This is a genomic window from Dyadobacter sp. HNCC25DJ184 (assembly GCF_056895215.1).
The window spans coordinates 1-57671 of sequence record NZ_JBXHAQ010000002.1 but is presented as its reverse complement, the minus strand read 5'-3'; the positions used below and the strand labels follow the sequence as shown (position 1 = coordinate 57671).

At 42.8% G+C, this 57671-nt stretch carries 29 protein-coding genes (1 of these 29 running past the window's edge); 10 read left to right on the top strand and 19 right to left on the bottom strand.

The features are described 5' to 3' along the window. On the bottom strand, positions 1 to 282 hold the beginning of the coding sequence (locus AC1XUD_RS03155) for an alpha/beta fold hydrolase (RefSeq protein WP_483359501.1). It extends 585 nt beyond the left edge of the window; only the first 282 of its 867 coding nucleotides appear in the window; it begins with the start codon at positions 280 to 282; its stop codon lies off the left edge, out of view. A gap of 302 nt (positions 283 to 584) precedes the next feature. On the opposite strand from AC1XUD_RS03155, the gene AC1XUD_RS03150 reads away from it, so the two are divergent. The 3 genes from AC1XUD_RS03150 to AC1XUD_RS03140 all read left to right on the top strand — a co-directional run bounded on the left by AC1XUD_RS03150 (position 585) and on the right by AC1XUD_RS03140 (position 7042). After that, positions 585 to 2474: a sensor histidine kinase gene (locus AC1XUD_RS03150; RefSeq protein WP_483359500.1), complete on the top strand. Its 1890-nt coding sequence runs from the start codon at positions 585 to 587 to the stop codon at positions 2472 to 2474. Positions 2475 to 2500: 26 nt separating this feature from the next. Then, positions 2501 to 4456 (top strand): response regulator, encoded by a 1956-nt coding sequence (locus tag AC1XUD_RS03145; protein WP_483359499.1) that lies wholly within the window; start codon positions 2501 to 2503, stop codon positions 4454 to 4456. Positions 4457 to 4612: 156 nt separating this feature from the next. After that, positions 4613 to 7042 (top strand): TonB-dependent receptor, encoded by a 2430-nt coding sequence (locus AC1XUD_RS03140; RefSeq protein WP_483359498.1) that lies wholly within the window; start codon positions 4613 to 4615, stop codon positions 7040 to 7042. Positions 7043 to 7326: 284 nt separating this feature from the next. Here the strand turns inward: AC1XUD_RS03140 and AC1XUD_RS03135 are convergent, their stop codons facing one another. After that, on the bottom strand, positions 7327 to 7740 hold the full coding sequence (locus AC1XUD_RS03135; protein WP_483359497.1) for a glycosyl-4,4'-diaponeurosporenoate acyltransferase CrtO family protein: 414 nt from the start codon (positions 7738 to 7740) through the stop codon (positions 7327 to 7329). 160 nt (positions 7741 to 7900) lie between these two features. Next, entirely contained in the window at positions 7901 to 8275 is a 375-nt protein-coding gene (locus tag AC1XUD_RS03130) for a winged helix-turn-helix transcriptional regulator (protein ID WP_483359496.1), read from the bottom strand. 380 nt (positions 8276 to 8655) lie between these two features. Between AC1XUD_RS03130 and AC1XUD_RS03125 the strand changes: the two genes are divergently transcribed. Continuing rightward, positions 8656 to 9762: an alkene reductase gene (locus AC1XUD_RS03125; protein WP_483359495.1), complete on the top strand. Its 1107-nt coding sequence runs from the start codon at positions 8656 to 8658 to the stop codon at positions 9760 to 9762. A 94-nt stretch (positions 9763 to 9856) separates the two neighbouring features. Here the strand turns inward: AC1XUD_RS03125 and AC1XUD_RS03120 are convergent, their stop codons facing one another. Continuing rightward, entirely contained in the window at positions 9857 to 11122 is a 1266-nt protein-coding gene (locus AC1XUD_RS03120) for a TolB family protein (protein ID WP_483359494.1), read from the bottom strand. A 407-nt stretch (positions 11123 to 11529) separates the two neighbouring features. On the opposite strand from AC1XUD_RS03120, the gene AC1XUD_RS03115 reads away from it, so the two are divergent. Both AC1XUD_RS03115 and AC1XUD_RS03110 read left to right on the top strand, forming a co-directional pair. Beyond that, complete coding sequence (locus AC1XUD_RS03115; RefSeq protein ID WP_483359493.1) at positions 11530 to 19320, top strand: SpvB/TcaC N-terminal domain-containing protein; 7791 nt, start codon at positions 11530 to 11532, stop codon at positions 19318 to 19320. Positions 19321 to 19363: 43 nt separating this feature from the next. Continuing rightward, positions 19364 to 28663: a Tc toxin subunit A-related protein gene (locus AC1XUD_RS03110; protein WP_483359492.1), complete on the top strand. Its 9300-nt coding sequence runs from the start codon at positions 19364 to 19366 to the stop codon at positions 28661 to 28663. A 98-nt stretch (positions 28664 to 28761) separates the two neighbouring features. Here the strand turns inward: AC1XUD_RS03110 and AC1XUD_RS03105 are convergent, their stop codons facing one another. Together AC1XUD_RS03105 and map are read right to left on the bottom strand one after the other, a co-directional pair. Then, on the bottom strand, positions 28762 to 29715 hold the full coding sequence (locus AC1XUD_RS03105; protein ID WP_483359491.1) for a ketopantoate reductase family protein: 954 nt from the start codon (positions 29713 to 29715) through the stop codon (positions 28762 to 28764). Between the two features lie 69 nt (positions 29716 to 29784). Further along, positions 29785 to 30546 carry a type I methionyl aminopeptidase gene (gene map / locus AC1XUD_RS03100; RefSeq protein ID WP_483359490.1) on the bottom strand — a complete coding sequence of 254 codons (762 nt, stop codon included), beginning with the start codon at positions 30544 to 30546 and terminating at the stop codon, positions 29785 to 29787. A 113-nt stretch (positions 30547 to 30659) separates the two neighbouring features. Between map and AC1XUD_RS03095 the strand changes: the two genes are divergently transcribed. Next, positions 30660 to 31514, top strand: a complete 855-nt coding sequence (locus AC1XUD_RS03095) for a helix-turn-helix domain-containing protein (RefSeq protein WP_483359489.1) — start codon at positions 30660 to 30662, stop codon at positions 31512 to 31514. Positions 31515 to 31521: 7 nt separating this feature from the next. Here AC1XUD_RS03095 and AC1XUD_RS03090 read toward each other — a convergent pair whose 3' ends face one another. From AC1XUD_RS03090 to AC1XUD_RS03070, 5 genes are all read right to left on the bottom strand, one after another. Beyond that, positions 31522 to 31965, bottom strand: coding sequence for a DUF1801 domain-containing protein (locus tag AC1XUD_RS03090; protein ID WP_483359488.1), 444 nt, complete (start codon positions 31963 to 31965; stop codon positions 31522 to 31524). Between the two features lie 151 nt (positions 31966 to 32116). Continuing rightward, positions 32117 to 33139: an LLM class flavin-dependent oxidoreductase gene (locus tag AC1XUD_RS03085; protein ID WP_483359487.1), complete on the bottom strand. Its 1023-nt coding sequence runs from the start codon at positions 33137 to 33139 to the stop codon at positions 32117 to 32119. 144 nt (positions 33140 to 33283) lie between these two features. After that, positions 33284 to 34804, bottom strand: coding sequence for a DUF1501 domain-containing protein (locus AC1XUD_RS03080; RefSeq protein ID WP_483359486.1), 1521 nt, complete (start codon positions 34802 to 34804; stop codon positions 33284 to 33286). 10 nt (positions 34805 to 34814) lie between these two features. Then, on the bottom strand, positions 34815 to 36449 hold the full coding sequence (locus AC1XUD_RS03075; RefSeq protein WP_483359485.1) for a DUF1800 domain-containing protein: 1635 nt from the start codon (positions 36447 to 36449) through the stop codon (positions 34815 to 34817). Between the two features lie 16 nt (positions 36450 to 36465). Next, positions 36466 to 37653 (bottom strand): T9SS type A sorting domain-containing protein, encoded by a 1188-nt coding sequence (locus AC1XUD_RS03070; RefSeq protein WP_483359484.1) that lies wholly within the window; start codon positions 37651 to 37653, stop codon positions 36466 to 36468. A 665-nt stretch (positions 37654 to 38318) separates the two neighbouring features. On the opposite strand from AC1XUD_RS03070, the gene AC1XUD_RS03065 reads away from it, so the two are divergent. Continuing rightward, positions 38319 to 38768 carry an Hsp20/alpha crystallin family protein gene (locus AC1XUD_RS03065; protein WP_483359483.1) on the top strand — a complete coding sequence of 150 codons (450 nt, stop codon included), beginning with the start codon at positions 38319 to 38321 and terminating at the stop codon, positions 38766 to 38768. A 437-nt stretch (positions 38769 to 39205) separates the two neighbouring features. Here AC1XUD_RS03065 and AC1XUD_RS03060 read toward each other — a convergent pair whose 3' ends face one another. The 8 genes from AC1XUD_RS03060 to AC1XUD_RS03025 all read right to left on the bottom strand — a co-directional run bounded on the left by AC1XUD_RS03060 (position 39206) and on the right by AC1XUD_RS03025 (position 56773). After that, positions 39206 to 39595 (bottom strand): DUF1398 domain-containing protein, encoded by a 390-nt coding sequence (locus AC1XUD_RS03060; protein ID WP_483359482.1) that lies wholly within the window; start codon positions 39593 to 39595, stop codon positions 39206 to 39208. Between the two features lie 165 nt (positions 39596 to 39760). Then, positions 39761 to 40525 (bottom strand): helix-turn-helix domain-containing protein, encoded by a 765-nt coding sequence (locus AC1XUD_RS03055; RefSeq protein WP_483359481.1) that lies wholly within the window; start codon positions 40523 to 40525, stop codon positions 39761 to 39763. Between the two features lie 1192 nt (positions 40526 to 41717). Beyond that, positions 41718 to 43439, bottom strand: a complete 1722-nt coding sequence (locus AC1XUD_RS03050; protein ID WP_483359480.1) for an AAA family ATPase — start codon at positions 43437 to 43439, stop codon at positions 41718 to 41720. Continuing rightward, positions 43439 to 47458, bottom strand: a complete 4020-nt coding sequence (locus AC1XUD_RS03045) for an Eco57I restriction-modification methylase domain-containing protein (protein WP_483359479.1) — start codon at positions 47456 to 47458, stop codon at positions 43439 to 43441. The genes AC1XUD_RS03050 and AC1XUD_RS03045 overlap by 1 nt, the downstream gene beginning before the upstream one ends. Positions 47459 to 47595: 137 nt before the next feature. Beyond that, positions 47596 to 50979, bottom strand: a complete 3384-nt coding sequence (locus AC1XUD_RS03040; protein ID WP_483359478.1) for a helicase-related protein — start codon at positions 50977 to 50979, stop codon at positions 47596 to 47598. 102 nt (positions 50980 to 51081) lie between these two features. After that, positions 51082 to 52215 carry a Fic family protein gene (locus AC1XUD_RS03035; protein WP_483359477.1) on the bottom strand — a complete coding sequence of 378 codons (1134 nt, stop codon included), beginning with the start codon at positions 52213 to 52215 and terminating at the stop codon, positions 51082 to 51084. Between the two features lie 197 nt (positions 52216 to 52412). Further along, entirely contained in the window at positions 52413 to 55859 is a 3447-nt protein-coding gene (locus tag AC1XUD_RS03030; RefSeq protein WP_483359476.1) for a DEAD/DEAH box helicase, read from the bottom strand. Between the two features lie 11 nt (positions 55860 to 55870). Further along, on the bottom strand, positions 55871 to 56773 hold the full coding sequence (locus AC1XUD_RS03025) for a HEPN domain-containing protein (RefSeq protein WP_483359475.1): 903 nt from the start codon (positions 56771 to 56773) through the stop codon (positions 55871 to 55873). A 136-nt stretch (positions 56774 to 56909) separates the two neighbouring features. Here AC1XUD_RS03025 and AC1XUD_RS03020 point away from each other — a divergent pair, with 136 nt between their 5' ends. Both AC1XUD_RS03020 and AC1XUD_RS03015 read left to right on the top strand, forming a co-directional pair. Next, positions 56910 to 57335 carry a helix-turn-helix domain-containing protein gene (locus AC1XUD_RS03020; RefSeq protein WP_483359474.1) on the top strand — a complete coding sequence of 142 codons (426 nt, stop codon included), beginning with the start codon at positions 56910 to 56912 and terminating at the stop codon, positions 57333 to 57335. 99 nt (positions 57336 to 57434) lie between these two features. After that, a complete protein-coding gene (locus AC1XUD_RS03015) occupies positions 57435 to 57647 on the top strand; it encodes a transglutaminase-like domain-containing protein (protein WP_483359895.1) in 213 nt (70 codons plus the stop codon). Positions 57648 to 57671 lie beyond the last annotated feature (24 nt).

The following is a 57671-nucleotide window of genomic DNA, read 5'->3' as shown; positions in this document are numbered from 1 at the left end:
GTCCACCGCGATAACTTTGTAATTTTTGGAAAAATAGGGAATCTGATTATTGAAATTCTCGATAGAACCACCGTTGCCGTGAACAAGGAGAAGCGGCTTTCCGGTACCGTAAACTTCGTAGTACATTTTAAACCCTCGAATATCAGCGTATTTGCCCGCTTTTGCATTGCTGCCAAACACTGTTTTTCCAGCCGAGGCAACAGGTAAGTTTGACTGAGCAAAAGTTGGCTGTAACAGGGAAAGAAACACTGCTAAAACCGACACTATCATTACGCTTCTCATAACTTGCTTATTTATAGATTTTTGTCTAACGTAAGATAAATTAAAAGTGCTGATTTAGGGCTTTTTTTTGGTTTTATTTCAAACTGTCGCAGGAGCCAAAACTTTTGATTTTTGGTTCCAACGAGAATACCTTCGTGGAGATACTCGCCGATTTGACCAAAAATCAATGGCCATTGTCCGATAATCAAACAAACACCCGGGGAGGGATTTATAAATTTGATGACCTGGAAGTGTAAGTCAGATGGATATTTTACTTCCTGATCACTACTGTCCGTTATTGCCAATCAAGCAGCCAATATCCAGTGAAACCTGAATTATTCGAATTAAACGCAAGCTTTGTAGGATCATTTGCCGGATTCGTGCTGAGTATTGTGATAGGTATATACCTAGTTAGTCTTCCTCAGAAAAATCGTGAATCGAGGCTATTCATTAGCCAGATATCTCTGATGGGACTTTATTATGGAATTGCGTCAATGCACAATCTGACTATTGATCATGATTTGCTCGATCACACCGGATGGTTCCACACACTCATTCTGTGCGTTGTTTCAGTTTACGTCATGTGGTTTACTTACCAGTTTGGTGGCAATCCTTTCAGGACGGAAGGCAACATAGCCGTTCTGATTTTTTTTCTGATAACAGCGATTTGCTTTGTGATGTATTCGTTTGATATTGTCCTGGATGATGCCACTTTTGTCCCTCCGCTCGTGGCTTATATCTGGATCATCATCGTTTTCAGACGAAAAGCCAACTCTGAAAAGCTTTCACCAATTCCCTCGATCCGCAAAGTGAAGATGTTCCTTGCATTTCAATGGTGGGGTCTTTCCTGCTTTTTCTTCTGGCTGTTGGCGAATCTCGTTATATCGGGTCCCAGAATTGGTTTGTATTTGGATATAGAGTGGAACTACTATATCGTCCATCCGCTGCTGTTGTTCTCAACAATATATTCGGCAATCATCTTCCTTAATTACACTGAACAACCTACCTCATTTCAGGCCAAACTGGTGGGTTTTACCCTGGCTTCATTACTGATTTTCCTGGGTTTGACACCGATCATTCTTACCCGAATGGTGCAGCAATTACCAGGAAATGCCATTTTTGTGCAACAAATGGTGAAGGGATTTGTAATACTTATTCCGGTGACTACAGCGCTGGTCGTAGTTTTTCTGCCCATGTTTCTGCGTTATTCTCTGCTTGCGCCCCTCACGAATATACAGGCTGGATTTGAAGAGGTTCGTTCGGGCAATATGTCTGTTCAGCTAGCGGTGGATGTCAACGATGAAGTTGGGGCAATGACTAATCAATTCAATCAAATGAGTGCTTCGTTACTCCGTTACAGCCAAGAAATGGAAACGCTTGTTGCACTTCGAACAGAAGAGTTATCAGAATCTTTGGAAACATTGCGCAACACACAATCCCAATTGGTTCAGAAGGAAAAAATGGCTGGTCTCGGCGAGTTGGTTGCCGGTGTCGCTCATGAAATCCAGAATCCTTTAAACTTTGTCAACAACTTTGCAGAAGTATCGATTGAGCTGTCGCAAGAACTGGCTCAAAGTATTGAAAACGGGAAATATGAGCAAAGTAAACACCTCTCTACTAACCTGCGGGACAATATGCATTACATTGCTCAAAGCGGTCGACGGGCCTCCTCCATCGTTCGGAGTATGCTCGATCACAGCAGGTTCAGTACCGACGTGCGTCAGCAAACAGATCTCAATCAATTTGTAGAAATGTGCGTCCAAACAGCTTTTCAGGATTTTACGTTTAAGAATCCAACCTTTAATTGTAGGCTGCTTTTTGACTTGGATCCTGCGTTGCCAAAGATCGACATAGTATTGCAGGAGATTAACCGTGTTTTGCAAAATCTTTTTAATAATGCTTTTTATGCATTGCATCAAAAACAGTTTGATGAAAATGATTTGCCCACGCTGACGGTAAAGTCGACTATAAAAGATGGCAATGTCGAGCTGGTTGTGAAAGACAACGGAAATGGTATCGGGAGGGAGGATGTTGGCAAAATCTTCCACCCTTTTTTTACCACAAAGCCTGCTGGAGAAGGCACAGGCTTAGGCTTGAGCCTTAGTCATGAAATTATAGCTAAGTTATATGGCGGCAAGATGAGCGTCGAATCGGTACCTGATCAGTATACCGTGTTTAAGATATATCTGCCTGTAATTTCAACGGAGTCATGACTGATTGGAACGAACCGATTTCTAGGATGAGTGTTAAAATTCTCGTTGTGGACGACGAACCGATGCTGGAGCCGCTCATGCAGCAGCGATTCAGACGCCGGATTCAAAGTGGTGAGTACACTTTTCGCTTTGCGAGAGGCGGACGCGAAGCTATGGATATTATTCATCTCGGGCAGGAGGTAGACGTTCTTTTGCTTGATATCAATATGCCTGATATCGACGGCCTAACGCTCCTGGCGCAGCTTTCGGATCTGTTACCGCTGAGCAGGACTATTATGGTTTCGGCTTATGGTGATTTGCAAAATATCCGAACGGCGATGAATCGGGGAGCATTTGACTTTATTATGAAGCCTGTCAACTTTCAGGATCTGGAAGTAACGATCGACAAAACAGCCAGATACGTCGTCCAATTAAGGGAATCCCAGCGTTTGAAAGATCTTGCGGATTCCAAAGCCCGTTTTTTCGACAATATTACCCATCAGTTCAGGACGCCGCTGTCCTTGATTATAGCGCCCGTGGATAGTTTGCTCCAAAATTCTGCGCATGACACCGATACTATAAAAAGCCTCACCGTAGTTCGCCGAAATGCAGAGCAGCTTTTGAGGCTAACAGGTGAAATGTTGAACATTTCGAAACTGGAAACAGTAACTGAGTCGGTAACATCGACAGTAGGAGATCTGATTTATTTTGTGAAAGGCATCGTGGAAACTTTCAGACGGGAGGCAAGTGACAGCGCTATAGATTTGTCGTTTTCGTCAAACATTGCCTCATATTTAACGATTCTGGATAGAGATAGTCTGGAAAAAATCATACGAATTCTGGTGTCGAATGCGATCAGTTTTACTCCTGAAAAAGGCGCGGTTAATGTTAGCTTAGAATCAATGGAGGAAGTAGTAGAAATGATTTTTTCCAATACCGATATAGTGGCTAAAGAGCAGGAGCGATCCCCCGTTTTTGGGAGGGTTTACGAAGTAGATAATCAGTTGAAAAGAAACTCCAACCAATCGGAAATCGGCCTGGCATTTGCTTATGAGTTAACTCGTAGAATGGGTGGGGAGTTATCCGTGGACCATGAATCAGGACCAAAAACTACCTTCCGTTTGAAATTTCACTCGAAAATTATCGAGAATTACGCCCATATTGAATTGGAGGAACGTGAGACTGGCACGCCAAATGACGAACTCAAAGAAGGGGATTTGGGTCAATCACTTGTGCTTGTTATCGAGAGCAATATCGATTTGCTGGCATTTATTTCAGAATCGCTGGCAACTGACTATCGAGTCCTGCAAGCCGTAGATGGAAAAAAGGGACTAAAAATAGCACAACGAGAATTGCCTGACCTCATTATTTCCGACCTTGCCTTTTCCGGTCTGAATGGCTTTGATATTATTAGGCACCTCAAATCAGACTCTTCGACTGATCATATTCCGATTATGATCCTTACCGCGAAGTCTGATAAAGAAAGTCGTGTCGAAAGTTACTCCGCAGGAGCGGACGACTATCTGACAAAGCCGTTTAATCTCAATGAGCTTCGTTTGAGGATGCGAAACATCATCAGACATCAGGAAAGATTGCGTGAATTTCACCAAAAACACTTCTTTGAAAGAGCAGCGACTCAACTCCTGGTTAAGGCGTCCGATGGTGAGACAGACAATTTTTCGCAAAACCCTTTTTTGGTAAAACTGAAAGGTATCATCGAATCTCATTTGGACGAGCCTGGCTTTCGTACAGAATTGCTGGCAGAAGAAATGGCAATGAGCAGCCGAACGCTTATGCGTAAGCTGAATTCGGTTGCAGGTATCAGCCCCGGCCGGCTTATCCGTACTTACCGGCTTGACCGTGGTGGCGAACTGCTTCGGGCCGGTCATTCCGTTGGCGATGCTGCTTATGCCGTCGGGTTCGAAAATCCGTCGTATTTCGCGACCGCTTTCAAAGAACATTATCAACTTACCCCCACTCAATTTCTTCACAAAACAAAATGATGTTTTTTAAAATATTTCTGGCGGAATAGGCATGAGTTGAGTATCAAAATTGACCGGTTTTCAAAGATGATTGACAGAAAACCAAACGATGTTTTCAGGAGGTGCTGCGAACTTTGCATCTACTATCGAAAAAACATTTTAACTGTGTCAATTATTTTGAAATCACTGCTCTTTTATTCGCTGTTTTTTATTGTATATGTGCAGGTTTCTGTTGGTCAATCCATTAAGGGTCAGGCGCTTGATCCGGACCGTAAACCCGTCATGTTCGTTAATGTCTTACTGCTGTCAGAAAAAGACTCGTCTTTGGTAAAAGGTGCCGCTACTGATGAAAACGGTTATTTTGTTATTGAAAATGCGCCGTCGGGAAGATACCTTTTATTATGTTCCGGAGTTGGTTATAAACAGGTATATACAGATGTTTTTACCTGGCCTGATCAACAATTTTCCGGAATATTTGACACGCTGATTATGGAAACTGATTCCAAATTATTGAATGAAGTTTCGGTAGTGGCAGCGAAACCAATTTACGAACAACAGATAGATAAGCTGGTCGTCAATGTTGAAAAAATGATCAGTGCTGCCGGAGGAAGTGCGCTGGATGTACTTGAACGTTCGCCGGGTGTTGTGGTCAACCGTCAGAACGCCGCACTGTCGATGGCCGGCAAATCGGGTGTTGTGATTATGATTAATGGAAAAATCAATCGCTTGCCTATGGAGGCTGTAATGCAGATGCTGAGTGGCATGAATGCCGGTAACATCGAAAAAGTGGAGCTCATCACCAATCCTTCAGCAAAAAATGATGCCGAAGGCGATGCCGGTATTATCAATATCATTCTCAAAAAAGAATCAGACACTGGGCTGAACGGTTCATATAACCTCACCGCGGGATGGGGGCGTTATGAAAAGCTTAACGGCGGGTTGACCGTAAATTACCGAGGCAAAAAGCTAAACATATTCGGAGATTATTCGGCTATGCGGGTAAGGGAATGGCAGGAGCTAAAAACGTACAGTGATCTCGTTTCTGACGGTCAATTTACACAAAACAGAACGCTTAGAAATTCAGTAACGTTGCGCCCGTTTCACATGGCAAGGCTGGGATTTGAGTATACAATCACGAGCCGAACTTCAATCGGTGGTTTATTAAATGGCTTTTCAAACAAGATACAGAGTCGGACACAAGGCCATCAGAATATATACCGTGCGGTTGTTTTGGATGAACGTATTATGCTGCTTGACGAGGAGAAAAACTACTGGCAACATGGAATGGCAAATCTTAATTTTACGCATCGCTTCGACAAGAAACAGCAGCTGATACTTGATGCTGACTTTTTAAATTATTCGAACAGCAACCCGCATGAGTATACGTATGACTATCATTACCCGGATAACAATCAAGAAAGAAGCGAACTGGTTCAGAGTCGCAAGGAAACTCCGATCCGAATCTGGGTTTTAAAAGGCGACTATCATCGCGATCTTGGGGAGAAGTCGAAAATAGAGGCTGGTTTAAAAGCAACATGGATGGGTTTGCACAACGATGTGAGCGTTGTCAATTTTCTCGGTAATGGATGGGAAAAAGACACATCATTGAGTAGGGCTTATGATGCAGAGGATCAGATTATGGCTGGCTACCTGAACCTGAACCATGCCTTGAATCAATTTACTCGAGTTCAGGGTGGGCTTCGATACGAATATTCGCATACCCAAATTGGCTCTCCCGATACGCCACCCATTGTGAATCTGCGCTACGGAAACTTATTTCCCAGTCTGTTTATCACGCATGATTTTTCAAAAAATAACAGCGTTCAATTTTCATACAGTCGTCGAATTCAACGTCCTGGATATGATCTGCTCGCACCATGGGTAATGTTTTTCAACCCATACTCATTTGCCACTGGGAACCCGGCATTGCTCCCAACGATCAGCAATACGTTCCAAAGTAGCTACCGTTTTCAAAACAGCTATATATTGACAGCGAAATTCAGCCATGACCGCAATGCTTTGGATCGTTTTCACACCAGGCTGGATTCGGCTCTGAACCGGGCTTATATTACTCCACAGAATATTCGATCCTTGAGTACATTTACTCTATTTTTCTCATTTCCAATTGACATTTTCAAATGGTGGAAAGTGCAGACAAACCTGACGGGCACAGGTCAGCGGTTGATGACCAATTCTGAGGGCAATGAAATAAAACTGAATTTGGTCAATGCAAACATATATAATAGCCATTCTTTCTCGCTCCCATACGACTTTTCCGGTGAGCTCACAGCGATTTATTCTTCGAGTACCCTTTGGGGAACATCGCGGGTGAGGGCGCTTGGTTCTTTGAATTTGGGGCTTAAAAAGAAATTATCGGGCTCTCACGGGACAATTACCCTGAATATCAGCGACCTTTTGAGAACAACAGGGTTAAGGGTTAAAACAGATAATCTGGTAGCCGGTCAGGTCAGTGGTTGGTCTCAGCGATACGAACCGCGGGTAGTTCGACTCACATATTCCAGCTCATTCGGACGACGACAGGTGAAGGCAGCCAGTGAGCGTTCGACAGGTTCGGCCGAGGAGCGAAGCCGCGTATCGGGAAATTAACTTAGATGTGGCTTTTGACCTATATCTCGCAGCAAAACCGCCTGTTGATAAGGAATCAAACTGGGTGCCACCAAGATGCGAATGGAGACTTTGATTTATTAGCTTGTTCCTAAGGGTCGGAAAAGGAGTTTTTGAAAAACTGCGTAAGGCGGGGATAGGGAGGGAGTCAAGTACTGATTCGCTGCTTTCCTGTTCACTTCCTGTATGCAACCCACCTGCGGACGATCTCGACAATTTTATCCGTAACCAAATGAAAAAACGACATATACATGGTTTGTCGCTGGTCAGCGTTTACTCAACTTTATGGCTCGTTCCAGTCGCGGACGATTATAGCGTTGCAGTAAAATGGGATATAGATTTAGAAGTATATTCAGAACTAATAACCACATCGATTTGAGAATCCCAAATCTGAAAGCCACAAAAATATTGAAACCCAGAACGACAATAAAGATAATCAGATGCCCCAATTCAGATTTTTTGGTCTGATAATGCAGGTGCGCTAACGCTTTGGTATCCTTTGCTATTGCGTTCGATTTTTTATTCAGCTTCTCCCAGCCAGTCCATACCAATAATTTTCTGAAGAAATTGATACCAAAAGACTCATATATTTTACCTCTCCGTTCCCAAGCCTTATCGTTATAGTAAGGAGAAGAAAGCGGGCTTTTTAATGTTTCGGTAAAAATGAGCACGCATGCCATCAACAAAAAGTTGAGTGCCCATGCGAATGAAAAACCTTGCACACCAATATAGTAAACCAGCGCTGAGGTTAGGAAAATTGCACTTATTACAATTAAAATTAAACTTAAAATTTTCCGCATATAGTATTCCACAAGGTTTCCAAGATGACGTACAACGATGCTATGCCAATGTTTCCGACCCTTCAATAATCTTTTCCCTATGCTGTTTTCCCCATTTATGCATGGCAATAATGACCTCCGAAAGCGTGTCGCTATATGGGGTTAATGCATATTCAACTGTAATGGGTTTGGTGTCGCAGACTGTCCTGGTCACCAAACCATTCATTTCCAATTCCTGCAATTCCTTCGACAAAATTCGGGGTGAAATGGCTGCCTCACGCGATAACTCCCGAAATCTTCTCTTTCCATCCCGGAGGATTGAAATCAAAATCAGCTTCCATTTTCCTCCCACCACATCCAGTGTGTCCTGAATCGTCATTCTTGCTTTGGCACACTGATCGTTTTCGCCAGTAATGCATATATGTTGCTTTGCCATGGTATTGTTTTTGTAACTGGTATCCTTTGTGTAACAGATAACAAATGTATAACATAGCTGCCATAATTTTGTCTTGAAGCTTTCAAAAAAGAAGTTGTCGGTTTCATAACACTTGCCAAACAAGGATTTATAATAGGAGGCGTCTCGAAGGTTCAGATCCATCCTTGCCGGATTCGGCAAAACATGAGATAACCAACTTGCTATATGTCTGCAAGGGAACAGTTCTCGTCAACGGTACGATTCTTTTAAAGACGAGCATGCCCATGTTAATAATGGCAGTAATTAAAACTCCAGGTTCGTTTACCATAAACGAATATTACTGGATAAAACTTAATAATCTATTTGATATACCAATTATATATAATTTAAACAGCTTGAAAATGAACCTATTAAGTCAAATAACGCTAGGCAATAATGTACTTAAAAATAAAATGGCCATGGCCCCTATGACTCGTAGCAGAGCCACGGATGAAGGTGTTGTAGGTGACATGACGGTATTATATTATACGCAAAGGGTTAGTGCAGGACTGATTATTACGGAGGGGATCAATATCTCGGAGCAGGCGAAAGGTAGTCCTAATACACCCGGTATTTACACACAGGAGCAAGTGGAGGCATGGAAGAAAGTGACGCGTGCGGTTCACGAAAAGGGCGGTGTTATATATGCTCAACTATGGCACGCCGGTCGGGTAGGGCATACCTCCGTAAAAAAGGGTGAACTACCCGTTGCGCCTTCTGCCATCGCTATCCAAGGACAGCAACACTTCACCGGTAAAGGAATGGCAGACTATGAAACGCCAGAGGCTTTAAGTCTGGACGAAATCAAACAGGTAATTAAGGATTATAAACAGGCGGCTATCAATGCTCTGGAAGCTGGTTTTGATGGTGTGGAGCTTCACGCGGCGTTCGGCTATCTGCCGAATCAATTTCTGGCCGAGAGTTCAAATCACAGAAAAGATGACTATGGGGGCAATGTGGAAAACCGTAATCGTTTTGTTTTAGAGGTGATGAAGGAACTGGCTGAAGTGGTCGGTGATGGTAAAGCCGGGATTAAATTGTCGCCGGCAATTCCATATAACAATATTGTCCATGAAGATCCGGCAGCTCAATTCAAACCGCTGATTGAAGCATTGGATAAGATGCCGCTGGCTTATATACATTTCATGAACGCAGATTTTCCTGAGGAGAAATTCCCTCATTACCCAAAGAATATCCTGGAAACTTTTGGCAAACTCACCCACCACACTGTGATTGGTAATTTGGGATATAACAGAGAAACCGGAGAACAGGAGCTTGAAAAAGGTATTGCGAAGGTCATTTCATATGGTACACTATTTCTGGCCAACCCGGATCTTCCAAAACGTTTTGAATTAAACGCAGCGTTAAATAAGCCGGATAAAGCGACCATGTATGGAGGAGGTGCCCATGGATATACCGATTATCCTTTTTTGGAGGAAGAGACGCTCGCGGAAAGTGAAATGGATTGAGAGTATATCCGGAACAATTTGATGATGGGCTAGATGTCTGTCATCAATTGTTAAATGTGATATCTCAATTTTCCGCATTTGGGCAATCCTGATTTTAAAGAAATACACTGAAATATCCCCTCTTACCTTCCTGAGCACCCATAAATAGCAGTCTTTCATTTCCAAGCCAATGCGGGACATAGTCATCCGAAGGAATCAGGTTGGGCAATAATTCGATCCGTCGCGACTTTCCGGTTGCCAAATCCCGAATCCATAAACTGTATGTAAAGGCAGATGGATCGGTTCTGGTACTTAGAAAGGCAATTTTCTTCCCATCGGGTGAAAATGAAGGATTGGTGTCGATCCAGCCGGGTTGGGTTTCGAAAGACTTTATTTCTCCATTTCCCTCCGGGGAATATAACGAAACGGTCGCGCGCCAGTTTGCGTCTGTGTTACCTCCGCGCGCACTTGAAAGCGCAATATGTTTGCCATCGGGCGACCAGTCAATATCGGCCTGCCTTATATAGTTTGACTCTTTAACTGACAGGGATGGAGAAAGTGGAATTGCAGCACCGCCGGAAGTTGGTATTTTCCAAAGTCGGGATGATTCCCCGGAACTCGTATTAAACGCAAGCCATTTCCCGTCCGGCGACCAGGCTAGACCAAATATCGGTGCATCATTCTCAAGTGGGATAATTCGCCCTTGTCCGGATGCTATATCGAAAATGGTCAACTCGTGATTTATCTGTGAAAGATATGCGATTTGCAGCCCGTCCTCAGAAAATTTAGAGAGCCCTCCCGACTGACTTAATAATTTCGACGAAACAGGTCGTTCATATTGCATATCACCCATATACAGCGAGGTTACGCTGTTGCCGGGCCCGTTATCGACTGTTTCAAAATAGGTCGTTTTTCCGCCATCGGGTGTTACATCGCCGCCCTGCACATACACCGAAGTTCCAAATCCCGAATAGGAAAGTGATTGTGATAAGAAGCCTTTGGTCGCCATAACCGCGACGGAGTTTACCGGCGGCGCACCCTTGGCTTTGGACACGATCCGGGCAACCAACTGCTCTCCTTGTCCTGCCACTGGTATATCCATCGATTTGACGTCCGCACCAACCGTCTTATAGGTATGAAATGTCCCCATTTCTTCGTTAGTAATCTGAATTTCATATTCTTCTGCTTCTAGATCAGCAATATCCGGACAGGGAGTTGTAATGCAAACCAGCCGAATTCCCTCCCAACTCAGTTTATAGTTAGCATCGCTCACTGTAATTTGAAGACGAACAGGTCTGACACGTTTGGTTGGATCAATTGCTTCGTCCTTGCAGGAATTCAAAAGTGTCAGCGTGATCAAAAGAAGGAAAAAGCGTTGCATGATAAGGCAGTTAAAATGTCGCAGTAACTCATAGACGACAATCGGTTATAAAAGGTTGGAAAAGGATTGTATCTCCTTATCTCAATCGGTCGCCCCGAACTGCGATGGTTCCGCAAAGTAAATATTACGCCGAACTTCATCTAAACGTAAACCGAATGCTAAATTCATCTACCGAGTTGAAGCTAAAGTATTTATATTTATTCAATTCAATTTGTATTGAATATTAACCCACTTGAAGAGGTAAAAATTCAGGCCTCTTTCTTTTGAACGAAAGTAAAATACACGCGCGAAAAGTGCTGTCTGGATTTTGGAATTCACCCTTATAAGTGAAGTTCAAAATACGGGTGTGGCCTTTCCTTCGCGCTGAACTTTTGTATTCGCGTACTCCCGTTTTCAAAACTAAACCTATGGACAGCAGTTCTCAACACAGAAAAGAGACAGACGCAAATTCCAATGCAAGCCGATTCTTGAAAACAGATGGCGGCAAGACAAAATCTAACGCCATTGAGGTACCTTCCATTTCCCTGCCGAAAGGCGGCGGGGCGATTAGAGGTATTGATGAAAAGTTTTCGGTGAATTCGGTGAATGGTACGGCGTCATTTTCGATTCCATTACCAGAAGCAGGCGGGCGAGGTATCGCGCCTGGCCTTTCGCTATCATATAATTCCGGGTCTGGCAATGGCATTTTCGGATTGGGATGGACCTTGAGTTTGTCTTCGATTAAGCGTAAAACAGAAAAAAGTCTGCCCGAATATATAGATTCCATCGACTCCGATACCTTCCTGTTTTCTGAGGCGGAGGATCTTGTTCCTGAATTCCAGAAGGCGGAAGACGGAACATTTGCAGTTGATACCAATGGGGAATATATCATAAAAGAGAAATCATCTCTTGATAATCTGTTCACAATCAGGTTCTATCGTCCGAGAGTCGAGGGCTTGTTTGCACGAATAGAACGCTGGACAGCCAACACAGGAGACGAAATAAAATGGCGGGTGATCACGAAAGAGAATATCACCACGCTATTCGGTTGGTCGTCAGCTGCACGGATTTCAGATCCTGATAATCCGGCGAAAATATATACCTGGCTTCCCGAGTTCATATGCGATGATAAGGGCAATTGTTGCCGATATTTTTACAAACCGGATAGTATACACGGTTTTGATGAGGATCAAATCCATAACCGCAACCGGGTTAAAAACGGCGACCTAACCTATACCAACCTATATCCTGATAAAATATGCTACGGAAATAAGACCCCGTACAAAAATTTCGGAGACGCGTTTCCGGCCAGCACGGAATTTCTGTTTGAAACTGTTTTCGACTACGGCACGCTGAATGAAGGTGATGAAGTGGATCAAATCAACAATTGGGATTTCCGTCCGGACGCTTTTTCAGACTATAAACCGGGGTTCGAAATTCGGACGACGAGGCTTTGCAAAAGAGTTTTGCTTTTTCATCGTTTTGAAGAAAATGAATATAATGGTCTGGCGCGCTCGCTCAATTTTGGATATGATACTGCAACAGAGCAGGATTTCACTTATTTAAAATCAATTACTTCGTCTGGCCATATCAAACAAACAAACGGAAGTTATTCGTCCCAAAGCCTTCCGCCCTTTGAGTTTGAATATCAAAAACATGATTGGAACACGGAGGTGAAAACCATTTCAACAGACTCGCTGGTTCATGCGCCGGTCGGTTTGGATGAGTCTTCCTATCAATTCACGGACCTTTATAATGAAGGACTTGCGGGAATATTGTCCGAGCAAATGGGAGGGTGGTATTATAAGCATAACCTTGGAAATGGAGATTTTGAAAAAGCGAAACTGGTTTCGGAAAAACCATCATTTGTCGGCCTTGGAAGTCAATTGCAGCTCGTGGACCTGGACGCAGACGGCGGAAAACAGCTCGTAAGCTTGAATAGTGAACCGAAAGGTTTTTTTGAATTGGACGATGATAACGAGTGGCAACCTTACCGGAATTTTAAACAGTTGCCCAATATCAATTTCAGTGATCCATTCACCCGCATGATCGACCTCAACGGCGATGGAATGGCGGACTTGCTCATTGGTGAGGAGAATAATTTTACATGGTATGAGTCCAAAGGCCGTTCGGGATATAAAGAGGCACGAAAATCGGCTCAATCGTTTGATGAAGAAGCGGGTCCGCATCTGGTTTTTGTGGAGGCAAAGCAAAGCATTTTCCTTGCCGATATGTCAGGCGATGGACTTACGGATATAGTCAGGATTCGGAACGGGGAAGTTTGCTACTGGCCAAACCTTGGATATGGCAAATTTGGCAAGAAAGTGTCAATGGATCAGGCGCCATTCTTTGACTCCGAAGACATGTACAATCCTGGTTTGGTCAAACTGGCAGATATCGACGGCTCAGGAACGCCGGATATTATTTATCTGGGACATGATATTTTTAAGTGCTGGAAAAATCTGAGTGGCAACCGGTTTTCGGCCATACCGTTTGAGATACCTGCATTTCCGGAAGTCAATGCGGCGACGAAAGTCAGCTTGACCGACTTGCTGGGCAACGGCGTTTCCTGCATAGTCTGGTCCAGTCCTTTGCCGGGAGATATTGCTTCGCCGCTGAAATATATTGATCTGATGAACAGCAAGAAGCCGCATATCATGACATCTTACAAGAACAATATGGGCAAGGAGGTATCCATGGAATATATGGCTTCAACCAAATTCTATATTGAAGATAAACTGGCAGGGAAACCGTGGATCACAAAATTACACTTTCCTGTTCACTGCGTTTCCAAAACGGTTAATAAAGACAAAATTACAGGACACCAGTTTGCCACCGAATACAAATACCATCATGGCTATTTCGACCATCCGGAAAAGGAATTCAGAGGCTTTGGTATGGTGGAACAGATTGATTCAGAAACGTTTGAGCATTGGATCAAATCGGGCGCGACTAATATTACAGCGGAAGATCTTCATCAGCAACCTGTCATATCCAGGCAATGGGTGCATACGGGAGCTTTTTTACAAAAAGACAAGATACTGACGCAATTTGAGCATGAATATTGGTATGAAGAAATGCAACGGCAAGGCCTGGCTGTAACGCATTCCGAACATCCGCTGCCTGACGCGATACTGGTTGCCAGCGAAGGAATTCCAGGTTCGATCATTGAAAATTTAAGTCCTGATGAATGGCAGCAGGCCTTACGAGCGTGCAAGGGGATGGGATTACGGACGGAAACCTTTGCAAGGGACGCAGCGGGAAATGGAAACACACCCGAAGCCCGCAGAAAAGAATTGACACCTTTTAGTGTTGCCACCCACAACTGTGTCATCGAATTGCTTCAACCAAAAGGAAAGAACAAGCATGCCGTTTTCGTCGTGATGGAAAGTGAAGCTATTACGTATAGCTATGAGCGTGTGGTGGGCGATCCGCGGATCGCGCATTCGTTGAATATTAAACTGGACGCATATGGACAAGTTTTAGAGTCGGCCTCGGTCGTATATCCTCGAGTGAACGGGGACAATAATTTGCCTGTTGAAACGCAGGCTGCCCAGGACAGAGTCTGTATTTCATATACAAAAAATCGATTTACAGCCGATACATTAAATGACGATGTAACACACCCTGATCTTTTGCGATTACCAGCTCTGTGCGAAGTTCAAATTTTTGAGTTAAAAGGAGTTAATAAAGCCGGATCTTTTTATTCGCTTTCTGATTTCGAAGATATCCTGAGCAATACCAACTCGGATACTGCATTATACCATGAAAGAGATAAGGCTCTGAACGCAGGGAAGGTACAAAAGCGGCTTATTGAGCACACCAGGACGATTTTTTACAACGATAATCTGCTGGATCCGTTGCCGCTGGGCCAGCTTCACTCTTTGGCCTTGCCTTTCGAAAATTACCAGCTCGCATATACCCCCGAATTGCTGGAACATATATATACCGGAAGAGTCACGGACGACCTGATGGTTGAGGGAAAATTTGCTCATAATGAAGGAGATAGCAACTGGTGGATACGTTCGGGAAGTACACAGTATATCATTGCAGCTGAGACAGCCGCGGACGCAGAAAACAGGTTTTTTGTTCCAATATCTTTTACCGAACCATTTGGTGGAAAGACCAGTGTAAAATACGACAACACCTATCATCTTTTCATTACCGAAACGGAGGATGCGCTCGGCAATAAGTCAGTTCTGGAAACCTATAATTACAGAACGCTCTCTGTCAGGCGGATGAGGGATATTAACGCAAATATTTCAGAAGTTATTACGGATGAGTTGGGAATGGTAAAAGCGACCGCAATTTTCGGGAAAGGTAGCCAGGCCGACGATTTGACAGGATTGAACGAAACCACAAGTGCTGCCGAACTGGACTTGATTCACAACTTTTTTAATCCACCGGTTAATGCGCAAGGGGTATCCGATTCTTCCGCAATGAATGCTACTGGAGCCCAATTATTGCAAAATGCCACGACCCGTTTCCTTTACGACTTTAATGTATATCAGAGTTCGGGAAAGCCTGCAGTAGTAGGTTCAATTCTTCGTGAAACCCATACCGTAGATAAAAACGGCGACCCTAATCCGTCGAGTAAATTGCAGATGAGCTTTGAATATTCGTCGGGCGATGGACAGGTGGTGATGAAGAAAACGCAGGCAGAACCAGGGCTTGCAAAAAGGGTTAGGATTATGCCGGATGACGCCATTGAGATAAACGATATTGACACCACGCCATTCCTGCGCTGGATTGGTACTGGCAAAACGATCTTGAATAATAAGGGCAATCCGGTGAAGCGATATGAACCCTATTTCTCGGTTAATATCCTTTATGAAGATCAAAAAGAACTCGTTGAGACTGGCATGACTCCGCTCATGTACTACGATGCCCTCGGTAGGCTTGTCCGAACGGATATGCCCGACGGGAGTTTCTCAACAGTCGAGTTTGATAGTTGGAAACAGGTCTTGTCAGATGCCAATGACAACGTACTGGACAGTGATTGGTACAAAAGAAGAACCGACAATTCCCGGTCTGATTTCATCTCGGATATTAAAGAACAGCAGGCTGCTGCCCAAACTGCGTTACATGCCAAAACGCCCAGCCAGCTTCATTTTGATACCTTAGGCCGGCCGGTGCTCGCGATTGAACACAACAAGAATATTGCAACAAACGCAGACGAATTTTATAATACCAAAACAGATCTGGATATAGAGGGCAATATGCTTGCTGTAACCGATGCCCGCGGAAACAAAGTGATGCAGCATCACTTTGATATGTTGGGTAACAAGGTATATCAACTCGGTATGGATACGGGTCAGCGATGGTTGCTGGCCAATATTCTGGGCAATCCCCTGCGGACCTGGGACGAGCGCGGCCATGAGTTTTCATATGAGTATGATGTCTTGCATCGCCCAGTTCAAAGTACTGTTCGCGGTGGCGATGGACTGACGCCTCTTAACCATATTTTCGAACGGTTTATATATGGTGAAGGCTTGCTTACCGGCGTTCGCACGGATATCAATCGATTCAACGAGGCCGCATTGCAGGCTACCAATATTCTCGGTAAGGTGATTAATCATTTTGATACGGGTGGTGTAATAGAAACGCCAGCTTATGATTTCAAAGGACATGTTGTCTCTACGACGCGCAAATTGTTTCGGAAATATAAGGAAGTGGCCAACTGGACAGACGCCAATTTAGTCTCTGACCTTGAACCAGATGCAATTACATTTAGTGTGGAAATGGATGCGCTGAGCCGGATCACAAAACAAATAGCACCTGACTCGAGTATTCTGACACCTGTTTACAATGAGGCTGGCCTGCTTAACAGCGAATCAGTAGAGCATCTGAATCCGGGTCTTACGAAAACATATATAAAAGAAATTGATTATAACGAAAAGGGTCAGCGAAGCCGGATTTTGTATGATAATGAGGTGGTTACAAAATACGAATATGATAAGGAAACGCTGCGACTGAAACATTTGAAAAGCAGCAGAAAAGATAACAGCCTGCTGCAGGACTTACATTACACCTTCGATCCGGCCGGAAACATAACGCATATCGAAGACAAAAGCATACCGACCCGGTTTTTCAGTAATTTTCAGGTTCAACCAGCAAGCACATATACCTACGACGCGCTTTATCGATTGGTGGAAGCGACAGGCAGAGAAAACGGTACGGCGATAAATTTTGGTCAGTGTGATAACTGGAACGATCGCTTTTTTGTGCAATCCCTCAATCCGGGAGATCCGATGGCCATCAGAAACTATACTCAAAAGTATCAGTATGATGCAGTTGGTAATATCAAAGAGATGAAACATCTGGCAGCCAATGCGAACTGGACCAGAACTTACGAATACGAAAACACTAATAATCGGTTAGTCAATACCCATATAGGTGATAACGGCTCGCCTCAAAACTATACGAATTACTCCCATCATCCGCAACACGGCTTTTTAACCGAACTTCCGCATCTTGAAGAAATAGCATGGAATTTCAAGGACGAAGTAGTTTTGACGTCGAGGCAACGCTGTACTGATGATAATATACCGATCACGACCTATTACCAATATGATGGAACTGGTCAGCGAATCCGAAAGGTGACTGAGAATTTCTCGGCAACGAATAATCCGACAAAAAAGGAAGAACGAATCTATGTTTCAGGATACGAGATATTCAAAAAGCATACTGGAACAGCCGCTGGTTTGGAAAGGATATCGCTGAGCCTGATGGACAAAGGACATCGTTTTGTCATGATCGAAACACGAAATGACGTGGACGATGGAACTGACAAACGCGTAATTCGATATTCGTTATACAACCATGTCGGCTCGTCTGCACTTGAACTGGATTTGGTGGCCGATGTGATCAGCTATGAAGAATATCATCCATATGGTACCACAGCATATCAGGCGAAAAGCAGCGCCATCCGAGCCGCCGCCAAACGCTACCGATATACCGGTATGGAAAGAGACGACGAAACGGGATTGGAATACCACAGCGCACGCTATTATTTACCCTGGCTTGGAAGGTGGCTGAACCCCGACCCGATTGGCTTGGGCGATGGACTGAATTTATATTGCTATGCAAGATCAAATCCTGTTCGACTCAACGACACGAATGGGCATCTGAGTTGGGGGCAGGTTATCGGTATCGCCGCTGCGGTGGTGGTAGGAACTGTACTTACCGTCGCGACGGCCGGTTTGGCAGGACCTTTGGTCGGAGCTGCCGGGGCCGCTATAATAGGTGGTATCGTAGGTGGCGCTGCTGGAGGCGCCGTTGGCGAACTAGTGGAAGCCCGAATAGACAACAGGGAAGCCCACGTTGGAAGGGCAGCACTGATCGGAGGTATTGCCGGCGGATTATTTGCAGGAGCGGGAGCCGCCGCTGGCGCCGTGGCGAGGACTGCTGTTGGTAGGGCTTTTGTGAGCCGGGTTGCAACAAGTGCCGTGGGGCAGGCCGCTAGTGGAGTTGCGAGAAGAGTTGCTCAGTCAGTGGTTGGTAGAGGTGCTTCCAGAGCTGTAGCTGCCATCCGTGAACCAGCTGAACGTCTCGGGCAACGCATTGCTCAACGATTAGGAGTCGGCCCGGGCGCGCAGGCGGTAGAACGGGCCATCGCTACGGAAAGGAGCGTGGAGGCTGTAGCGGGTGTTACCAGAACAACCACGACCGCGGCCGAGGGACAAACCTTTACGCACTCAACCGCGGCAAGTCCGACGGGGGGAAACGTATTGAATCAGGTCATTCCGAATTCATCGGGAGCGCAAATAGAAGCGCAGGGAGCTTTGAGGGTGTCGCCCGGAGGACAAACCGGACAATGGGGTGAGGGCGCATATGCATGGCATGGCGAAGTAACGCCTACTTCCGGCGCCCAGACTTTCCAGTTTAGAGTGCCCCCCCAAACTGCCGTTCAGACAGTTAATATTCCCGGACGTCCATCGATTGTTAGGCTTGTGCCGCCGCCGGGTGAGTCCGTCGTTCCGATTCAAATTACCGGGTCCAACTTCCCGCCGGGGTCGTTGCAGACGGCGGGTGAGCAACTGCAGCAGTTTGGTATGCCGTTACCGGGCAGGTTGCCGTTCCGTTATCCTGGAGTCTCGCCGGATGTATCAGGAGTTACAGGTGATTTGGGCGGATCTACTTCGCTGTTCTTCATGCCCGCTCCGCCAACTACTGATCCCAGAACCGTGCCCACGCCAAGCGTCGGAGTTCAATTTTAAAATTCATAAAGCACAATCGATAAACCCCTTAAAAATAAAGATCATGCCTTCAATAAATAAAATCAATACTGTTTTCGGTGCTGTAAAAGATGTCAGCGGCCGTCCGTTGGCAAACCTGATCGTCGAAATTTATGATGTAGATATGCGCGAGTGGCTGCCTTTATCTGGTACGTCAACCGACAGAGAAGGCCGATATAGCCTGACTTGGGGGTATGAACAGCTAAAGGGACGGAACATTAACGAAGCGGATATAGCGGTCAGGGTACTCGCGCCCGATAAGATTACCGAACTTTTCAAATCTTCTATGGATGAGGTTCGGTTTAACGCGGGAGACCGGGAGGAAATCAATATTGTTATTTCACAAACTATTCCTCAGAGTGAAGTTGAATTTGATTTTCTGGTAAGGCAGGTGAGCTATCTCGCAAATCAGGTTCCCATCGCGGATCTTCAGGAGAATAAGGAATTCAGAGATATCACCTTCCTATCCAAAGAGATGCAGATTCCGGCCGAGAAAGTGGAGCATCTTGTGGTCGCCCATCGGCTGCAAAATCTTTCAAAAATTGGCGCCGCTTTCTTTTACGCAATACTGCGCAGGGGGACTTTGCTGAATAACAGCTTTGGCCAAACCCTGAACGCAAGGCATTCGATAGGTATTCAAGCCGACGGTCAGTTATTGATTCTGGATATCGGACGTGCAGATCAAAAACTGGTACAGAGAGATTTAAAGATAGCAGTTGGTGAAAAGCTGGTGGGGGAGGAGGTTCTCAAAAATATAAAACAATACTTCGAGTATCTGTCAGTTTACAGAGAAAGAGCGGCAGGATATTATGAAAAGGAACACCCGAAAAGGGTAGTGCGCCTTCTGACGAACATACTAAATCCGTCAAAAATGACGGCCGTAAAGGAGCTGTTCAGAGCAAGTAAAAATGACCTGAATGGTTTTGTGCAACAAGTGGCAGATCCCGCATTTTTCCAAACAACAGAGACTCCCGACGATATTAAGCTGGGTGATATGATTAGTCAGTTATTTGCGCTGGGGAAGAAGAGCATACCTTTTATCGTGGCAGATAATAGACTAAAAAAGGAAAAAGACGTTCAGAAATTGGCTCGTTTCAACAAGGCAAAATGGGTAGAGACGCTCAGCGAGGGTAATCCTGAATTGAAAGATTCTACGTTGATCAAAAGTTACGCATCAGCTATAGTCAGGAAATTTGAAAGTGCTTTCCCAACGACCGCATTCGCTGCTCAACTTGAACGTTCGGAAACGGATGTGTTGAATAACCAAACGGAACTGGTTAGCTTTTTTAATAAGCACGAAGACTTTGATCTCGCCAAAAATAACGTAGATACTTATCTCAAAACGAGGAAGATATCTGCAAAAAGCACAGCACTCATAGCGGATGAATTAAAATCTGTTCAGCGGATATTTAAACTCATACCGCACTACGGCAAAACCATCGCGCTGAAAAACGAAAACATCCAGTCTGCCTACAACATTGTTTCTGTCGGCGAAACACGTTTTGTGAATGAAATAGCACCCAAAGCAGGCATATCGGCTCTTGAAGCCAAGGAGGTATTCCGGAAAGCAGAAACCAAACATACAGCGGCGATGCTGATGATCGGCGATCTGAACGACAGCATGAGCGCAATGAATATTGCTTCGTTTGAAACCACTTCACTGGCCGATAAAATAGAGGCTGTCAGCAAGGATTTTCCAAATCTCAAATCCCTTTTCAAGATTACAGATTCGTGTGCGTGCGAACATTGTCGATCGGTATATAGTCCGGCCGCATATCTGGTTGAGATACTGCAGTTTCTGGATAAAAGAACGGTAGTCGCCGGAAATGCAAAAACTGTGCTCTTCAACAGACGACCGGATTTAGGTGAAATTGACCTGGGATGTGAGAATGCCAATACGCCGGTGAAGTATATTGATCTGGTATGTGAAATTCTGGAAGACGCCATTGCCCCTGACGAAGGAATCGATTATACGGGCGCACTGACAGCCGGTCCGGATCCATCAAAGGGCAAAATATCAGCAGCCCTTTTGGCAGCTTTGACCGCAGCCGGATTACCAGTGACTGCCAAAGCACTGATCCATGAAACAGAATCGGGAATGGTATCTCCCGCGACATTGCCACATTACTTGCGTGACAGTAAGGTGGTATGTAAAATTGTTAACACGGGTGGCAACACCTACAAAATCTACCGGCTTCGACAAACCATGTCGTCGGCTGAGGAACTGGATGCCGCCCCTGAATATGTTAATGCACAAGCATATAATGAGTTACGTACTCAAAAATACGCATTCAAGTTACCTTTCGATTTACACCATAAAGAGGCAACCGCATATTTCGACAGGTTTGGCCTTGGTCGGGATGAGTTGATGAAAACGTTTCAACTGGCGGCAGGACCTAACGATATTGCGATAGCGGCGGAAAGCCTCGGATTGTCGGACAGCGAAAGGCAAATCATTACGGCAATACCAATTCCAAATGACAATGCGGCTCAACAGGCATTCTGGAATGTGCCAGCGCCCGGAAATGTGGTTGACTATCTAAAACAAGTTGACCATTTTCTGGATAGAACGAGTCTCGAATATAAGGATCTGGAAGTACTACTGCAGCTACGGTTTATCAAAAAGACCCAAAACCTCTTTGTCTACAGCGACGAACTTACCTGCGATACGGCCACCAAGGAAATCCGCAATATCAATTTTGATACCCTGGATCGCATTCATCGGTTTTTACGTCTGCAAAGGAAACTTGGCTGGAAGTTTGAAACACTGGACGAAGTAATAAGTCAGCCAGCGCTGGGAAATGGGATTCTGAATGACAATTGCATCAAAGTCACCGCGGCTCTCAAAAAATTAGTAGAAAAGACAGGGTTGAAACTCGAAGATCTGATCGCCTTCTATGGCGAAATCCCGCACACTTTATTGCCATATAAAACCACGACGCTTTACGATTCTATCTTTCAAAACAAAGCCAAAAATGGTACTATTGAGCCAGGACTTTCAGCTGAAAATGTGGCCGCTAACGAAACAGCTGCGGTAAAAAAGACATTGAATGATTTCAAAACTGCTATCAGCGTCAGTATCAATATCAATGAAAGCAATTTTGACCGGCTCACTGGCGCACTCGCGAACAATATTCTGACCTTCGCCAATCTCAGCCGCGTTTTTGCGATGGGAAAATGGATGAAGAGAATGAAAACGGCTCCGGACGATTTTTTCATCTTGCAAGAACTAAGCGGGATTAATGCCTTAGGCAGTCCATCCGATACGCTCGCTTTTTATGAAGCGACGGTCAATGTAAGATCTTTGCCTATCAAACTGACAGATTTGAAATTCACCCTGAATCACGCAGCAGAAAACCTCGCGGACAGGGAAATTAAAACCGACAAAATGGAAGCGCTCCTGAAAAGTCTTCAGGCTATTTATCAGAAGTCCTTCAATGAGAATCGTTCCTTATACAGTGATGATACAACTGTTGAAACCCTTGTGGGTATACTCAAAAATCAACTTTCCACTTTGACGGTTTTGCAGGAAGCTGACGTGAATATACTGCTCAATTTTGTGGATAGGAAATGGGCCTATAAATGGGTTGACGACACATATACAGTACATTCAGGTACTACTCTGGCCAATGCACTTACGTTTATTGATGACAAACAAATTGCTTCTCTTTTTGATGTAACTGCAATTAAAGCTGCACTCAATACGCTCGGCGCGGCTCCAGGTCCGGGCATTGAAACCGAGCAAAAAGCGTTGATCAAAACCTGGCTGGCTGCTATCTCAGGATTTAATTTCACCAGTGAAAAACCAGGGTTACTATCGGCGGCAATAGCTGCATCTTTCAAGACCGACGCGGGCCTGGCAGACGCAATACTGTCTGGAGCAAAGCTGAAGAAATCGGCTCCGGGAACGGACATATTGTCCGACCTGTTATTGAGCAATTCATTGATCGATGTTGGTGATATAACTGCGGCTCATCCTTTGCCAATTCTCCCCGCCATTTCGGAAGCGGCTTTTAAAAAACAATATGATGCGTTGCGGCTGCTGCACAAGCTTTTCCCACTGGTATCTGCCCTAAAACTTGACAATGTTCAGATCTCCTGGTTTTTAAAAAACAACCAGCAACTGGGATGGTTTGAATTGGATGCCATTCCTTTTGCAACCGGGCAGGCTGCGGTTTCATATAACGCTTTCAAAGAATTTTCGGAATTGCTGAGCCAGGCCAGGACTTTGGCTCCGGTCATCAACCCTGCCGATCCGGAAAAACCGGTCACATTTTATAGCACAATGGAGGCGATCGTCGCCGCTGGGACTACTCAGGACGATTTGATGCAGTCTATCGCCGTTCTGACCGGGCACGTCAAGGAAACGTTGATATCCATTGATGGATACTTTTTTGCAGCATTTAATAGCAGCAATTATAAGAGTATTCCCAATTTTTTGAGATTGCTGGAATCCGCTGAGAATATGCGAAAGTTGAGCGCAAGTATTTCAGAAATAGCGAATTATATCAAACCAGTGTTGACTGCTTCTGATGTAGCGGCAGTGCGTACCAACCTCAAATCACGCTATGACGAAGATACCTGGCTCATTACGTTAAAAGAGATTATGGACAAAATTCGTCCGCAAAAGCGGGATGCGCTGGTTGCATATCTGTTGGCGACGAATCCAGATATAAAAAATGAGAACGACCTGTATGAATACTTCCTGGTTGATGTAGAAATGGGTTCCTGCATGCCTTCATCTCGTATTGTGCTGGCACATAATTGCATTCAACTTTTTGTGCAACGATGTTTGATGGGTATCGAACCCGACGCAATTGCCGATATAGACCATGATCCGAACTGGAACCAATGGCAATGGATGAAAAACTACCGGGTCTGGGAGGCCAATCGCAAAATATTCCTTTATCCTGAAAACTGGTATGATGTTACCCTTGCTGACGACAAATCCTATCAGCTCACAGAATTCATCAATGAATTGCAGCAAAATGAACTCACGAACGACACCGCCGAAGCTTCTGTCCGCAACTATCTGGAAAAACTGGACAACATCGCATTCCTTGAGGTGAAAGCCACCTGGTATGACGTTCCGACCCGAACCATGCACGTTTTTGCCCGTACCAAAGGAGCGGATCCAGCGATATATTATTACCGGCGGTTTGAAAAAGAGCGTTCGTGGACTGCCTGGGAAAAAGTGGAACTGGACATTCAGGGAGATCAAGTCCTAGCTTTTATTCGAAACAATCGGCTGCATTTATCCTGGTTGATGTTTACCGAAGAAGCGCAACCCGATCAGCAAACCAAAGTCCCGGCAGGTACCGATCAGGGTACATATGTGAATACCGATCGCCCTGCGAAAAAACTGGTGATGACGCTGGCTATCAGTGAGTATAGTAATAAGAAATGGCAGCCGAAACGGGTGTCAAAAGACAGTATATCAACCCCCTCCACTTATACGCTCGACTATAGTTTGCTGGAACGGGAGAAATATAATATGCTGTTTCTGAAAGAGTCAGATCAGATATATATTTTCAGCAGCCAGAATTCCGGCGGGGTGGATACGCATCAGAAAAATGGAGTTTTTGATATATCGGGTTGCAAAGGATATCCTGAAAAATCATATGAGGGAGACGATTATTTCCCCGATTTCCTGCCCGATTTTAAAGATTCGCAATTGCGGACACAACGTTATAATGAAATCACGTCGATTGCTCCCGACGATCTCGCGGTGAAAAACGGAGTCAAGCCGTTTGATTTCTTTAAACTGCTAAATCTTACACCGGGTCAGTTCAGGATCAGTTATCCGCACCAAATGACGGCGCTGGATACATTGAGCCTTATATATCAGTTATTTACGATGGCGCTTAATCTGGCAGCTGGAACCTCCTCCAACAGGAAAGGAAAATGGAAGCTACCTTTCGGGACTATGCTGCCTTATTTTATGGAGGACAGCTGGCATGCATATGTCATCATTCCGGGCTTTTATAAGGAGACTACCGATGGCACCTCTGCGATGGTCACGGGATTAAACGATGAAGAAAAAAGGACCGGATCGGATTTGTTTCAATTGCTGGATGATATAGCTAATTGGTTCAAAAAGACCGTGCGTGATTTCTTGACTACGCCGCCAGCCGATGCGCAGGCAGCGATTGACCGAATACTGACCGATCCCGATTTTCAGGCAATTATTCAGGAGATGTCGCGCTACAAGCCATTGCAGCCAATACTGCAATTCCTGATCGGGAATACCGGCAATCCTGATTTTGATGAGGAATTGAAAACCGCACTCGAGAAGGCAGGGTTGGTATATGGTGAACAATTCAAGAATATGTATCACCCGCTGGTTTGTACTTTACGAGCCATACTTTACAAAGACGGTATTCCGGGGCTGATGAAGCGGGAAACGCAGCTAAAAGTCAATACGAATTTCAGTTTTAAGAACTACTATAGTCCCGACCCGCTGAACGTCGCCAAAACTAGCTATAAGCAGGTCGACGGATCGCTTCTTTACGACTATCCTATTGAAGATGTGGATTTTACAAGCGACGGGAGCTATAGCTTGTACAACTGGGATATGTTCTATCGGCTACCCTTGCATATTGCTGGAAGCCTGACGAAAAACCAGCGTTTCGAAGAAGCGATGTCGTGGTTTGGCTACATATTCAATCCAACCGGAGCTTTACCCGGAAATGGCGTGCAGAAGTATTGGGTAACCAAACCTTTTTATCTCAATCAGGAAGCCGATTATATAGCGCAGCGGATTGACTCGCTCATGTACTCCACGTCGAACGCATCTAATCCGGATATTAAAGAGCTGGAGTTTGCTATTGACCAATGGAGGAATAAGCCATTCAGACCTGACGTGATTGCACGATTCCGGCCAGTAGCCTATCAAAAGGCGCTACTCATGAAATATATCGATAACCTGACGGAATGGGGCGATAATCTGTTCAGACAGGATACGATGGAGTCCATTGCGCAGGCAACCCAGATGTATATACTTGCAGACAAACTATTAGGGCCAAAACCGCGCGTTGTTCCACCGGTTGTGAAGCCACCATATGAAACCTACAACCAGATAGAAGCGAAGCTGGACAGTTTTAGCAATGCGTTGATTGCGCTTGAAAATATTCTGCCTGATCTTTCGGTGCTACCTCAGGGTGGTAATGAACTTCCTGCACCGCCGGTCACTTTGTCACTGCTCTATTTCTGTATTCCGAACAATGAGAAAATGCTGGAATATTGGGATCGGGTGGGAGACCGGCTATTCAAAATACGACATTGTCAGAATATCGATGGCGTGGAACGGAGCCTGGCGCTGTTTGCCCCTCCGATCGATCCTGCTATGCTGGTAAAGGCTGCGGCTTCGGGGTTGGATTTATCTTCGATACTGGCCGGGATTAACGCGCCTGCACCATTTTACCGGTTCAGTACTTTGGCTCAAAAAGCAAATGAACTTGCACAGGAGGTACGTGGTTTGGGCAGCTCGCTGCTTTCTGCTTTAGAGAAAAAGGATTCCGAGGCATTATCATTGCTGCGCAGCGAGCTGGAAATAAAGGTTTTGAATGCAACCCGCGAAATCAGGAAACTGCAAATCAGTGAAGCAGCCGAACAGATCCAAGTTCTGAAGAGGACGAAGCTGGTTACCGAAGAGCGTCATACCTATTATAAAAATATAGAGAAAATTATCCCGAAAGAACAGCTCAATCTGGATAAACTGAGTGAAGCAAACGACCACCAGGTAGCCGCTCAGATCGTAAGAACCGTGGCAGGCGCGCTACGTTTGATACCGGAGTTTCATGTGGGAGCTTCCGGTTTTGGTGGTTCCCCATCGGTGGTTTTGCAACTTGGTGGCTCGGCAATTTCCGGAGCAACCAATATTGCGGCTGATATATTGGGTGTGCTGAGTACAGTGGCCTCTTTTGAAGCGAGCAGGGCAGCAACTTTGGGTGGTTATGATCGTCGGTTTGATGATTGGAAGTTGCAGGAAAGACTGGCTTTGAAGGAGTTAAACAGTATCGACAAGCAGATCGACGCGGCGCAAATCAGGAAAGAAATTTCAGAAACAGATCTGAAAAATCAGGATCTGCAAATTGACAATGCGCGGAAAACAGACGAGTTTATGCGTTCCAAATTTACCAATAGAGAGCTGTATGACTGGATGATAGGGCAGATTAGCTCGGTGTATTTCAAGTCGTATCAACTCGCCCACGATTTTGCGAAGAAAGCAGAACGCAGCTACCGGCTGGAGCTGGCTAACGACGACAGTTTCATTTCGTACGGATATTGGGATAGTATGAAAAAGGGCCTCCAGAGTGCCGATCAGCTCATCTATGATATCAAACGCATGGAGACAAGCTATCTTGACAAAAACAAACGTGAGTACGAAATCACGAAACATATTTCGCTCGCCCAGCTTGACCCGTTGGCGTTGGTAAAATTACGGAATACAGGCATATGCGACTTCGAAGTGCCGGAAGCACTTTATGATATGGATTTTGCAGGACAATATTTCAGACGGATTAAATCAGTGAGTATCAGTCTGCCTTGCATCGCCGGGCCATATACTTCTGTTAGTGCTAAACTTTCTTTGGTCAACAACCGGTACCGAAAGAATGCCAATACTGCGGCCGGTTACGACGAGGTGCCTGGTGATGAACGATTTACATATAATGTCGGGGCAATTCAGTCGGTTGCGACAAGTAACGCGCAAAATGACAGCGGACTCTTTGAATTGAATTTCCGGGACGAAAGGTATTTGCCGTTCGAAGGATGTGGTGCCATCAGCTCATGGCGACTTGAATTGCCCAATCCAACCGTTGCAAAACAATTTAATTACGACTCGCTTTCCGATGCGATATTGACGATCAAGTATACTTCCCGTGAAGGTGGAAGCAGTCTGAAAACGTTGGCCGAAGGTACATTGACAGATCGACTGGAAGCGATCAGACAACAAATCGGATCAGAGTCCGGCTTGCATATAGCATTGAATATGAGGCAGGATATGCCAAATGAATGGCATTCGTTTAAACGTAACAAAACTGTCAAGCTCACCATATCGAAAGACAGATTGCCATATTTTGTGCAGGCATTGGGCGGAGGTAATATCGATCACGTTAGATTTATCGCCAAAGCTTCCGCTGCCGTTACCCTTAAAATTAATGCAGCGGCAGTGCCTGTAAACGGCGAACTCTGGGGCTTATGGACAGGAAATACGCCAAACGGTGCTATTGAAGCAGATACACAGTTTACGCTTTCGATTGACTCACAAGCTGAATTGGATACTTTGACCGATCTTGTTCTAATGGTCAAATATGCATTTTAATATATGACATACTGCCTGGAAATGAGACGCGATTGAAACTCGAATTTCATTTCCAGGCGATTTAACGTTTCATCCATTACGAAGGGAAATCGCCAAAATCATTGTTCATTCCTAGTCAAGTCTGATTTGATTCTCGTCAGTTCTCCTAAGAGCGATGTAGTTGGAACACTGATATTTCCGGCTTGAATTCCTGCTCCTTCGATGGCAAAATTGAATGATTCTATCTCGGTCTGCCGTTTGTTTAGTATGTCCTGATATGTGGAAATCTTTTGGCCATCTGAAGCTTTGCTTATCATTAGCACATTTTGAAGCACGTCATCTTCTGTCAATTCGATGTTATAATACCTTGCGACAGCCAGACATTCGCGGATGACCGTTTTTGCAATTTCCAGAACTTTTTCATTACGCTGGAATATCCCGTTATCAGTTTCTAAAAGGGGGCAGATGGAGTTGAAAACGCAGTTGCTGATAACCTTTTTCCAAATAATTGGCTGGATATCCGGCTCTGACCGAAAAGAAAAAAGATCGGTGTTGAGGTGCTCGACAATATGTTTCAGATCTTCGTCAGATCCATTCAGCGGGCCGATCGGCGACGACGCTACAAGTTTAAACCTAACCTTATTTTCGCCAATAGACTCACTGGTTGCCAACAAAACACATCTGTACAAATTGGTGAATCCCTCATCAATGAAACTGTTTTCTATATGCAAACCATTTTGTAGAAAAACAATCGCAGAATCCCCGATTTTGTCTTTCAACTTACTAGCTAACTGGGAATTGCCAAACGATTTATTGGTTAGTAATACAATCCCATCAAGCTTTTCATAGTGATTGATCGAGCTGACCTGGATATTGGCGGCAAATACAGATCCGGCTATTTCCACCTGAATTTCTTCAAAGGTAACAGCTTGCTCATCGACAGAACCGCGGAGAATAGTCACATCTTTTCCGGCTACTGACAATGCAACAGCCAAAGCCTTCGCTATCACACCGTTGCCGATGATGTATGTGTTGCTGGAGGGATTTGTAACTCCATTAGTTTTCAGCTTCATAAGCATATATCATCTGAAAATATTTGAGATGCAATTTAGCGATATCGCTAAATTGCAAGCAACCATCAGTTATATTCCATTTCCAGCCGTCAAAATTATCGGTTTCCCCGATGTTACCATTATTGTATGTTCATGTTGTGCCACAAATCCGCCTTTGCTGCCAGAATAAGCCCAGCCATCCGCGGCGGTTTCGATAAATGAAGACTTGGTGGAAATGAAAGTTTCAATGGCCACAATCGAATCCTTTCTGAAACGCCTGATTGTGTCATCGCGGTCGTAAAAATTCATGATTGCTTCGGGTGCTTCATGCAAACTTCTTCCCACGCCATGGCCACCTAAGTCTCTGATGACGGTATATCCGGATTTTTTAGCTTTGGTTTCTATTAGTTTTCCAATATCAGCAATTCTTATGCCGCCACTGATGTGAGAAATCGCATCTAATAATATCGATTTTGAAGTATCTACCAAATGTTGCAACGCCTGAATATCCTCGCCCACTATAAACGAACAGCCATTGTCAGACCAGAAGCCATTTAATTCCGCGGAAACATCTATATTAATGATATCGCCATTTTTCAGTTTCACTTTATCCGAAGGAACGCCGTGTGCAAACTCTTCGTTGACGCTAATGCAGGCATATCCGGGGAAACCATATGTTTCAAATGGCGCAGACTTAGCACCAAGATCCTCCAAAAGTTGTCTTCCATATTCGTCGATTTCTTTGGTCGACATGCCTATTTGAGTATATGCTTTCATTTTTTGCAAGGTCTGTGCAACAGCATCACTCACTCTTTTTATACCTTGAAGTTCTTCACTAGTTTTTATAATCATCCGCCAATTTCATTCAGTTTTTCACAAAGCTAGGTGCATCTAAATTGTACTCATAGTAAATATTAGACACGGTTAAATTCTTTGGCTGTTAACATTTCCCGTAAATTTGTACCATGCCAATTGATTACCTGAAAAAGATACAGTTACGGGAGTTCAATGAAAACGGATATAGAATTAGCCCTTCAATGGAGCTTGAATCCGTAATCGAAGGATTTTATGTTTTCTCGAAAGACGCTGGAAACGATACCCATCTGATCTTCAATGATGGATTTCCTGTGCTTGTATTTTTACAAAATCGCGAAGATGCGGTGACGGTGTCAGCAGATGGCGAGACCTTTCAAGTCAAAACCGCATGGGCAAGTGCGGGTTTAATTAAGAATGTATATATCACCTTCAATAACGATATTGAACAGGTTTTTATCGTGCGGTTTCACCCAGATGCTTTTTTCAAGCTTTTTGGTTTAGACGCCCAGTATTTCAGATCTAACCCAATTGCCCCATTTGAACTTATTGCAGCAAGCAATCAATTCAGAATTAGTGAGTTTTTCAAATGCATATCGATTGAAGAAAAGACGGCATTCGTTGAAGTGTATCTCCAGGATGCTTTCACAGCGCCCAGTACCTCTCAAACCTTACGGAAAACGCTGGACCATATCCACAAGGTTAGGGGAAACAGCTCTGTACGAAATGTGACCGAAGACGTCGGCGTAAACTATAAGTGGCTTGAAAGGAATTTTGCGAAAAATATCGGACTTCTTCCCAAGGAGTACATTCAACTCCAGCGCTTCATTCATGCCTACGTTGAGCTGATGGGAAGCAAAGAAATCGATCTGATGCGAATAGCGGTATCCAACGGATACTATGATTCGAACCACTTCCTGAAAGATTTCAAATCCTATACCGGAAAGACACCGCTGGAGTATCTGCGATTTCAACTTTATTCAGGTGCGGCACGTTCTTTCGTTTAGGGTTGACCTATTTAATTTGCTCAGCTTCATGCTGTTGCCCACCTCCATATCGTATCGCAGCTGCCAGCACATCTGTATTTATATCTTCAATCGTTTTGAACTTGATGCAATAGCCGGTCACGCTCGCTTTACCTAGTTGTTTTCCGTACGTTTGGGTTAAATATGTCTTATCCTTGATGCCCAGTATATATACAGAAATTCCGGTTTTGTTGGCGCTCAAACCAATTCGAAAAAAATCCCTGGTCTTACCATCAGCATATTTGATGGTTTGGAATCCATAACCAATGGTAGGGTTGGCAACCGTTTTACCTTCGCTCGTCACACCATTGTCGAACCATAACTTACAACCTGGCAAAACTTGAAGCGTGAGCTTGTGCAACTCCCGCATTTCACCGCGCTTTGATTCAGGCAGACTGGTTATGTACTGTTCGATTTGCCTTTCAACGTTCATATCCATTTAACTAAAAGCGCTCATGAAGTGCGAGTGAAATTGCTACAAAGAAACAATAGTTAAATCGCTGTAAGTAAGCAAGTTAACTATTGTTTCTTTCCCCGGGTCGAGGCAATTGGCAAAATCCTTTATAGCTTGATCGTAAGCATTTTCAACGCCAGCCTAGTCCGGGTGCTACATATTTCAAGATTGAAGACAGTAGATGTACATTGTAATCAACTCCTAGAGTGTTGGGGATTGTCAAAAGTACCGTATCTGCTTCCTGAATGGCTTCATCCTCAGCCAATTCTTTAATAAGTTGATCCGGCTCTGCAGCGTAACTTCTACCAAAAATCGCCCGTTTGTCTTGTTCAATCATCCCAATTTTATCGCTGCCGGTGCCTTCCTGCCCGAAAAAATATCGATCCTGATCAGATACCAGTGCAAAAATGGACCTACTCACCGAAACCCTTGGCTCACGCTGGTGTCCCGCTTTTTTCCATGCTTCTTTGTATAACCTGATTTGCTCCGCTTGCTGGACATGAAACGGTTTGCCGCTTTCGTCGTATTTCAAGGTAGAACTTTGAAGGTACATTCCGTTTTCGGCTGCCCAAACGGCAGTGGCATTAGAGGCGGCACCCCACCAAATACGTTCCCGCAGGCCTTCCGAATATGGCTCCACACGCAGTAAGCCGGGTGGGTTCGGAAACATCGGATATGGATTTGGCCTGGCAAATCCAGCACCTTTTAGCTTGTCAAGGAATTCCAATGCTTTGCGACGACCCATATCTGCATCACTTTCTCCGTTGGCCGGTTCATATCCAAAATAGCGCCAGCCGTCGATTACCTGCTCCGGCGACCCTCGGCTGATTCCCAATTGCAATCGTCCTCCGGATATCAGATCCGCAGCGCCCGCATCCTCCACCATATACAGTGGATTTTCATAACGCATGTCAATCACCCCCGTTCCGATCTCTATTTTGCTTGTTTTGGCGCCAATAGCCGAAAGTAACGGAAATGGCGAGGCTAGCTGTGCTGCAAAATGATGCACTCGAAAATAAGCGCCGTCTAAGCCGATTTCTTCGGCAGCCACAGCAAGGTCAATCGATTGGAGCAAGGTGTCACCCGCTGTTCTGGCCTTATAAGCAGGATGGTTGGCCCAATGCCCGAACGATAAAAATCCTATTTTTTTCATATAGTGACCTCAGGTTTCTTGTTCTTTCAAAGTGGGTTTAAAATTAGACAGATTCTTCCACTTTAAAATACAGACCCCGATACAGACCTCAATATTTGGTTCGTCAAATTACTCAGGAGTTTCGACCTCTGTGGAGTAAACAAGTCAGCCAGTGATATTTACGTTGAAATCTCCCAGAAATCTGAGTTCGCCGTTAACCTCTAGATACTTTGCATTTATATTTTGTCCCACGTCAATCACATGACCTGCATTGACAATGATCTTTTCAGTAGCCGTCGGAGTACGTCCATTCGACCAAATTTCCGGGTTTGCCCACGCACCCGACGCGAGCGTTTGAACTGTGTCAGAAAAAAGGGATGTTGTTTTGAAGGTCGAAAACAACAAATCGTTCGTTGTTGACGGAGGTGTGCCAAACCAGTCGCTAAGAATATCTGAATAAACCCTGCGAAAATCGATCTGCATTTTAATATCACGGCTTGTTTCCCACGATTGTGGATTTACTGGTAGCAAACCATTGACAAGATCCGGATTTGTTCCGATTACCTGCCTTTTCATGGCTGTCCCGAAAACAAACATCGGCGCGCCGACGCCATGATCAGTACCCATTGAACCGTTGGATGTCGCCCTTCGTCCAAAGTCAGAAAATGTCATCCCAACTACCTTGTCCTCAGTGCCCTGCAGTTTCAGGTCTTTTTGAAATGCTGATATTGCATCTGAAACTTTTTTCAGCAAATCTGCATGAACACCCTCTGTATTGCTGGTTTCCACCTGTTTTGCATGTGTGTCGAAACCGCCCATTTCTACGTAGTAAATTTTGGACTTTAAACCTCCATGAATCAGGCGAGCTACGATTTTTAATTGTTCTGCCAGATTATTTGCCGCAGAAGTAGGTGGGTAGTCGGCCATATTCTGACCTGCACTGGCGGCAGCTTTTATTTCGCCTGCATATCCTACCGCAAGAAGTTGTTGTTCCCTCACATAGGCAATCAAATCTCCTGCGTCACAACATGGGAGATCGTTTTGGTCGGGGGTCTGAGATCCAATGAGTTGATAAAAGCTATCAGGATCACTTAGTGTAATTCCCATGGATTGGTTATTTCCCAATAAGGTTGTGCTTCCTACATATCCAATCTGAACAGCAAGGGGATCTTCCATTTCTTCGTTCGGGTAATTTTGAGGATATCCCGAAAAACGGTTCTCAAGATATCTACCAGCCCAGCCGGAGGGGGAAATTTGATTTGCATCCACACCAGTCATCCATATATCAGACGATCGAACGTGGGACTGGTTTGGATTAGGATACGAAACAGAATGTATTATTGATAATTTACCCTCGTTATACATATCCCTCATACCTGTCATCGCCGGATGCAATCCTGTTTCAAGGTTTCCCGATAGCTTCAGTACCTTATTTTCAGGAATGGCAATGTTGCTTCGCAAGCCCATATATTCCGAGTAATATTCGAGCGGTATCACCGTATTCAGTCCGTCATTCCCACCGTTTAAATAAACGATTACAACGACTCTGTCTGAATTCAATGCAGCTGTTTTCATTAACGACTGAACTAAAACTGAATTTTTGGCCAGGGATTTTACTCCAAATCCGTCCACCATTACTGGTAATAACATGGAGGAGGCTGTTGTGAGAAACTGTCGTCTTTTCATTTTTTTTATATTAAAACAGCTGATATTCGGCCATTCGAAAGATGTACTTCATAAGCGGCTCGCAACGCCAGAATACGGGATTTCGTGCATTGGCATTAGTTGGATCCCTTCTATAGGCATTCATTTCAAACTTCCAGGATTCTCTTGGAACGCTTCTCATCATGATCTTATCAATCAAAAAATCCTTTTGCGGCTGCGGTAATTCTATAGCGAAGAGATTTTTGGTAAATCCAGCGAGTAATTCTTCGCATGATATCGCCGGTGTTCCGGTCACGTCGTCAAAGTTGGGCTGTATTTGTTTTAACCAAGTCCCGAAGCTAATACCAAGCTTTGTTCCTGGAAGAATATCCAGCCATGGATATACCATGGCATCAGTATGCGAGCCGCGTAGTCCAATCGTAGTTCCGTTTATCCAATTCTTAGAATATCCGGTTTGATAAAAAGGAACCGAACCAAAAACAAGTGGTTGATCCAGAAACCTCAATTGCATTTTGCTCATTCCCCATTCCTGAAACTCCATCATTCTTCTAAATGCCGCATATTGTGTAGTAATATCAGGTACAGGTTGGTTCAGGTGCCTCAGCATCCCAATCATGAACTCGGCGGGTGATTTTACCAGAGAACCCACATTTCTGGTCTCAAAGAAGATGTCGCTGGTTAAAAGCTTTTTTAACACCGGCACGATTGCATAATTGTTTTCCGATCCTGCGAAAAAATCCGCCAGGGGTATAATAACATTATCTTCAATCTCCTGGGTTACATTGGGATTTACATACCATCGATACAGTTTCCGGCATATAAATCGGGGAGTTTGGGGATGATTAAGCAACATGGTTGTCAAATCGGCGAGTTCATCTTCGCCAGCGGTTGAGCCACTCCTTCCAGTGATTGTTGTATTGTAATATTTTTGGGAAAAGGACTTATTTGTAGTGTCATGGCGAGAGGCGGTAAAGAAAGATCCAAAAGACGTGGACCCCTCAACCCATAAATTTGAGACCTGCCAGCCCGTTAAAACTCTTGCTGCCTCCTTGACGTCCTGTTCCGTATAGTTTGCATTGCCTGCAAAATCTTTTTGACCGACCGTAAACAGCTCCTGAAGCTCGCGTGCATAATTTTCATTGGGACTTTCCTTACTATTTTCGTTTCCGTTCTGGAATATCAGCATTCCGGGATCTTTGGTTATGCCAATCACGAGTGTTCGAAAATTGCTTGTGGCATTGTCGCGTAAAAACCTTAAATAGCGGTCTGTGAATCTATAATCTCCTGTTGAAGAGTGAGTTACTACAAAGTGATTTTGCCAGAATGCCGTGAGTTTTTCAAGAATCGATGGATGTCCGTTCTGCTCTGTCATTAATCCGATCCACCAGTAACGGATAAACAAAAAGTATTCGTAGGTGCGGCCTCCATTAAATGGCTTTGTCAAAAACTCTTGCCCGGAATCCGGTCTTGACTCAACCATTTCAACGGGTGGGGGCGGAGAGGCTCGGAAGGATGCGTTACTAATTAATATGTCGACCGCCTGGTTTGCAGTTTTTCCCGTAAAATCATCAATTTCATCGTTTGTTGGGCCAAATGTTGCACGTCGCAACAAATGACCTGCAGTTTGAGCTGTCAACTGAGTGGTGTATGTGTTCAAATAAGCCATATAGTTTCTGGCAAAATTATTTAGTAACTAAAATTTTGTTTGCGGACGAGCTACCATTCTTCATAAGTATCTGAATCATGTATATTCCAGGGGCGATACGCTTTACATCCATTCCAGCAGATGGAAAAACTACGGTGCTGTAAACCCGGGTTCCAGACAAGTCTCTTACAACTATTTCTTTTACATCGGAGTGCTTAGGAACTTTCAAAAAGAGCTTGTCTGATACGGGATTAGGATACAACGTAATTTCATCCAAACGAATAGCTATGCCCTCGATCCCGCTGTATGTGAAGGAGCCATCCTTGTCGATCATTTTTAGTCGGTATAAGTTTTCTCCATCGAGAGGATGTGTATCAACAAAGCTATATGCGACGTTATTGGTACTTTCACCAGTGGCACTGACACTTCCTATTGTAGTCCATGACTTGCCATCCATGCTGTGCTCGATACCGAATCGCTCGCTGTTATCCTCAAAGCTCGTCTCCCAATTGAGCGCGACGTGCAATGCTTCGTTTAGAAGTGCTTTAAAACTAACCAGGGTTACAGGCAGGGCGTCTGCAGGAGTCGCCGCGAGGGTATAAATACTAAAATTATCTGGCACAATGGCCGACGACGTGGTAATCGATCCTGAAGTGAGACTGCTTGAGCCGCCCAATAATGACGATGCATCAACATTTGAACCGATTTCTTGCCATTGTGAACTATTCGTATTCCAGCCAACTATTGTAAGTCTATCCAGTTTGCCACCTGTGAGAGCTGATACTCCGCTAGCGTCATTCCATGTTAGGGTTATCTGCGTTGAATTTGCGCCGTTGATGTCCCAAAACTCAGCAGTACTCACCTCGGCGATCGTCGCATCTATGTTTGAAGTTGTAAACGGCCCGCCGGATGGAATAGCAACACTGTTGGCATTTTCTTTAAAATAGGCTCCAATTGTGGCGTCACCAGCGGCGGCAAAAGGACGATATATACCGTTATCGCCTACGGGAAATGTGAAAGATGCAGTGCCATTTTTTTTGACATACCCGTCTATATGTTTGGAATTGCTAATCCCGGTCACCACTGACGATGACGAAAAACTAACTATTCCGACAGGCGCAGTGCGTTTTGTGACTACAATTCCATTTTGGCCATAAACTGTGAATGAACTGAACCAAAGGACACAACCCAATACTTTTGCAATATGCTTATAATCCCAGGTCATAGTATAATCATGTACTTATGTGCAAATTAATTACCTAATTTAAACTTTTTTTAGAAAAAACTCTACGAATATAATCTCATATACTAGTATAAATAATACAAACGATAAAAAAAATTCTACATTGTATAGAATTATGAAGAATGTATTAGAGGAATTTCAAGGAAGAGTTGCTGTAGAAGTTCTTATTGGATGAATGTAAATCGGGTACTTTAGAAAAGGCCGTGTCACCACTTCGTTGTTCTGTTTTTGATCAGCGTAGTTAGCTATATCAATGTCGGTACTTCGACTTTCTAAGATCTCGTTATCGTTCTTTTCATCGCTGAAACATTTTAGCCCATAATGGCAATTGTTTGGGCAATCAAGAGAGGAATATTTTCTGCGCGGGTATAACCCTGAAAGGTTGTCACATGTAATTTTTTGAAACATTTCCGGAGACAATACCATCAATAGCAAAAATAGCCTCTCAGTCACGCTGACGAGAAAATCTGTCTTTCCTTCGCTGGAAAAATGACAGGATCACCGCTGTTTTTTCTGAAAAATTGACAGAGTACCGCAAGAAAATATGACATCGGCTTGCTGGCATAACCTTTGATTTGCTGAAAATGGTTTTGGCTGTAAAAGCACAAGCTGACTAGTATTGTTTAACTCTTAAAAACAGGTTAATTATGTCACTCATCAAAAGGAATGGGCTAATGCCCTCAGCATTCCCAGCGCTGTTCGACGATTTCTTTGGCCGCGAACGTTTTAACTGGGACAACAGTAACTATTCACCAACTAGCACTACGGTGCCGTTAGTCAACATCCGCGAAACAGGTGAGCATTTCGAAGTGGAAATGGCAGCGCCCGGTATGGATAAAAGTGATTTCAAGATCGAACTGGACGGCAACACACTCACAATACGGTCCCATAAACAGCAGGAGCAGAAAAGTGAGGAGGATGGCTATAGCAGGAGAGAGTTCAGTTACGAGTCCTTCCAGCGTAGCTTTGTCCTGCCAAAGGATGTCGTGGACGACAGCGGCATTGCCGCCCGATATGATTACGGACTGCTTTGCCTAACCATCCCAAAGAAAGAGCACGCAAAGCAAAAGGAACCAAGACTGATTGAAATTGCCTAATCTACAAAGGGCTTGCGAACTGCAAGCCCTTTGTCAATATATCCGATCCCAACTACCTAAGTTCCGATTATAACTAGCACCGACACTTCCTACGAAATTAAACTCAGCTTAAAGGCTATCAACGGCTGGAAAGCCTTTGGATCTTTCCATCTGGGTGTTCAAAGAGAGCAGGCGTCACTTACCTTCGAGAGTTTGACCGGTCACATAGAGCACCACGAAACAGCGTTAAGGATGGAATTGTTTGAAAATAAGGCATCCGGAAGCCTGGTGCTGGCTCAAAAAAGCTGTAACCTTGACGAGCTGTCAGAAAACGTGCGCATTATTACGCGGGATGCGTTCAAGTACGTAAACTTAGAATCTTGAACTGATTCTTATCAGGTTCAATTTATTTTGAGGGACGCATTTTCTGGTCAATTATTCTTGGTGTCGGGAAAGATTTAACCTGGAATTTGTTCGACCAGTATTTCACTACCTGCCATGTCGTAATATGTACAGCTCATTTTTTCCATACTGATTACCCACTTTTCAATGCCTGATGCGGCACATTGCACACAAAAAGCGGGGAAGTCTGTTTTGCCCTCCTGATGCGCTTTCAGGTCTGCCTTAAACTGCGCTGCGTCAGAACTTTCGGCTATTTCCAAAGGATTATACCTCGCGCCACCTGATACCTCGAAATGATGACTTCCCTGATAGCTGGAATTGCCGTTTGCTACAAAGGTTTCGTAAGAAACAACGCCTAATTTTTTGATATCCTGAATGTACGCAGGGAAGTCTGCGCCGGACTTTACTTTGCTGTGAGCTAATTTGATTTGTTCCAGTGTGAACATTTTTCGTGCTTTTTAATGATTAAACGATTGGTTGAATTTCATGCAGCAATGATGTTCAAGTTTTCCAAAATGAAGGTTGCGTTTGAGATTACTATCATCATTGCTTTAAGACTACCATGCAAAGATGAAGCAGATGAAATCCCCGTGATTGTAAAAAATCGTTTATTACAGAAAGCGTTTGAAGTTCTCGGGTGAGTCGCCGGTAAACTGTTTGAAATCTTTGCTAAAATGTGCCTGATCGAAAAAATTGTTTTCGTAACAGATTTCTGTCAGTGACTTCGTGTTGTTCAGATTATCAAGTACAGCATTGAAACGAACGATTGAAGCAAACTTTTTGGGTGTTGTGCCGACTATTTTTCTAAACCGTTTTTCAAATGGACTTGGGCTGATGAATAGTTTTTCGTTCAGTTCTTTTATTCGGATGGTTCCCTTACTTTGATAGATGAGCTTTACGGCTTCTATGATCAGTTTGTCGGTATGAATATCCTTGATATGCTCCAGCAAAAACTGCTGAACGAGTTGCAAACGCCGTATATCGGTAACAGCGAATGCCATTTTGTCTTCCAATTTGTCTACACTGCTCTTATCAAAGATTTCGTTCAGTGAAATGCTAAGGTTGAATAATTCATTTGAAGGAAGAGTGGCGAAATGTGCAAATCCGGTTTCCGTAAAATACACAAGGACGGTGCCTATATGTGGTGTATTTTTAAAGATTCTGTAGCTATCTGAAATCCCGGTGATTCCAGCCGAGGCTAGCCGGTTTTCGGTCGTCCCCGTGATCGTGGCCAGCTGCCCTTTGTATTGAAATCCCATAACCAAACCGGAGGAAGGCAATACCTTGTATTCATTTTCCAGTTCATTCTCCGACACTACTAAATATTTTACGTAGGGTCTTAATTGTTCAAAAGGAAGATGTTTCTCGAATTTCATTTAGGAAGAGGCTACTAGTCAATGGATCACAGCCTAAGGTGTGATAACGATCGCCAAATTTATCAATTTGAAAAGCAATTTAGTATGTTGTATCTCCTAATTTAATTATTTTGGTTTATAAAGGTAGGTGAGAAAAACCTTGTCTCGTTTAGCATCTTTCCTTGCCTTCTGATACTATCTGTGACATTGTTCAATGGCGATACTTTCGCACATCAAGAGGCTACGGTAGGATTTTATCGTATTGTGCTTTGAATGGCCGTTCCTGCAACCGCACGTATTGTAAGTGCCTCTAAAAGTTCCATCAAATAACTCCAACGAGGTCTAAAATTACTAAAAGCCTGCTAATCTGTTGATTTGCAGGCTTTTGATGCTTTTTGTTATTTCTTCAAGTGATCCCGCTGGGATCACATCAAAAATCATAAACAACTGTAAATCAAAGCTTAAACATCAATACTAATTCTCAACTCACCGAATCACTCACCAATATTGAATCTGCAATAACTAAGTATTAAATATACTTAAAAATCAGTCCAACTGCAACAATTCTCACAAGATTGATTGTGACTTATTGAAAATCTATATTTAATGACAGGTCCATATTAATCCTTACCAAATAACACGCTCTATGTACAGATAGTGGTGAATTCGGACGCGTTGGCCATATGATTCCGTGGCAGATTGGTTCTTCCCCACTTTAGGTGGTAAATTATTAAGGAGATAATTTCCTTCTAAAAAGATGCTTAATTCTAAGCTATAAGGCTACCCGTCAGAAATTCAAGATGCAGAGATTTATTTTCACTACCAAAAGTGGGGAAAATCCGCAGATTGACCATCAACAGACTATTACTCGCCATGTGCTAAATATTTATCAATCATTTACTTACACTGGTCAATTCCAACCGAAAAGACCTGTCCTCAATTTCCTAATTAGGGTGATCAGTGGCTCCGAATTCTCCAGATAGTGAGGATATGTATTTACTGAAAGCGAGATTTCCGGATTATGTCAAAAGTACGAAGAGTTAGGAAGGTTACAATCAGTTTCAATAAATGCTGACGCTTTGGCTTCAGCATTTATTGATATGCGTTTTCAATGGAGTACTTAGTCCTTCGGTTATGACTATCATGGCTGAATAATTGTACGTTTTTGGAAGAAGGTTTTTAATACTTCGACACAACATCATGGATGCATACATTACAAATGTTGCTTTAGTGCTTTTACTTTCTCGATTGCGTCCTTAAGTTCTGCTCTATGCAACGGATTCTCGGAATGGTGAGAAGCAGGATTTAGGATTCTATCAAGTATTTCGCTTATATCTTCAACAACTCTCTCTCGTAAGTTATTTTGACTATTCATTTGGATGAAAAGTTGATACAAACTCCTTTGTATTGATCTGAGTCGAGCTTTCTCCCCATTGGTTAAATCTGGGTCTTGGTCAAAATCAGTACTGATCTTACTTAACTTTGCTAAATCCCAGTCTCTAATGAAAATTCTCTTGAATTTCTGGTAATTCTCGGCAAAAACAAGGTTGTATGACTCATTTATCTTGTTTCTGAGGGTTGTAAACTCCTTATTGACATTTTTCATGTTTGGATCCAGAAATGACGTAAAAATCGCCTCAGCTTCAAGCCGCAGATTATTACCAGCGTTTTCGAACTCGTTATTTTCGAAGTTTTTCATTGCCATTTGCAACGGGCTTTCATATTCTTTGACTATTGGTGAGTCATTTTTATTTTCATCTTTATTGAAATCAAAATAGACCCAATCTCCATCGTCAGTATTTCTCCGGATTAAATTGAAGAAGCCCTTATCATGTGTAAAAATGAATTTTTGAAAGCCATCAAAGAATTTTAAATCTTCTTTCTCTTCTTTGTTGAGAATTATTCGGACAATGTCCATCCGATTAGATAAATCTAAGCTAATAAGCATATCGTCCAGCACCAAAATCTTAAACTGTGCGGCTGCTAACGGCCTGGTTCGAAGGGCACCGATACGTATTGCGACGGCAATACGTGTTAACTGCGCCTCATTTAGAAAGGATTGTACACGCTGTATAGTTTGCCATTTTTCATCTCTTCTTTCGTCATAAATCTCTACGCCAAGTTTAATGTGCAGCTGATCATGACGCCTGGCCTCATTGTTAGTATCCCAAATTCTATCTTTGATCAAATCAAATTTGAATTTTTTGTCAAAACTCAAATTGATTCTCACTACATCCTTCCCTTCATAAAAATGATCCTTCAAAAAGTTGTTGGCGTAGCCAGAAATTTCAGTTAAAAGGTTTTCAATTTTGTTATTTAAGGCGAGGATTTGTTCTTCATATTGTGCCTTGGGAGACCGGGAAACTGCAACTCCTTTTGCTGAACGAGGTACGTCTATTGTTGGAGCGCGGACAATGTCGTCAAGCCAATTTCGTGTTCCTTCTGTCAAAAATGGGAAAATATCACGTTCGAAGACCGGCCAGAGATTTACTTCCTGCTTATGAGACGCTCTGTAAAAATTTTGGAGTAGTTTATAGTTTATAAAGTCGCTGGCCAAATTCAACTCTTGGATAAGCGTGTCAGAATCTTGGTTTGTATCTATGATCTCATGTGAAATTTTGTATATAGACTCAATCTTGCTTTCTGTATCAACTGCCGTGAGTTTAATGAATGAGTCCTCATTCTCATCCACAAACACATTTTTCAATGTCTGATGGGTACTTTTATCCGATACAATGTATTTTTTGAAATACTTCGCTACTTGATTATTTTCCTTTATACTACTTTGTAGAAACGTATAGAGAGCCCAGAATAATGAAGATTTACCAGAACCATTATTTCCGTATATCAGTACATGTTTTCCGTCAATCTTGAAAGATTGCTCCTGTTGAAATGCCTTGAAATTTTGAATTCGTATTTCTTTTATTCTCTTCACTAGCTTTCGAGGATTGGTTTTAGAATTTCAGGACTTCTTACGGCAAAAAGTTTGATTCGATTGCGTACCTCGTTATCTGGGTGGTTCCATTTTGCGTGAAGTTGGTCGATGACCTCTTTCCTTTCTGAATCGGATAAGTTTTCAAATTCCTTATCCTCTATTATACTATTCATATCCTGCTGAACAAAACTAATAACATCGATCCCACGTTCTTTCATATGGCCGGAGAAGTATAGTTCAATGATGATCCCTTGAATTATTTCGTCAAGATTGGAAATTTTTTGCAGCAAATTCATTTTGATAAACACTATTATTTCAACTAATTGCTCGATATGCCGCAAAACAATTGAATCTTCCGGTTGTATAACAGGAATTTTTTCAAAATAAACTTTACTGACCTCTCGTACATCTCCTAATAATTCGGGAAAATTATCCTTAAAGAAATAGCTAAACAATTTAGAGTTAAAGAAAGCTGTCAAATATCTAATGTATTTTCCTGTAACAATAAAGCATTTTTGATTGGTCAAAAATTCGCCTTTCGGGTCATAGGAGAAAATTAAATCCTTTGACATGTTCATGAAAATCATTTTAGGCTCGTCAAACTTCTTGTAATAGTTTACTGAATCTTGAATTTCATACCATTCATATTTTCCCGGTTTCCTACCATGTTGTTCTTTTGAGCTACTTTTGGGCTTAAGATCTTGATAGAAATTATGAAGATGCGCTTTGATAGAAGGATATTTGTCGATATTGATCCCCCGTCTTGAAAAAATTAGCCACACCTTTTCAAAATCAATTGAATAGCGGACCAAATCCTTTCCTCTTAACATGGGGCGTATAATCTCAGCATTTTTGTTATCTAATGTAATTAAATGATTTTTTTCTTGTTCATTCAAATAAAACCCTTCGTTAAAGCCTGTTTTTATGCCGTAGTTAATATCAATATTCCAATCGTTTATAGGTTTTCCCAATGCAATGACATTTTCTCTCATTTCGTGTTTGGACTTATCAAAAATTAGCCATGATTCGTTTGACAAGTTTTTAAGAATAATCGTATTGTCATTTATAATTTGATGTATACCCTCTCGGTAGTTCCTTTTAATAGTACTCAGATCACAAGCTACAAGTGCATGATTACATTTCTTATTTGATACTAGTAAAATATTTGAAAGAACAGCTACATTTTCGAAAATATCTGTGCCTCTAAAATCAATTAGAATTTCCGCACAATACTTTGAAAGAAAAAATTTGCGAAGTGGTTCGCCTGCAGCATTCCGCATCCATTGGTTGGAGGTAATGAACATGACAGAACCATTTGCTTTTGTAATATCTAACGCTTTTTCATAGAACAAAAAATAAATGTTTCCAGAGTTCGAATAAGTTGTGAAGCCTTGTTTTGACCATTCCTCCTTGACTTCAGCTCCGTATTTTTGGATCGGTCTGTAGGGTGGGTTTCCAATTACTATATCAAAGCCATCTTTAATATCAAACATCCATTCTTTGTCAAAAAAAACAGATGAAGTATTTTGATTATATGGATCCCAAGATGCTAGGAGAGTTGCAGTAAGATTATTTTTAGATTTATAAGAGGCATATTTATTTTCAAGAGACACTTTTAGTTCATCTGCCTTTTCTATTTTGCCAATATTCTCATAGTGGTGGATTTCACTTTGAGCTTTGTCGTTTCTAATAATTGCATCTACCTCTTTGTTCAAGTCAGTTTCGATCAATTTTGCGATATCATTTCGAAGCAATTCATCCTGTTCCCGATATTTTAACTTGGTTTCTTTGCTTTTTGCGCTAAATAGTTTGCTTCTGATGTTTTTGAGTTCAATTTCAAGGTCTTTTGTTTGTTTTGACTCGAAAAAGCTAGTTTGATTTTTTGGCTTTTCAATCCCGAGCAGCGTATTTGCTGCTACAAATTTAGTCTCCAAATTTGGCAAAGGACGTATTCCAAAGTTTTGTTTCCTATCAGGTTTGACCTTTTGCTCTACTACCAGCGAAATAAAGAAACGAAGCTTAGAGATTTGCGTCGCAATCGGTTGAATATCTACACCGTATATGCAATTTTCTATCAAAAACAGCTTACGCGCATAATCAGGGTCATTCATTCCCTGATCAAATGCATTGTTAATTTCGAGTAATCGATCTTCACGTGCCTGTTTATCATCGATTTTAAAAGCTGCTTTCGAATCTTGTTCTGCCTTTTGCAGTTGTACTTTTTTCCAAGCATTGTTGTTTGGATCAAGTTTTTGTAAAATGTGAACCATTTTTTGCAATATCCCCATTGGAAAAGCACCAGAGCCACAGGCCGGATCCAGAATGGTGCAGGTACTTAGAGCTTTGATAATTTCTATGTGTAATTCATAGTTTCCTTCGAAAGCTGCTTTGCTATCGAAGGAAGTGAGTACGTGTAGTTCTTTGTCCAACGTTATATTGTCCATACCGCCCCAATCATTTATCTTGTTCCTTAGGTATGCAATCAAGCTTTCATCCACCATATAGTTTACAATCTCACGTGGTGTATAAAATGACCCAGTTTGCTTTCTTGCAGTGGATTTTGTTTCAGGGTTATAACTTGCCAGTAGGTTTTCGAACACTTTTCCCAGAAGCTCTGGATCAAGTGCTACATCTTCTTCGATAGGCGTATTTTCAGTAATGGTGAATTTGTATGATTTTAGAATATTAAGAAGGCCCTTTACAGCAGCATTTTTATATTTTTTATCGGCAATGCCCACGATATCGCTGATGTCAGTTTCTTCTTCCAATCCAAAAAAAAGATAATCAGGTACAATGAGTTGCTGTTGAATACTTTGATTGTCGGAAAAACCATCAATAAGAATTTTATTTGGTTTGTCGTCCAAGCATTCAAATAATCCCCCATTCAAAAATGGAGTTATTCTATTTACCAAATCAATAAAGTTGTCCGGATTTTTGAAATATTTCTTGTATCTCATCATCCAATCGATAGCGAAATGTTTCCCTTTAGATTCTTCACCTCGGAACCCACGTTTCCTTTTATCTAAACTGTCCCCTTCTATGGGGCAGTTTAGCGTGGCGAAAAATAAGTTTTGCAATATGGCCTTATAGTAGATGCTTTCTTTGTTTCTCTCTTTAATAACACCAATTTCGTGATACGGGGAAATTTCATTTAAAATGTCTTTTTGCAAAGTGTCCAGATCAAAAAGCTCTTCGGGAATCAGTTTTTTCTCCTTGATAAACCAGACAAAAAGCAAGCGCGTTAGCATGCGGATGACATTGGTTGCCCTGTGCTCCTGTTGTAAGTCTTCCAGCAGGGCCTTTTTGTGATGTGCGTCAACAACTGTGGGCTCCCCGGGAAAGGAAACGTGTTTTGTAGCCCAAAAATACCAAGTTGATAGCTCTTGATAGAACTTTTTATTCAGCACGCTTACGCTAAATACCTCCTGCCAGTAACTGTATAACTTTTTAAATGAATCTACCTGGTTCTTTCCAGTAGTAGGTATTCTGATATCTTGTAAAATGTCACTATGCCCACGATGTGGTTTTTCTATATTAATATCTCTAAGCAAACTTACTTTGCCAGCTTTTTCACCTTCGCGCCATTCTTGCTTAAATTTTAGTCGTTCGGTGTTGGCAAGGGCAAGTAGATTTCCATATTTGAACACGACAACCACCGGTGTATAGTAAAACTCGCGGTTAAATGCTCTAGCTATTTCAGCTAATTGAGAGCGAGTAGGTAACAACCCGCTGGCTCGGGACTTTAATGTTATCCCAAAAATTAGAATACCATCGTAATCGGATTTAATTTTTTCTTTCTCCAAGGATTTATTTCCCTCAAATGCTGCATCGTCCACCATACCAACAAAAAAAACGTCTTTTATGAGTTGGAAGGTGTCATTTTCCTTGTATGTGTCTTTTAGTATTTCTTTGGCAGTGGTAGGCTCATCTGTAACATAATTGATAGGTACTTTCAGATCGCGGAAAAAGCCTTTAAGTGCAGGTAAGAAGTCGAGTTGGGAAAACAGTTCTATGCTCATTTACTAAAATTTTTCAGTTCGTTTTTAATGTGTCTTTTGATTTGGGCCCCGTTGGTAACCTTACTTGGTATTTTTGAGTATCAGAAATAGTGGCCCCTCGAATTGAACCAGTCAACTTTGGATAGAATTGTGCTATTCTAAATAGATACTAAAAACCAGGTGATTAGATCGAAATTATCAAGCTGGAATTTTTCATCTACTTTGGTGTTTTGCTTTATCCTTGAAACAGCATTCTTATCCCCTTTTCGGAGCTTGGATAGCAAGTCCTTAACTTCTGTACCCATCACTTTTTTAATCGAGCCGTCTTCCTGTATTTCTTCCTCAATCGCCTGGCTGGTCAACCAGCTTTTTATGGCTGTAACCAGTTCCTGAATGGATACTTCATCCCCTTTATCAATTGTTTCCGGTACAAAGCGGTCATTATCTTTATGGTATGTCAGTGCATCCAGCACTTCTTTTTGGTTCAATAAAACAAGTTTACCCTGCTTGTCAATATAGATCAGGTCAAATACCTGATAGGCATGGATAATTGTTTTAGGTGGTTTTGCGGGATAACCCAGCAAAGCAATTAAGCCATTTTTACTACAGATTTGTTTTTCTGCCTTAAATCCAGTGTAAAGCCCTTTCGGCATTCGCTGGTATTTTAGTTTATCTTTATTGAACTCTTCCAGTAAATCTTGTCTGTAACGCTCCAAAGACAAATCGTCAAAGCCAAAATTCTTCTCTCCGTCCAGATCTTCAAAAGTGACCTGCATTTGTTCCAGCATTCGGTTTGTCATCCGTTGGTCAAGTGATTCATCATGAATCATTTCTGTAAATGTCTCTGAAAACTGATGATCCACTTCTGCTCCTGCCAGTTTCATGGCCGCCATTCGCTTTTCTATTCTTCCTTGTAAGTCGAGATAAGAATTAATATTACTAGATGGCCAGAAGTTAATTCCAAAAATTTTAGTGTTTGGGCTACCCAATCGGTCAATACGTCCCATTCTCTGTATTATACGTACGGGATTCCAGTGAATGTCATAGTTAATTACCATATCAGCGTCTTGCAGGTTTTGTCCTTCACTGAGCGCATCCGTAGCAATAAGAATATCTATCGGTGATTGAATCTTAGAGTAGGTTGTATAGTCATGTGTGGAAATCCATTCAATCCATTCTGCATAAGCCTGATCACCAATCTTGTCGGATTGGAAACCCCACTCTTTTTCCCTGAAAAGTTTCGTGTAAGGAGCAAACCTTTCAAGTATAGGTTCAAAGTTGTTGGTTTCACCTGATGCGTCATTTGTTTTGGATCCTGAACCAGATACCATCGCAATTTTATCAAATCCCCTGCTTTTCAATTGGGTAAATAAGTATTCAGCTGTGTCACGATATACGGTAAAAATGACGGCTTTTTTGTTGTTATTATTTTGTGTTGATTTTTGTTTTTTATTGAGTTCAGCAATAAGGGCTTCTAATTTATCATCCTCAGATTTTATATTCCCTGGTACAATAATTTCCTTAACGATTTTACTCTCAACTTTTTGCAAGTTGATATAAAGATTATCCAGAGAATCCAGATCTTTTTTTAAATCTTTTTTGAAATCTTCCAGTTTTCCGGAAGCATCTATTTCTAAAAGTGTGATTTTGCGCTTTTTCCCGAGCGTGAGTTGATCAAATTCATCTTCTAAATCATCATCTACAAATAGTGCTTCATTATCATTATTTAACTTGATATTCGCCTTGCCTTCCTGGTATAATTTAATTTTGTCTAAGGCGTTCTGGTGATGATCCTTAATTTTCGTAACCGTGGAGTAGAAAGAATACCAGGATGACTCAAGACGCTTCACCATCAAAATGTACATCATTTTAACGAGGAAACGATCTCTTTGTCGATCATCGTGAAGTATGTTGGTATCCTCATTATCATTCCTTAAATAAAATGAAGGCTGATAACCGGAAAGCATTGGTGGAAAATGATCGAATAATTCTTCAAATGTGTCGAAATTCCCTAGCTGTGTTGGCGTAACAAATAAATTGATAGGTTTTGCCTTTATCGGAAATTTTAAACCGGAATGCTCTCCTTCAACCATTTTTCTTGTCCGGGCTACTATTAGAGCGTCCGTCAAAGTAAAGAAGTTAGCTGGAAGTCTTTTGATAAAATCGCTGATTTTAGGATTGATGTCTTCCCGCCATTCATTAAATGCCTTTTGGGCTGTTTTAAATGTAGAATTAAGGTTTCTAACGCCCAAAGCTTTGTCAAAGCCATTGACGTTGCCCTGAACCATCAATTTAAATTGGTTTCTTATATCTGTTAATGAATTGTTGATTGGGGTGGCTGAAAGAAGCAACACCTTAACGTCTTCATTTTTTTGAAGTATTTGTTCCAATAAAAATTTATACCTGGAGGATTTGTCATTCCGCAGATTATGACTTTCATCAATTACGATCAGTTTGGGTTTGTCAGTTGTGAAAAATTTCTCAGCTCTGTCGATATATTTATTTAGCCCTTCAACGCTCATATCTGTATGGAAGCGTAGAAAGAAGTCAAATTGATCTTTCTCAAATCTTGAGTCCTGATGCTTTAAGTAGCGCCTCCAATTGTGTTCCAATTTTTTAGGGCAGATCAATAATACTTCGCGACCTTGCAGCTGAAAGAATTTCATTACAGCGAGAGCACTCCACGTTTTACCAAGACCAACAGCATCGGCCAGAATTGCTCCGTCATATTTTTGAAGCATTCTAATGAGACTTAAAACTCCTTTTTTTTGAAACTCGTATAGTGTATTGTATACAATCGAGTTTTCTAGTCTTCCAATTTGCCTGTTAAAATTTGGATCGTTTTCTGTATCAAGTAACTGATTTCCAAATAATTCGAATAAGACTTTGTAATAGAGTTCACGTGGCGTGTACTTGATAAATATTCTTTCAATTTCATCGATAAGATATTGCTTGAAATTTATTTTTGATGTCGATCCATCAGATGCGACAATTGTTTTTTCCTTATGTGCTTGAGGTCTTACCCATAGAGACTCGTACCAGGTCATTAACTCCTTATACTGATTGTTATTCCCTGTTTCACCAATGTTGAGCTCTATATTGTTGGTATGTTTCAGGCCGATACCTGCTTCTGTCAAGTTCGAACTACCCGTTACAAAATATTTATCTCTATCGTCTTTTTTTTCCGGAGTGAACAAATAGCTCTTTGCATGACAGAAATTTGGCTCTAGTGTTTTGGCAACAATTTTATCCTGTTTTAGAAATTTGACTGCTTCCTGGGACAGACTGTTAAGCTTAAGAGCAGCTTCAACAGTGATATTTTCGTTCAATAGATCCAGAGGCCTGTTATCTTCAGAGTCGATATTTACTATGTCGCCTAAAACCAGCCGAAATTCTGAAATTTTGTCATTAACCTGTTTGGATAACCAAGCTAACGCTCCAATTGTAAAGTATCCTGTTACAATGTCAAGCTTACCTTGCTCAGTATATGTAGAAATCCATTCATGGACTTTCAAATTCTCGTTTTCGTTATCTAATATCATTACTTGTTTTTTGAAAGAGTATCAACATTCTGAAGCATATCGCTTTGATTGGTAATATTACTTTTATGATCCTTCCTTTGCATAGTGATTCAGTTCTGAGAATTACTGATGCGTTGTTTTTATCGTTACGATATCACCATCTTGTTTTTTCAAGCTTCCTACGCTTACCAGCAGTGAAATTAAATCATCGTTGAAATAGTAATTTTCTTTACCTAGCCTTTTCTTATGAAGAAGGTTAATTTCACAGAGTAGGTCCAAATATCGTGCAGCGGTCTTGCGTGTTACGTTCAGATCTGCTTTCAAAAATTCTATTTTTGTGTAAGGATGCCTGAATAAACTATTAATCAAATCCTGGCTATAAACCTTTGGTAGATCGGTTCTAATTTTTTGTTTATGCTTAGTCATTAATATCTTGATGCCCCTGATCATGTCGGAGGTTTGCAGTGCTGTTTGTTCTACTGCATCGAGAATATACAAAATCCAAGGTTCCCATTGTCCCGTCTGGCGCGTTTGTTGGAGTAAGGTGTAATAAGTTGTTTTGTTTTGATTGATATAGCGACTTAGGTACAGGATCGGTAGTTTTAGTAAACCCTCTTTCACCAAGTACAGTATGTTTACAATCCTTCCCGTCCTGCCATTACCATCATAAAATGGGTGGATACTTTCGAATTGGTGATGTATAATGGCCATCTTAATTACTGGATCTATATCTGAGATAGATGCATCATTTATAAAATGTTCTAAATTGTTCATAAAAGAAACGATGCTAGCATAGTCTTGTGGTGGCATATACACCGTTTCCCCTGTCTGCTCATTTTTCAGTACAGTACCTGGCACCTTTCTGAAGCCAGCATCATTTTCTTCTAGTAAAGCTTGCAAGGCTATAATATTATTGCTAGTGAGCAATCCGCTTTGTTTTACTCGGTGATATCCATCTAGGAGGGCGTGAGTATAGTTATATACTTCCTTAGCAGCAAGGCTGACAAACTGCTGTGTTTGACTGTCACTACTATATAATTCGTCATGTGTAGTTACAATGTTTTCTATAGCTGAACTGTCTTTTGCTTCTTGCAGCGCGAGTGTGTTAATGATAATTCGTTCGTTCGGGATACTTTCTGCAATGCCATTCAGCCATGCCAAAGCTGCACGAGCAGTGCTTAGTTTTTTTAGAACTGGTTTGGTTTCTAGTTCGCCGGTGAGAGGTAATGTTGGTAGAGCCAATATAGAATTATTCATACTCTTCGTAAGTCATTTTTTCAAATTTAGGGCTATTTCTGCTTTAACGTGAGTCATTTTTTCAATTTTTTACCTATGTTTATTTCGACGTGGGTTCAAAAATGTTATTTTCTACACATGACTGTAAATAAATACTCGTCCAGTAAAAGTTACTCCCATTTTAATGTCTTTATGGTAACAGGTTCCATGTCATACATCTAACTAAATAATTCCAGAATATCCTCCGCACTAAGCGATTTAAGTACCCCATCTGTTGACGAGACAAGCTCATCAGCCAACTGACGTTTTTGCGCCTGCATGTTTAGGATTTTTTCTTCCAGCGTATCCTTGCAAATCATCCTGTAAGCCATCACGTTGTTTTCTTGCCCGATTCGGTAGCAGCGGTCAATGGCTTGCGATTCGGCCGCAGGGTTCCACCAGGGGTCTACAAGAAAAACGTACTCGGCAGCGGTGAGATTAAGGCCGGTGCCACCAGCTTTCAAACTGATCAGAAATACTCGTGTGTGATCATCGTTTTGAAAGAGGTCCACCATTTTGCTTCTTTGATCTTCCTTCGTCTTACCATCCAGATAAGCATATCCGATCTGGGATTTTTCGAGCTGCTGTCTGATCAGCCCAAGAAACCCGGTAAAACTTGAAAACACCAGTACTTTGTGGAAGGGTGTTATTTCTTTCAACCGCCGCATGAGCTCCTTGATTTTCGCAGGCTCAGCTTCCTGCTCAACCTTAGGTTCAACTAACACAGGTGCATTGCAAATTTGACGAAGTTTCAAGAGTCCTGCAAGTGCATACAGTTTGGAGTTGACTGAACCGGTTTCGTTGATTTTTTCTTTAATCGCATTTTGATAACGTATTCGGTAGGCGTCATAGACAGCGCGCTGTTGAGTTTCCATCTCACAATAGATGACCATTTCCGTTTTTTCTGGCAGGTCTTTGGCTACCTGCTTTTTGGTTCGCCTGAGAACAAAGGTGTTAATTACCTTTTGCAGGTAAGCTATGCCATCCGTTTCCGCTTTGTTCGCGAGCAGTCTATTGAACCCCCGCAAGCTTCCCAACATCCCGGGATTCACAAAGTTCATCAGGGCATAAAGATCATTGCCACTGTTTTCGACGGGTGTCCCCGTCATTGCCAGTCTGATGCGAGCATCCAGTATGCCGACTGCTTTGTAGCGCTGTGAGGCCTGGTTTTTAATGGCCTGCGCTTCGTCGAGGATCAAGTACTCGAACTGGGCATGCCTGAGTATATCGATATCGTGCAGCACCGTTTTATAGGTAGTCAAAATAACATCACCTGAATCAAGCCGTGAGGCCTGCTGTTGTCTGAATGCGCCATGATATCGGACTACGCGAAGTTCCGGTGTAAACTTTTCCGCTTCCTGCTGCCAGTTAAATAAGAGCGAGGTTGGTACAATTAAAAGACTCGGCCTGGTATGCAGACCATTTTGATACACCTTTTGTAAAAGTGTTAATACTTGCAATGTCTTTCCAAGCCCCATATCGTCAGCCAAAATTCCTCCCCAACCATTGTCTTTTAAAAACATCAGCCAGTCAAACCCTTCCTTCTGGTACGCACGAAGTGTCGCCCGCACGTTATCAGGGACTTGTCTGTCTGTGATAATTTTGACCTTCGGTGCATGACTTTTCAGGTTTTGTGCAAATCCTTGCAGCCCCTGCTGGTCATTGAGCTGATGCAATAACTGAGCATGAAAGCCCGACAGACGCATCCCCGATTTTGAGGGTTGCGAAAAGGAAAGAACAGTTTTTAGCTTCTTTTGCCAGCTGGCTGGGATGGTGGCGCGTGTTCCGTCTTTAAGTGTGAGTTGCCCGTCATTTTCCAAAATCGCGTGTCTGAGCACTTCATTACTTATTGAAATCTGGGAACATGTTGCTTTCAAAGTAATCTCAAACCAGTCTTTATCTGCATGAATGCCCATGCGGATATCTACCAGGTTCATATAGTCTGCCAGAGCTTCAATGTCCTCGATGCCCGTTACAGTTATCTGATTTTCTTTCAGCTTTGATAGCATATCAGGCAAACAACCTGCGTTTAGAATGGTAGTCTTAGCCAAGGAAAAGTAATCTTCATTTTTGCAAGTCTGGCTTGCAAAATCAGTATGCAGTGATCTCACAAGCTCTGATAGCGCAGCTTCTTTGGCTTTGTCACGGATGAAAATGACCGGCTGCCCGTGAATCTTAATCCAGCTGGTCCCGCCACTTAAAGTTGGTACCAGCAATTCTTGCCCGTAGTCCACCTGCGGCTGAAAGTAAAAAGAACCAGCATGCTCGAAGATCCGCAGCTGCATTTGCTGTATCTGTAAAGTTCTCTGATCTGCGCCAACAGAATCATATTGAAATGGATAGTGCCGTGTCAGGAATTGAAGTACAGATCTGTTAAAGTGCTCAAAATGGATATCCATCACTGTAAGTAATTGCCCGGTTATTGTAAGCGATGTGATCAGATCAATGTCTCTGAGTGTAGATGCTAATAGATATACACCAATGCGTTTATCGTAAACAAAAAGTGGAGACCTCGCTGGATAAAGCTCGTAGCAGTCCAGTGGTTTTCCGTCTTTCAACACGTGCAGCTGTAACCGGTAACAGGCTTTTTGTCTGGTCAAAGTAAAACTCACGCCAACTTCTGAACTTGCAGCCTGGAAAGGCTTTGTGTATCCTTTCTTGGGTTTGTGACCAAATTTGATTTTGCGCCCGTCACCATATCGGTTTACAAAACGTTCACCAGCCAGCAGTGGAAGCGCCCTTGACCAAAGATCAAGCAAACGCTGCCGGTACATTTGGATTTGTGAAACTCCGGGAGTAATGTATCTTGATACCACTTCTTCCAGGCTCTGCACGGTATTTGACGCCTGGACCTGCAACAACTGCTCTGTGGTAGTTTGAATCCGTGAGCCGATAGCATTTAACATCAACTGCTGGTCCGTGAAAACAATGTGTTCGGGCGCAGCACTGGTCTGAAAAATGGTACTGAAGGATTTAATAGCACTACCATCATTGAGCAGCTGCCCCGTGAAACCTGCCAGAAAGGGAAAGTGTTCCTGCCGGAAAATGGTATACAAACAGTAACCGACCTGGTCATGGGTGATGGGTGGCTGCTGATCAGCCACTGGTTCGGACTGTGGCATAGAAATCTTCTGACTCGGTATGTAAACATTGCCAAGCGTTTTGGCTGCTTCGAACCGGATACCTTCCAAGCTGGTTTTCGCCTCAAACAGATCCGGATATTCTTCTGCCAGTTTGAATAGGTGGGGCTTGTAGAATCTCGAAAAGTAGTCCTGCCCCCTGCGACTTAGTAGTGTAGCGAGGACTTTGTGGGCGTGTGTGCATAGTTTTTCTGTGTGCTCGTTACAGCTGCAAGAAACCAGCAGATGCGTGGGAAGGATTGCTATCCTTAGTCTTGTCAACAGTTTGCCGAAAGGTACTTGAAGAACGAGAACGTGATCTTTGTATCCGACAAAGGTGATGTCGAAGTAAGAGAGTCTATTGTTTCGGACAGTGTTACTAAGCACATGATGCGCATCAATGGTCTGCTCTGTGAGCGTGAAATTTTGATCTTCAAACAGGATCAGGTAATCCATATCGGCAGTGCGATGCGCAGACGACTCAGCTACGAGAGCAGGATTTTTCATAGTATAGGAGTTTAAAGTGTGGCAATCGTATTTGTTTGCTCTTGGAGTGAAGCGAGTTTACTGATGCACAGTGCGTCACTGATATCTTTGAATACTTCAACTTTTTTCAGTAGCGCCTCAGCCTGCTGATCGGTGACTTGAAAATCGTTTTGATAGCGGGTATCCAGATAGGCGCGGCTGAGCTTTTGGAGCAGAATCTGATCTTGTTTACTATTGGTGAAGATCTGCGAAATCTTTGGTGAGAAGTAGCAGCAAAGTGCAAGCAACCTGGAAAGATGATGGATATTATACCGGTATCCCATCCTTACCCTGATCAGACCAATGGCTGACTGCTCCATGGCTTGATGCAGCAAAAACAGACAAAGCTTGAAATCCTGACCATTAAATCGTTTACGGGCGGAAGCAAGAAACCCCTTGGACAGCGCGCTGTGATGGGTAAAATACTGCCGGGCATCTTCATGGTATTGGGCAGGGGTACCAGAGTAAGTGTAAGATAAGGCATTGTAACCGTCCGATGTTGTTAGTAGCAGTCCGGTTTTGAATACCTCGCAAAAAAAGCGGTTGCCCTCAGCGAGGAGTTTGTCGACCTGCCCGCTCCAATGGGAAAGGACAGTTATTTGAAGGTCCGGGAATTGATGATTCAAAAAGTCCTGAATCGTGTGCTGCTGGCCTTGGCGGGTGTGGGTAACAACCAAAATACAATACGCCTTAACCTCTGCATAGTGGTTTTTGGCAAAGCAGCTGCAATCAGCAGATGCCGCTTGCCGGTAGCCAAACAGGAAGATGTGTTGGATTTCAAATTTGTGGCAGATCGCCTCGACGATGCCGGAGAGATCATGCTGCTGATCTTCGCTTAGTATATGCCCGTTCAGCTCCATAATGTGCTCTTTATTGCAGGTTAACAGAAATGACATGGTGAAGTAAGTCTGCTGACAGCGTATAATCCATTCCGGATTTTTCTATTTTAGAACTGCGAAGGAGTAAAATATACCAAATGGGCGGATAAGAGAATGATTTGCAGATTCGACTAAAACCGGTTAACTTGCTATTATGAATATGACAGGTGACAAAACGAGCAAAGTCCATCATGGCAGAAACATCAAGCGTTTCCGCGAGTTATTGGGCATCAAACAAGAAGGCCTTGCCTTTGAGATGGGAGAAGATTGGAGTCAAAAAAGGATTTCTCTTCTGGAACAGAAGGAAGAGATTGAGCAAAATATATTAGATCAGGTTGCCCAAATTCTCAAGGTGAGCACTGAGGCTATCAAGAATTTCGATGAAGATTCCGCTATTAGTAATATCAATACATTCTATGATAATAGCGCATTCAACTTCCAGTGTACGTTTAACCCGATTGATAAATGGGTAGAGGCGCTTGACGAAAACAAGAAGTTATACGAACGTCTGCTTCAATCAGAAAAGGAAAAAGTCGAATTGCTTCAAAGGCTTCTCAACAATGGTAAAGACAGAGCGTAACTATTAACTCCTGGTTGCATTGATCCCTTTAAGGCACATCAATAGATTAATTTACACATTTTGCTGCTGATATGTCCATTGCTGTCCACGGCCCAGACAGTGGAACTCGATTCTTTACTAAGCATCATCAAATATAAATCAGACACAATAAGGTCGATCTTTGACTATGTGGCAGATGAGATACAGTACGATAATGAAAAAGCTCAGATGCTTCAACCCAGTTATCAACTTCACTGGTCATCAAAGTCGATTGCATTGGAAACAATTAGAAGGCGAAAGTGTGTCTGCGCTGCTCATGCGGGCGGGCTATGAAACGTATATTACTGTAGGCTATAC

Bases quoted from the DNA above. Each gene is read 5' to 3' on its own strand.
- AC1XUD_RS03035 (WP_483359477.1), bottom strand. From the start codon at position 52,215: ATGAATAATTCTATATTGGCTCTACCAACATTACCTCTCACCGGCGAA.
- AC1XUD_RS03110 (WP_483359492.1), top strand. From the start codon at position 19,364: ATGCCTTCAATAAATAAAATCAATACTGTTTTCGGTGCTGTAAAAGAT.
- AC1XUD_RS03145 (WP_483359499.1), top strand. From the start codon at position 2,501: ATGAGTGTTAAAATTCTCGTTGTGGACGACGAACCGATGCTGGAGCCG.
- AC1XUD_RS03025 (WP_483359475.1), bottom strand. From the start codon at position 56,773: ATGTCATTTCTGTTAACCTGCAATAAAGAGCACATTATGGAGCTGAAC.
- AC1XUD_RS03040 (WP_483359478.1), bottom strand. From the start codon at position 50,979: ATGATATTAGATAACGAAAACGAGAATTTGAAAGTCCATGAATGGATT.
- AC1XUD_RS03095 (WP_483359489.1), top strand. From the start codon at position 30,660: ATGCCAATTGATTACCTGAAAAAGATACAGTTACGGGAGTTCAATGAA.
- AC1XUD_RS03075 (WP_483359485.1), bottom strand. From the start codon at position 36,449: ATGGCTTATTTGAACACATACACCACTCAGTTGACAGCTCAAACTGCA.
- AC1XUD_RS03115 (WP_483359493.1), top strand. From the start codon at position 11,530: ATGGACAGCAGTTCTCAACACAGAAAAGAGACAGACGCAAATTCCAAT.
- AC1XUD_RS03085 (WP_483359487.1), bottom strand. From the start codon at position 33,139: ATGAAAAAAATAGGATTTTTATCGTTCGGGCATTGGGCCAACCATCCT.
- AC1XUD_RS03030 (WP_483359476.1), bottom strand. From the start codon at position 55,859: ATGAAAAATCCTGCTCTCGTAGCTGAGTCGTCTGCGCATCGCACTGCC.
- AC1XUD_RS03125 (WP_483359495.1), top strand. From the start codon at position 8,656: ATGAACCTATTAAGTCAAATAACGCTAGGCAATAATGTACTTAAAAAT.
- AC1XUD_RS03120 (WP_483359494.1), bottom strand. From the start codon at position 11,122: ATGCAACGCTTTTTCCTTCTTTTGATCACGCTGACACTTTTGAATTCC.
- AC1XUD_RS03090 (WP_483359488.1), bottom strand. From the start codon at position 31,965: ATGAACGTTGAAAGGCAAATCGAACAGTACATAACCAGTCTGCCTGAA.
- AC1XUD_RS03020 (WP_483359474.1), top strand. From the start codon at position 56,910: ATGAATATGACAGGTGACAAAACGAGCAAAGTCCATCATGGCAGAAAC.
- AC1XUD_RS03065 (WP_483359483.1), top strand. From the start codon at position 38,319: ATGTCACTCATCAAAAGGAATGGGCTAATGCCCTCAGCATTCCCAGCG.
- map (WP_483359490.1), bottom strand. From the start codon at position 30,546: ATGATTATAAAAACTAGTGAAGAACTTCAAGGTATAAAAAGAGTGAGT.
- AC1XUD_RS03130 (WP_483359496.1), bottom strand. From the start codon at position 8,275: ATGGCAAAGCAACATATATGCATTACTGGCGAAAACGATCAGTGTGCC.
- AC1XUD_RS03105 (WP_483359491.1), bottom strand. From the start codon at position 29,715: ATGAAGCTGAAAACTAATGGAGTTACAAATCCCTCCAGCAACACATAC.
- AC1XUD_RS03135 (WP_483359497.1), bottom strand. From the start codon at position 7,740: ATGGCATGCGTGCTCATTTTTACCGAAACATTAAAAAGCCCGCTTTCT.
- AC1XUD_RS03080 (WP_483359486.1), bottom strand. From the start codon at position 34,804: ATGAAAAGACGACAGTTTCTCACAACAGCCTCCTCCATGTTATTACCA.
- AC1XUD_RS03060 (WP_483359482.1), bottom strand. From the start codon at position 39,595: ATGTTCACACTGGAACAAATCAAATTAGCTCACAGCAAAGTAAAGTCC.
- AC1XUD_RS03055 (WP_483359481.1), bottom strand. From the start codon at position 40,525: ATGAAATTCGAGAAACATCTTCCTTTTGAACAATTAAGACCCTACGTA.
- AC1XUD_RS03070 (WP_483359484.1), bottom strand. From the start codon at position 37,653: ATGACCTGGGATTATAAGCATATTGCAAAAGTATTGGGTTGTGTCCTT.
- AC1XUD_RS03045 (WP_483359479.1), bottom strand. From the start codon at position 47,458: ATGAGCATAGAACTGTTTTCCCAACTCGACTTCTTACCTGCACTTAAA.